We start from the raw sequence: 43,767 nt of genomic DNA, 5'->3' as shown, positions 1-43,767 counted from the left end.
TTCCTGTATTAATCTATATCCTTCAAATCCGTTATCCGGATAAGGAATAAGTGATTCATTTTTATCAAAGCCTATCGAACTAATGATACCAAGAGGAAGATGAATTAACTTATCTCCTGATTTTACATAAATTTTTGTTAAATAATTAAAAAGCCATTGATAACAAGTCAATGCGCTATAATCACTACCCGAGAGATAAAACGATAATTCATCACATTGTAATGATGAAAAGTCACCATCTGTTATATTTTCTAAATCTAATTCAATTATCGCCGACTCAGTACCGGATGTACCATTTACATGGTTTAAAACTAATGGATAAACAGCAACATCCATCGTTGTTTGAAATTGACAAGCTGTACCGTCAACAGGTTTTGATGAAACAAACGTCCCCTTTGGTATAACATGCTTTGTACTGATTGCTCTTTCTTTCGGTTGAAAATTTAATATTGCACAACTAGGTAAAGGACGAAGATAATTTGGCCAAAGAAGCTGAATCATAGATTGAGTAATCTCTGGTAAATTATCTTTTAATTTTTCTTTTAAACGAGCTGTCAAAAATGCAAAAGATTCAATAATTCTTTCGGCTTCAGGATCAATTATGTCATCAGATAAAAAACGGGATAAATGTGGATAGCTCTTTGAAAAATGCTGACCATCTTTTTTAAGAAAATCTAATTCAGCTCTAAAAAACTCTTTCAAAGACATCTACACAACCTTAAATTTCTTATTTGAACTATCAAGAATAATATTTAACTCGGTTAGTTCATTTTTTTGCCTTAATAACACAATACAAGTGATTCGGAAATTAAGTTGAAGTACATCATATATATTGGGAATATATTCTATTCTTGTTATCCGAACTCTAGGTTCATAACGATCCAAACTTGATCGAATATCTGAAATAATGGTCTGACTCAAGCTATGCGTTGTCGCAGTTGCGTCATTAAAGTCTTTTAAACCAAAATCGGGTGCACATAACGTACACCCTTCTTTTGAATTTAGTACTAGTTCTATGTTCTTTTTTATTGAACGGATTAAATCACTAACAATTTCAGCCTCAGTCTTTCGCTTAATGACATCAATATTTTGTGGTGCTGCTTTAATCCTATCCCAAAATCCCATAAAAATAACTACTTGTTATTATCAATATCTAATCGACCAACAAGGGAGAGATCAAAGCTAGCTCCCATGTATTTAAAGTGCGGTCGAACTGATAAAGAAACCTTATACCAACCTGGTTCACCTGCCACATCCGAAACTTCAACTTTCGCAGAACGTAAGGGACGACGACTACGAACTTCCGAAGGTGGGTTCTCCTGATCAGAAACATACTGCTTCAACCATACATTTAATTCTCTTTCAAGATCTTGACGTTCTTTCCAAGAACCAATTTGTTCACGTTGTAACACTTTTAAGTAGTGTGCCAAGCGGTTAACAATGAACATATAAGGGAGCTGTGTACCAAGTTTATAATTTGTTTCTGCCGCTTTCCCTTCTTCTGTGTTAGGGAATTTTTTAGGTTTTTGTACAGAATTTGCAGAGAAAAACGCAGCATTATCACTTCCTTTACGCATCGTTAAAGGGATAAATCCCTCATCTGCCAATTCAAATTCTTTACGATCTGTAATCAATACTTCTGTTGGTATTTTAGCTTGAAGTTGACCAAATGACTCAAATAAATGCACTGGAAGATCTTCAACAGTACCGCCACTTTGCGGACCAATAATATTTGGACACCAACGATATTTAGCAAAACTATCTGTAACTTTTGAAGCCATTAAGAATGCAACATTACTCCACAAATAGTTATCATGTTTACCATTAATACCTTCTTGGTAATTAAAGGTTTTAACCGGATTTTCAATAGGATCATAAGGTAAACGAGATAAAAAACGAGGCATAGTTAATGCCAAATATTTCGAATCCTCAGACTCTCTTAAAGATCGCCATTTTGCATAACGAGGTCCCTCAAAAATATCTTTGACTTCTTTAATTTCAGATAAAGAGGCATAACTATCTAAGCCAAAAAACTCTGGACCTGCTGCAGAAATAAACGGCGCATGAGACATCGCTCCAACAGAAGATACATATTGTAATAATTTGATGTCTGGAGCAGATGGGGTAAACGTATAATTTCCTACAATCGCAGCAACCGGCTCTCCACCAAATTGACCATAATTAGCAGAATAAACATGCTTATATAAACCACTTTGTGTTATATCAGTTGCATATTCAAAATCATCAAGTAGTTCTTCTTTACTGACATTTAATACTTCAATTTTGATGTTTTCACGAAAATCTGTGCGATCAACAAGCAACTTTAAACCACGCCACGCAGATTCCATTTCTTGAAATTTATCATTGTGGAGGATTTCATCTACTTGATTACTAATCTTTTCATCAAGACGAACAATCATTTCATCGATTAATGTTTTATTCACAACAGTGTCCGTGCTATCTGATTTCAGCATTTCAGAAATGAACTCTGCAATACCACGTTGTGCAATACTATAATCTTCATTTTCCGGTTTAAAACGAGTTTGCTCCATCACCTGATCAAGTAAACTTGTTGTCTGAACGTTCTTCTCAGTCTGTGCAGTTTGATTTTTAGCAACCATAGCCTTACCTTATTCTTTTTCTAAAATGATAGCCAACTCTTTTTCCAATGATTCTCTTGCGTTTGGATCAGCAATAAGCTCTTGTAATTTATTTCTAAATGCAGGAATATTTCCCATTGGTCCTTTTAAGGCAAGTAGTGCTTCACGCAATTCTAGAAGTTTATTCAGTTGTGGAACTTGCTTCGCAATATTATCCGGTGAGAAATCAGCCATACTTTCAATTTTAAGGCTCACACCAATATCTTGATTTTCAGCATTTTCTTCCAAGCGATTTGGCACAGCCACATCAATACTAAGATTTGATTGTTTCATTACTGCATCAAAATTGTGTTTATCAACAGAAACGGTTTCTCTTTCTTCTAAGCTTAACTCTTCAACAGAACCTTTAAAGTCTCCGGTTACAAGAAGTTTCAGAGGTAATTCAACTTCATCAGTCTGCCCCTCTGTAGCGGGTGTGTACTTAATATTGATTCGCTCTTTTGGTGCGACAGAACCTGTTTTTGACATATAAAACCCTCTTCAAAATTAAACTGTTTTCTGACTTTTACTAAAAACAGTGGTATAAAATTATCCAGATTATAAAAAATCCCTTTGGCTAAATCAATGCCATAAAGCAATATAAATATAAGATGAACCTTACACATTTTATACATTGTCTTCACTTTTTTCTTCTAACTAAACAATAAAAACACTCAATTACTTGAGAAAATTTCATCATTTTAGTTTAGAATGTGCAAATTACACTTTACAAACAGGAGAAAATATGTCAATTCGTCGCGTGATTGTGATTGGAGACAGAACCACTCACGGTGGAACAGTCCTACAAGGGTCGCACTCTATGACAGCGGGAGGTAAGAATATTGCTTTACAAGGCGATCTTGTTGCGTGTCCTCTGTGCAAAGGCAATTTTCCTATTACCGAAAGTTCATCAAAAATGTCGGCAAATGGCAGAGGGATCGCATTAGAGGGAATGAAAACCGCTTGTGACGCAGAGCTTATTGCCTCTCAATCGCTTGTTAAAGCAGAAGAATAATTTCAAACGTTAAACTTACATAAAACGTATTTAATAGGAATCTCTAAATGGCAGCACAATCTGATTATCGCTACAGCCTAACGGTAAATGGCACTACCCAATTCGATGTTATTCGTTTCGTTTTAAGAGAACAACTATCGAGTTTGTTCTGCCTTGAGCTTGAAATCGCAAGTTTTGGAGCCGAACCTGATTTTCTCACCATTATCGACCACAATGCCACACTCACTTTTTGGCAAGGCGAGCAAGCCGTTCGTCATGTGAATGGTATTGTAACGGGCTTTAATCAAGGGGAAACCGGCTTTTCCCGTACACGTTATCACATGGTAATTGAACCTTCTCTCTGCCGTGCCAATTTGCAAACCGATTTACGTATTTTTCAGCAACAAGACAGTCAAAAGATCATTGAAACCCTACTTCAAAAAAACTATACGTATCAAAGCCGGTTTCATCTACAAACGCCCTATTGGACCCGGGAATACTGCGTACAATACCGCGAAACCGATTTAAACTTTATCGAACGCCTAGCCGCAGAAGAAGGCTCCTACTATTATTTTGAACATACCGAAGATAGTCACACTCTCCACTTTTCTAACGATACCGCCCTCTCCCTAAAAAAAGGTGACTTGATTTATAACGCCATGCCTGCCGGTGAACGTCCTGAAGCAGCAGTATGGCGTTGGACCTACGAAGAAAAACTCACCTCAACCCTCCAAACCTTACGAGACTACACTTTCACTAACCCTCGCTATAATCAAGAACACCAATCTATGGTGCAAGGCGCAAATGTATTGGGAGAACCCCGTCAAGGGCGCTATGAGCGTTATGACTATCCGGGACGTTATAAACGTGATGCACAAGGCAGACCTTTTACCCAATACCGTTTAGACTATGAACGCCGTGAATCCGAACTCGCCTTTGCCCACAGTGATGATTTACGCGTTCAGCCCGGCTATGTGTTTGGCTTAACCGGTCATACCCGTGATGCTTTTAATCGTGATTGGCTCATTGTGAGTGTGGACCATTACGGGTGGCAACCCGGCGTATTGGAAGAAGAAGCAGGTGAAGACGGCAATCGCTATGAAAACCACATTAAACTCATTCCAAGCACCACCCAATGGCGTCCGACTCCCCAACCCCGACCGGTGGTTGAAGGGGCGCAGATGGCTCATGTGGTCGGTCCTGCCGATGAAGAGATTTACTGTGATGAATGGGGACGGGTGAAAGTCCAATTCCCTTGGGACCGGGAAGGACAAAACAACGAACACAGCTCTTGTTGGATTCGGGTCAGTCAAGGCTGGGCGGGCGCTCAGTTCGGGCATATTGCCATTCCCCGTATCGGGCATGAAGTCATTGTCGATTTCTTAGAAGGCGACCCGGACCAACCGGTGATTACCGGTCGGACCTATCACAGCACCACCGAACCGCCTTATGCCTTACCCGAACATAAAACCCGTATGACCATTAAATCCAAAACCCATAAAGGCAATGGCTTTAACGAACTGCGTTTTGAAGATGAAAATGGTAAAGAGGAAGTCTTTATTCATGCAGAACGGGACCAAAATAATGTGGTGAAAAATGATGAGACCACCCAAATCGGTCACGACCGTGCCGAACAGGTGGGACATGATGAAACCATCCACATCGGCAACAACCGCACGGAAACCGTCGGGCAAGATGAATCCTTAACCGTCGGGCGTGACCAAGCCAATAAAATCAATCGGAATCGGATGACCAAGATTGAAAAAGATGAGGTGCTCAATATTGGTAACCATCTCGCCATGGATGTCTATGCAAACCAAGAGGCAACAACCGGTCGGGACTATAAACATATTGTTCAACGCAAAGCACAACTTGAAGTGGGGCAATTATTAAAGCATCACACCAAACATGCCAAGATGGACGCAGAGACTAAAATGCGTCTTGCCGGTCCCGGTGGGACCATTATCATTGACGGCAAAGGGATTACCCTTAAAGGCAAAGTCACCGTCAAAGGCGATTTAGTCACCACCGGCGGTGCACCGGATAAAATTGAAACCCTTTCTTTTTTAGCCAATGAGGGTGAAGGACTTTGTCAGGTATGTGAAGCCATGAAAAATAAGAAAAAAGCTGAGAAAAACTAAGCTGTTTAATCGTGAGGTTAAAGTGCGGTCAATTGATAGGGTATTTTTTTATTTAAAACAATGCGAAAATCTACCGCACTTTAACATTCATTTTCATTCCCAAACCAAACACAAATTATCACCATGCTAATCAACGACCCGATACCCCAACCCCCACCACAAATCCGGCTGACCCATTATCATCTAGCCCGACACAACAACCCATCCTCACACGCACGGCATTCCTGCTTTGTCTTGCCGAAAATACCGAGGATTATTACCGACAAATTCACGCTTACCTTGACGAAAACCAACTTGACGGACAGGCACAACTCGCCCCGCTCCCCATTCAAATCTGGTTCACCCGACACGGTTTTGACGCCAAACCTTGGCGTGCGGCACAACAGATTTTAATAAGTACTCCTCTACTCTGTTTATATACGCAAGAGGAAGCCGAACAACACGGACAAGATGTTGAATCCTATCTCAATCAACATTCCGTACACTTTACTCCCTTTACCGAGTTTATTGCGCCTACTGTATTGCCTGATGAAGTGTGGTCAAGTTTCTTTGCGGATTTTGAAGGGTTGGGTGAATATCATCACATTCTGAATCAAGCGGCTCATAAAAAAGAGAGGGAAAGGGAAAAAGAAAGAGAAGAAAGCAAAAGAAAAGAAGCGCAAGAAAAACAAAAGGAAACGCCCCCTCAAAATCCACCGCACTTTTACGCCGTAGTCGATTGCGCCAAAGCTGTCAGCTTTCCTTCACGATTGGAATCTGCCGGACGGCTTGAAAACCTCTATACCGGCAAAGTCGGGCAAATGCTTGAAGACCAAGCCCCTTACCTGTTGGAATTTGACCCATACCAACAAGAAACCGTAGCATTCTTACAACGTCTTTTCCGCAAAGCCGACAGCAAAGTATTCAGCCATTGGGCGATTAATCCGGTGATTTTTATTAAAAGCCGAAAATCTTTTGATGAGGTTTATCACCACCTACGAAAATGGACACATCTTTACGACCCCAAAGCAGAAAAATGGTACTTCTTCCGATTTTACGACCCATTGGTCCTCAATCGTTATCTACCACAACTGACCCATTATCCCGCCCGGTTGGCCGCACTATTTGGGGTGAAAACCGACATAAAAGAAAACGGGCTGGCAGAAAAAGACGACACAACACCGACAAACCCAACACAAGAACAAATCATTGAAGCCTTTGGATTGCGGGTGGAAGAAGAGTTTATTTGGTTTAATTTAAACCCGTTACCAGAAAATACACAACCTGTGAAGATTGAGTTAGGAGAAGTGGAGCGGAAGGCTTTTGAACAACTATCTTGGGAAAAATTAAGTAAAAAATTGATTACTATGTTACTTCCTTATTTTCCTGAAGTTTCTGAATCTCAAGCGCAAGGTTGGTTGAATGAATATAAACAAAGCCGAACTCTTACAGAAAATATATCGGAAAGGGAATATTGGACGTATTTAAGTGGTCGCGCTATTGCAGAAGAGAAAGGATTGGATTATTTTGAATTGCTGTTGCAACATCAATCAGAAAGCGGACACCGACATCTTAATGCAGTACAATCATTATTAGATAAATTAATTTAAAGTAAAACATTTATGGAAAACAGTAAAAAAGAAAGCTCAACGCCAAGAAAAGACTTGGGTCTATTAAAAGAAGAAGCTAAAAAGCTTTCAATAACCAACAATAAATGTGAACTACCTTTGATTCCCATTTATCCTGTTCGCTATGCTTTAAGTGGGTATTATTTAGACTCAGCTCAAGCATCGCTAAAAAATAATGGACTAGAAACAACATCTAATATTGCAGATATACTTCGTCCTGACTCAATGCGCAGAGGAAGAATTCACCAACTCCAACAGTTACGTCAAGGATATGTTTATATCTATTCTCCTACGTCTCACCAAGCCGTTGCAACAGATAAAAATAATAAATGGCTGGTATTCCGTTATGTCCCCCACTCTGACGATATAAATAGTCGCAGTGTCATTATGGAAGAAGATAAAAACAGTAAAACCGTCAATTTTAAATTCATTATCTATCAATGGGGAGATAAAGGTGCAAATGGAGAATGGAAACAAATGACTGTTCAAGGATTACCACTTGCAACGGATACCGTATTTGTCGATAAAACCCAGCAATGGGTTTATATGGCGTATAGTGAATATCAGTGGTCGGCTGAAATGTTTGAGCGTTTAGAAGCAGACGAAAAAATTCGCCAATCTATGATGACAAAAGTCAATGTTGATTCAAAAGAAAAAACCAAAAACAGTGCGCCTTTTGAAATGTTATCTGACTTGGTCGTGGAATTTACCAATGATCAAACATTGATAAACATTGGCAAGAATGCCTTTACCGGCATCCAAAAAGCATTTAAAACCCCAACACTATGTGGCGAACAAGAAAAAGGCTTAGTGGTTGCATTGGAAGATACCATCGGTGAAATGCGGGAATTACAAGATATTTTATATAAACTTGTCGATGCCAAAACGACTTACTATGAAGAATATTCATATCCCCTCACTATTGGTCATCTTATCGATCCTAAAGTTGTCTATGATGTTCAAGGTAAGAAATTTCCACTTGAGAACAACCAACGAATTATTGAACAACCCGGCGTAAGAAAGGTGCTATCAAAAGATTTTGGTCAATATACAAAATTAGTTGCCGATAGCTATCATCGATTTGATGTGCCAAGAAAAGCCATTATAGAACAACTGTCACAATTAAAACGGCGTGAACCGTTACGTGTTTTATTAACCGAGTTAATGCCCTCACTCCTTAAAAAACTCAATCCTGCCCCTGAAAACACTGCCGGATTAGACCGCACTTCTTATGTTTTTTGTCGGACCGTTGCAGATATTTGTATAGGGTTAGAAAGTAGCCCGGAAGGAGAGAAGGAGTTAGAAACATTATTTACTGCACCGGAAGCATCCAATGGCTCAATTAGTGGTGATACCTATCGAAAATCAATGAAAGAAGCCTTTGATGCCATATTCGGCGCGACAGAATCCATCAAAGATTTTTCACATCGAATAAATAATCTAAAACGCTTTTTCTCTTCAATGGATAGCGTGCTTACTTTTGTCGGAAATACCCTTATAAAAATTTGACTCAGAGAAGGAAAATGTGTCATAGACCGCTCTAAAATCCTATCTACCTATGGTTTTCTGACAATGCGCGGCAACCCCGAAGCCATGTTTATGGGATTACAAAAAAGCTTACTCACGCGTTTGGAGACACAAGCGAGGGCTGATAACATCACGCGAAAAACACGTCAAAAAGCCCTTTCCCAAATCCAGACTAAAGTCAGAGAGGAAAAAAGAGCTTGGCTTGCCGATTTTGAAGCCTATGAACAACAAGTGGAAAAATTACAAAACTCAAAACGATTCATTGGTGTACTGGCGACATTTAATGGTATTCGCTCCCTCGGAAGCTATGACCTGACCAATAAAGACATCAGTAAAACAAAATTAGGAAAAATGGCTCAAAATGAGTATCTCCAACGGGTATCTTCAATTCTTGATATCGCCATTGGCACCTCAGATGTTGCCTATGGTTTAGGTCTTATCCAAAATCCCGGTGCCACCGTTCCTTTTTCTAAAGCCGCTAAACTTCCTGGAGGAACCTTAAGAGCGCTGGGTACAAATGTTCGTGCCTATGCTTATTTGGGTGGGGGAATTGTTGTCGGCATCCTCGCTGCCTTCATTGCATTAGGCGACCTTGCCGAAGCCATAGACAGTGGCGACACTGCCTCCATTATAGGCAGCTCATTAGTTTTAACCGGTTCTATTGTCGGCGTGACGGCAAGTGCACTCGGTTCTTTCGCGGCTTTTTCCGGTATGCTTGCCCTTGGCATTGCAGGGGCGATTGCGCTGGTATTAATTTTAGTGGGGAGCGTTATTTTTACCTATTGGGGAAAATCAAAATTAGCCCTTTGGGTTGAGCGTGGTTTTTGGGGGCATGGAGATAATTATTATTACTGGGCAAACGAAAAAAGAGCAGAATATATCAGCGAACAAATTGAAGATTCAAAAATTCTTTCACATCAAAATTCAATCACTGAATTATCATCAATAAATGATATGACATTACTACATATAACTGATATATCAATGAAATCATTAACTCTATTGCGATACATAAAGATAAAAAATGGTTTTGATGAAGAGCTCTATGATTACTTTATCCAACACGGATTACAAATCACTCACTCCAATGACATAATTACAATCACCTATGCGAAATTTACAAAATCAATCCCAACCCCGGCTAATTTAAAAATATATTGCCGTGAGTTCCCCGGAAAGGGGAAAAATGTGGTTGATTTTTTATCATCAAGGAATGAATGTCCGATTTTCATTATCCGAGAATGGCATCACCTCCGATTCTTTTACGGTTCATGTTACCTTCACCAATAATGAAGGTGATAGCATAAACAAACTTTATCAAAGTGAGGGGTTTAAGAAATACCTAAACCAACAATATGAAAAAACAATAAAAACGGCAGAAGAATTAGGAGTAGAATAATGTTTCATCCAATAAATAAAAGGTTACAAGCTGCACTTCGCCGTTGTGTTGTCAAGATCGATGAAAACACCATTGAGCTGAAAGAGCGTAAAGGCATCTTTTTTAAATTAGCCTTTATTATAATTACAATAGCCTCTGTTTATATTGACTTTATCGATCCCACATATAGACGTAACACATGGGAAAGTTTACAGTTTACTTTTCAGCCTGAAACCAGATTCCAAAAGGAATGGTTGTCTGCAGCCGATATTACTAGACCAGGATATACAAGACATGGTAGAACGAAAGAAGAATATTTTGCCGGAATGTGGAATCGCCACAAACATGAAGTTTGGAAAGGTTATTACTATGTTGGTAAATGCCTCCTCCTTTTTTTTATTCTGCTTAGACCCGCTAAAAAACGGGTGCGTTTCGACAGAAAAAACGGCATCGTTTATACCTATGTCGGCAAAAAGTTTTATATTACCGAACTCAATAAACTCATGCGCCCGTTTCCGGAATATATTTCTGCCGTTAATGCTACGCTATTTATTTGGGTGCATCCTTATCGCAACAAAGGCACCGGCACCCCTTGCTTTAGAGGTCCGAAAATTGCCGTCATCGATCGTTCTGCCTGGCTCCCTATGCTAGGGATCACATTGTTACCTTTTTTAAAAGAGGAGTTCGTCAAATTTAATACAGTCCCCTATTTGAAAAAAGTCTTAGTGGATTTTATGAACCCTGAAACGCCGCAGGAACGCATTGATGAAATCCTGAACACGATAAGCGGAAGAAAAGGTATTTTCGAATGGATATTTAATTTGATGTTCAACTGGATTGAGGGCGGGTTATATTGCAACAAATTGCCTAAACAAGCCTTTTTAGAAGAAAAAATTCACCACTATTTCAAAGAAGAATCCCCTAAAATCGAGGGATTGCCTTCTTTCCGACACGCAATAGATTTTGATTCATTGAGAGAACAAATTAAAGGCAACCTGATTATCAGCGTTGAAGAAAATCGACAAATGGGCTATCGGGTGCCTTGCCCTAATCTCTTTGAATACCCAAGAGACTTTTCTTTACATGCCAGCCGATTACTGGGGTCGAGAGGCAACATTCAAGACGAAACCAATACACCACCTGAAGAATTAGAAAAACTTCGTGGCAAGAAAAAACGGAAAAAGAGAAAATAACTCTACTGTAGGGACACACGTAGTGTGTCCCTACATTTTAAAATGACTGCTTTTGTGCATTTCTCCATAACAGCGGAAAATAGAAAGAGAAACGACCGCACTTTGAGCAAATGCGGTCGTTTTTTATGGCATTTTGTACTAGTTAAGCCAGAAAAGATAAGCAAATGTCGCAATCACAAAGACACAAACAATATTAAGTACGATACCGGCTCGCACCATTTCACTTTGTTTGACCTGACCGCTACCAAATACAATGGCATTTGGCGGTGTTGCCACCGGCAACATAAATGCACAGGACGCGCCTAATCCGATAATTAATGCAAGACCGATCTCCGGAACTCCCAAGGACTGGGCGATAGAAATAAAGATTGGTACGAGCAATGCAGCACTGGCAGTATTGGATGTAAATTCCGTTAAGAAAATGATAAAAGCTGCAACCAATAAACCAATAAAATAATAATTCTGCCCTTGCACCAAGAAGACAATGCCGTCTGCGAGAATTTTACTTGCACCGGAATCTTTCAATACTGAACTTAATGTTAAACCACCGCCAAAGAGCATTAACACCCCCCAATCGGTGTTCTCTTGGATTTGTTTCCAACTCGCCACACCTGTTGCACAGATAATAATTGCTGCAAGCAACGCCACAACGCTGTCAAAGCTCGCAACGTTTTTTGTCAAACCCAAAAAGCCCGAAATGAACGGATTAATTTTGCTGCTAAATACCCAACACAGAGCGATAAAGACGAAAATCGTCAAAGTTAAAACCCGTTGTGGGTTCATCTCAATTTTTTCAAAAGACTGTTCAAAACGTTTGTTAAGTTTAGGTCTGAATACAATGAAAAGTGTGCCGATCATTAAAGGCAATAAGATCAACATAATTGGCAAGCCGTACCAGAGCCAATCTGAGAAAGTAAGGTGTAGGTTACTTGCAACAATCGCATTTGGCGGACTACCGACCAGTGTTCCCATTCCGCCAATACTTGCGCTATAGGCGATCCCTAACAGGACGAACACATAAGTATTATGTTCTTTTTCACGATCCATATTACTTAAAATACCCATTGCGAGCGGTAACATCATTGCTGCGGTTGCCGTATTGCTCATCCACATAGAGAGGAAGGCGGTGATCAAAAAGAGGTAAATTACAGCAACAAAAAGATTACCATTGGCGAGCGCCATAATTTTATTGGCAATCATTCTATCCAGCTTTTGCATATGCAATGCCGTAGCCAATGCAAATCCACCAAAGAATAAGAAAATAGTAGGGTCGGAAAAAGTCGCAAGAGCCTGCTTTGTCGTAACCAGATCTAATGCAATGCCCAGTAATGGAACAAGCAATGCGGTAATAGTTACATGTAACGCTTCACTTAACCAAAGTACTGCGATAAACCCCAGTAATGCAAGTCCTGCATTTTCTTTAGGTGAAAAAGGTAAAAATTTTAACAAAACAAAAAACAGCACAATATCCGCAAGGAATATAATGCCGTTTTTATGTATTTTAAGTGAAGATGTTGTGCTCATGAAATCCCCCACATTTTTGTAAATCAAATGAACGAAATAATGTTAAAGGAATGTCATAAACTTGCAACGAGCAAAATTAAAAAGTGTGATCAAGTGCAAAAAAATTAAACAAAAAAAGTGCGGTTATTTTTTTACCGCACTTTAAATTTTATTTATTCTTCCTCAAAATCTTTTAGATCGAGAGGTTCTTGGGAAAGAATGATACCGGTAAGATCCGCATAAATATAATCTTCAGGGAAGAAGGTTACGCCTCCAAAATTCACGGGAATATCGGTTTCACCGATGTTATTTTCATCGGCACTGACGGGAATTGGTGCCAGTGCATGAATACCAATATCGATATTTTCAAGTTGTTGGATTTGGCGAATCGCACCGTAAACAATAATGCCTTCCCAGCCGTTATCTGCTGCAAGTTGGGCGAGTTCGGCATCAACCAATCCTCGACGCACGGCTCCACCTCCGTCAATAACCAATACACGCCCTTCGCCGTTTTCTTCTAATACTTCAGCGATGAGTCCGTTATTTTCAAAGCATTTCACCGTTGTGACTTTACCATAAAAGTGATTTACGCCACCGAAACTAGAAAAAATGGGTTCTACTACATCTACTTGATCAGCGTAAAGATCGCAAAGTTCTGAAGTATCAATAAACATAAATTTCCCCTATTAAAATTTTGAGATCATGTCTAGTATATGCCGATTTAGCCGATAAGCAAGCCCAAACTAAAAAGCATATTGACGAATAATGAAATCATTGACATCTGTGCAAGCATTGGGCGTAATGTGCCGGGCTCTTGGCTACGATAGACAAAAATTGCATGTTTTATAAGTAATGGAAAGGCAAGTAAGAATAGATAATTTGTCCAAGAGGTTGCGGAGGTAATGGCAAAAATGAAATAACATAATGCTGCGGTGCTTAATAAAATGCAGTGATAGACACGTCCTTTATGTGCCCCTAAACGTACAGCTAACGTATTTTTCCCCGCTTTGGCATCTTGTTCAATATCCCGTAAGTTATTAATGTTTAGCACGGCACCGGCTAATAAACCTGAGCCGATCGCCGGCAGAAGAATTTTGCTGTCGATACTATGCGTTTGTAAATAGTAGGTTCCGCCCACACCAAGCAAACCAAAAAACAGTAAAACGGAAATATCCCCTAATCCCATATAACCATAGGGTTTGGTTCCCACTGTGTAAGTAATCGCAGCGATAATGGCTAAAATCCCCAGTCCTGCAAAAGTTAATAAATCAGAAAGATTTTCGTAAGCAATGCCGATAAGTAAACTACCGGAAATAAAACTTGTCACAGCCATTAAAATTAAACCCCATTTCAATTCAATAGCTGAAATTCCTCCTTTTTGAATGCCACGTAATGGTCCGATGCGTTCTTGGGTGTCCGAACCTTTTTGATGATCACCATAGTCATTGGCAAAATTTGAAAGAACTTGTAATAAGATCGTCGTCAGTAAACAAAGAACCATAACCCAATAATCAAATTTTTCCGGATTTGCCCAATAACCTAAAGCCGAACCGGTGAAGATTGATGCTAATGCTAGGGGCAAGGTTTTCGGACGGGCCGTTTCCCACCACATTTTTAGTTTTCCATTTATCATTTTTTTTGACTGCACTTTTGATTACAATAAGTGGCGTATTCTACAATAATCTTAAATATTTATGAATGATTTAACCTTATCGCCCATTGCGATTATTCACACGCCCTATAAAGAAAAATTTTCTGTACCGCGTCAGCCGGATTTAGTGCAAGACGGGGTTGGTATTGTGGAATTGCTTCCGCCTTATAACTCACCGGAGGCGGTGCGTGGTTTGGAAAAATTTAGCCATCTTTGGTTAATTTTTCAGTTTGATCAAATTCAGCAAGGCAAATGGCAGCCCACAGTAAGACCTCCTCGTTTAGGCGGAAATCAACGGGTAGGTGTGTTTGCTTCACGGGCGACCCATCGCCCGAATCCGCTCGGTTTATCGAAAGTAGCATTACGAAAGGTAGAATGTATTAATGGCAAAGTATTTTTACATTTAGGGGCTGTGGATTTGGTGGATGGCACGCCGATTTTCGATATTAAGCCTTATATTGCTTATGCTGATAGTGAACCCAAGGCGCAATCAAGCTTTGCGCAAGAAAAGCCATTGTTAAAACTTCAGGTGGAATTTACCGAACATGCTCAAAGTGCAGTCAAAAAATTGGAAGAAAAAAGACCGCACTTAAGGCGTTTTATTCGTGAAGTTATCGAACAGGATCCGCGTCCTGCCTATCAACGTGGTAAGCCGAGCGAACGCATTTACGGCATTAGCCTTTACGATTTTAATATAAAGTGGCAGATTAAAGCGGGAATGGTGGATGTGGTTGAAATATTGGATATTGAAAAAATAAAGTAGGGTAATCCATTTTGAAGCTCGGTAGGAATACCCTGTTTTATTTTATTGCTTTCTATGCAGGAAATTATTGATCCTCCGGTAGCGCATTGAGTACGGCTTTGACCAATGTTGCCAACGGAATGGCAAAAAATACGCCCCAGAATCCCCATAAACCGCCAAAAATAAGGACAGATATAATGATAATTAGGGGGTGTAAATTCACTGCTTCAGAGAATAAATAAGGGACTAATAAATTACCGTCTAAGAGTTGGCTTACTGCAAAGGCGATGATGATATACCAAAAGGTTGGACTAATGCCGAATTGGAACAAGGCAACAAGGGCTACGGGAATAGTCACAAGTACTGCACCAATGTAGGGAACCAGTACAGAAAGCCCAACGGCAACGGATAATAAGAGCGGATAATTTAATCCAAAAATTAAGAAAATCACGTAAGTGACTAAGGTGACAATTAAAATTTCTAAGAGTTTTCCATGAATATAATTGGCAATTTGTTGTTGCATTTCTGTCCATACTTTGAATGCGAGGTGGCGGTTGCGTGGTAAAAAACGGCTCACACCTTGTAACAGTTCACTTTTGTCTTTTAGCATGAAAAACATCATTAATGGCACGAGGAACGCATAAATGCCAAGCGAGACGAGATTCATTATGGAAGCTAAAGAAAGTTTGACGGCAGATTCCCCAAAGCCGAGAATTTTTTCACGTACCGAATTAAAAATAGCATCTACCATGGAATAATCGATCAACTCAGGATAATGTTCAGGCAAACCAAGAAGCCATTCATTTAACTTATTGAACATCGCCGGCAAATCACTTAATAAAGAAATGGTTTGGTTCCAAAGCATTGGTACAAGGACTAAAAAGAAGACCGCCGCCAAACCGATAAACCCACCAAAAATAACAACAGTGGATAACATACGAGGAAGTTTTAGCTTTTTTGTTAGAAAATGGATAGGCATTTCCAATAAATAGGCAAGCACAATAGCAATAAGTAAGGGAGCGATTAAATCACCGAAAAAATAAATAGCAATAAAACCAAAAAGTAAAATTGCCAATAACCCCATCGCTTGCGGGTCGCCCAAACGGCGCGCATACCAGCTTTTTAACATTTCTAACATAATCATCAACATCCAAGTGAGTATTTTTTGCCATTATAAGTTAAAATTCCCTCCAGTTATAGCCAGCCAAAGGAAATTCTATGTCTATTATCATTTATCACAATCCTCGTTGCTCCAAAAGCCGAGAAACCTTAGCATTGCTTGAGTCAAAAGGTATTCAGCCGAACATTGAGCTTTATTTGCAAAAACGCTATACCGTTGCCGAATTGCAACAACTTGCGGATAAATTAGGCATCAGGGATATTCGCCTGATGATGCGGGTGAAAGATGAACTTTATCAATCCTTAAATCTTGCAGATTCGGCACTAACGAATGCAGATTTATTGAATGCGATCAGTGAACATTCTGCTTTGCTTGAACGTCCTATCGTGGTAAATGGCGAGAAAGCAAGAATCGGGCGACCGCCGGAAAGTGTGCTTGAAATTTTGTAATTTTGAGGTTTACCCAGTATAATACGATTGCCGTGGAAATGTCTTCACGGCTTTTTTAAGGAAAAATTATGGCAAAAAAACAAAAAAGTGCGGTTGAAAATCAAACCGTTTATCAGCACACGAGAGGTGTCGTGAGAGATAATGCGATAATGGCATTGTTACATGACAAATTATTCCGTCAGCGTATAGAGAAAAAACGCAAAGGGAAAGGCAGTTATCAACGAAAAGCAAAACACGTAGGGAAATTTTTTGAAAAGCCCGATTATAAATTTTTTGATTTCAGAAACTTTATAATCGGGTTTTTCTTTAGTCAAAAGTGCAATGTGAGGTAAAAAATGTCAAATAAAACAGAAACATTATTCAATACAACATGGAATGTACGCATTAGTGATCCGGGTGAAGAAGGCGCACGCAGCCATTTTTTTGAAACCGTTTATTTAACCCTTACTGCACATTTTGAAGAAAATGGCATTCGCTATGAATTTGTGCGGAGAGTAGAAGAGCAAATTAAAATTCAATGCTCATTCACAGAATTAAATGAATTATTTAAGTTTTTGGGGGATTATTTAGATGCGGTGTCCCTTGGTATATTAGGTGTGAAAATTGGTAATCTCGGTGTGAAAGCGGAATAGCGCTATTTTCAAAAAAGCAAAGTGCGGTTGATTTTCTCCTTGAATTTCAACCGCACTTTTTATTTATTTCGCAAGTAACGCACCAATGGCTTGGTAAACTACTTGAGCAGATTCGCCGCTTAATGCTTTATTTTCTTCATCAGTAATCACAACGGCACTTTGTTTTCCAATGGCAGAGAGTTGCATAAAATAGGTGCCTTTTTCGAGTTCCGGTTTATTCACACCTAAACGTAACCAATCCTCTTTATCTAAAGGTGAATATTTTAATTCCCGTTGTCCGCGACCGGCGGTTTCTGATTTGATGTCAAATCCCACTTTGGGCAATGTTGAACCTAATTTTTCCCATGCTTGACCAAAGGTTGCATCCATACCCAATGCAGTTCTTCCATTTATATCGGTAATTAGTCCTGATTGGAATGCACCCACGGAGGCATTGTTGAGATCTTGTTGTTGCTTCGTATAGCTATTGGTTAAGGTTGCAACAAAATGATTTAAGCGAGCGGAGGTATAGCGTTGTTTTTCTGCCACGCTAGGGGTGAAAATAATACCGTCACGACGCATTTGTTTGACTGAAACCGTCAAAGCACTCGCATCTTGGGCTGAAACCTGTTCCACTTGATATTGAATTTCAGTATTGGCTTTGTCATCAATACGTCCGGTACTATGCCAATCTGTTGTGAGAATTGTACCATTGATTGTTGAATCAATATTTTCCTCTTTTAAGAGACGTTGAATCTGTTGCAGGTTATAAAGTGAGGCTTGTTCATTAGAGTAAACAATCAAAGCGCGTTCACCATCAAATTGTGTAAGTGAGTTTTTGATAATTGCCAAAGGTGTTGATGGGGGGCGAATATCAACAGCGGTATCTTTTTTAACGGCAATATTCGGTAACTCATAGGTGGATGCCTGTTGTGGCAGATTAACGCCACCGCTTGCTAAAGGTGAGAAATTTGGGATAGGTGAGTTTGATTTTTGATAACTATCATTTGCGCTTTGTAATTTTTCAGGATCGCTTGAACAGGCGGATAATAATGCCACCGTTGCTAATCCTAAGAGAATCTTCTTCATAATAAATCCTTAAAAATAAATAAAAAAATTGACCGCACTTTGACAATGAGTTATTCAGAAAGTTTGGGGCTGAGAACCAGCCCCTTTGGAATAATTAAATCAAACCTGCTGTTTTTAATGCCGCTTCAACTTTTGGTTGGGCATTTTCACTAAGAATCGTTAATGGTAAACGAAGAGAAGGCGATTTAATTAACCCTAAACGATAAGCTGCCCACTTCACCGGAATCGGGTTGGATTCCACAAATAAATCACGATGTAAGACCATTAAACGCTGATTAATTTCTTCTGCTTTGGAAAGTTCTCCCGAGCGTACTAAACGGCACATTTCCGCCATATCTTTTGCGGCAAGGTTATTAGTGACGGAGATGACACCTTCAGCACCTAATTTCATTGCTTCTAACCCGGTTGCATCATCACCACTTAATACGATGAAATCTTTTCCCGCTAATTTTTTGGTTTCTGCTACACGGCTGACGTCACCTGTTGCCTCTTTAATTCCCACAATGTTTTCAATTTGGGCTAAACGTGCAACGGTTTCCGGTTTCATATCACTTCCCGTACGCCCCGGTACATTGTAAAGAATCTGAGGTAAATCGGTACATTCGGCAATGGCTTTAAAATGTTGATACATCCCTTCTTGTGTTGGCTTGTTGTAATAAGGCACGACGGAAAGACAGCCGGCCACACCGCTATCACGTACAAGTTTTGTCATTACAATTGCTTCGCTGGTTGCATTGGCTCCGGTTCCCGCAATGATTGGAATACGTCCTTTTGCCAGCTCTACGGTTTTCTCAATCACTTTGACATTTTCTTCAATGCTTAATGTTGCAGATTCACCTGTTGTGCCTACTGAAACGATGGCATCGGTGCCTGCATCAATATGAAATTCCACTAATTTTTCTAGGGTTTCAAAATCGATTCCTCCGTGATTATCCATTGGGGTGACTAAAGCAACAATGCTGCCAAAAAATAAGGGATTTTGCGTAGACATAAAACCTCCGTTTCAGATTATCGTGATTAATATTTGAAAAGCACCTGCTAGGATCGCTAAAATGATTAAAATTTGCAAATCATTTTTTTATTTTGAGGCATTTTCTATGAAAACATTACAAGTAGGTGAGACAGCACCACAGTTTACATTAAATAATCAGGCTGACATGCCGGTTTCTCTTGTGGAATTTAAAGGCAAAAAAGTGCTTATTTATTTTTATCCAAAAGCCTTCACTCCGGGTTGCACAACACAGGCTTGCGGATTGCGTGATGCGAAAAATGAGCTGGAAAAGTTGGGTGTGGTCATTTTAGGTATTAGCCCCGACAGTCCTAAGAAATTAGCACAGTTTGTAGAGAAAAAAGCACTCAATTTCACCTTGCTTTCAGATGAAACTCATCAAGTTGCCGAGCAATTTGGCGTTTGGGGGGAAAAGAAATTTATGGGAAGAACTTATGATGGTATCCATCGAATAAGTTTTCTCATTGATGAGCAAGGTAAAATTCAGCAAGTATTTGATAAATTTAAAACAGGTGAACATCATCAAGTTGTTTTAGATTATCTTCAATCCCTCTAAATTTCTCATAAAATTTACCGCACTTTGGGTTTTTGCTCTCAAAGTGCGGTTGAAAATCACTGGGTTTTTCCTCCAATTAATATTTACGACCTTATTTCCTTTTGCTAGAATTTGATTCTAATTGAAACTAATTCTCAATTACTTTTGTGTTTTAAGGATAAAAAAATGCCTCAACTTTTCGAATTTTTACAACAATACAGTGATTACATTATTATCGGACTTTTATTTATTATGAGTGTAATTATGCTCACAATGGTTATTGAACGCTTTATTTTTCTAAGCAGAATTAATGTAGGTAAATATTCCAATATTCACGCGTTGGATATCGATCTGAATCGTAATATGACCACGATTTCCACTGTTGGAGCGAATGCGCCCTATGTCGGGCTGTTAGGTACGGTTATCGGTATTTTATTGACTTTCTATCAAATTGGTCAGAGTGGTGGCGATGTGGATGCCGGTGAAATTATGTTACACCTTTCTTTGGCGCTAAAAGCGACCGCACTTGGTATTTTGGTGGCTATTCCGGCTATGGTGTTTTATAGCGGTTTAAACCGTAAAATTGAAGTTAACCGCTTAAAATGGAAAGTGTTAAATTCACAGAAAGATAAGGAATAACCGTGAAAAAATTTGATGAAATCAACATTATTCCTTTCATTGACATTATGTTGGTGTTGCTGGCTATTGTTTTGATTACTGCGTCATTTATTTCTCAGGGAAAAATTCAAGTAAATGTACCAAAAGCAAGTACAGCAGTCGCCTTTAAATCCGATGATTTGGCTAAACTATTAACGGTTACTGCGAAGGGGGAACTTTACTATAACGATAAACCTATTTCACAGGAATCCTTAGAGGCAGAAATGAGCCAATGGAATAAAGGGCAAAAAGTGACATTGAAAATTGATGCGCAAGCGAGTTTTCAGGATTTTGTGACTATTACCGACTTACTTGCCAAAAATGAGATTAAAAATGTGGCACTGGTATCAATGAAAGATAAAGGTGGTAATACGGCACCAGTCGGAAAATAGGAAAAGTCATGCAACAACCTAAACGTTTATCCCTAGCTTTACTTGTTTCTCTTCTCCTTCATGGAGCAGTAGTTAGTGCGTTGTTATGGAATTGGTACGAATCTAATGACAGTGCAAATAATCATTCCGGTGAGCTAGCGACGACAATTTCAATGGAAATGGTGCAAGGAATGCGTATTGAAGAGGTTGAACCCGAGCCTGAACCGGAACCTCAAAAAGTCGAACCTGAACTTCCAAAAGAAGAAGTTGTTTCGGATCCGACAAAAAAACCGGAACCTAAAAAGAAAAAACAGCCGGAGAAGAAACCGGAAAAGCTAACAGATAAACCAAAACCACCTAAAGAAAAAACGAAAAAACAGGTGAAACCGTCTGAAAAAGCACAGAAATTACCGCAAGATTTGCCGGTAGGTGATCGTAATGTCAATTCTACATCAACGGTAAATTCAAAAGCGACAGCAACCGGTAGTGTAAATACCAATGCAAATATGGTAGGGAGCGGTTCAAATACAAATGAAATTGCTGCTTATAAAGCCGCACTTTACCGTGAAATAGAGCGTCGAAAAGATTATCCGATGCGTGCGAAAATGATGCGTAAACAAGGGGTGGTTCATATCTCGTTTAATGTTGGTCATGATGGTTCGTTAAGTAATGAAAATGTCATTAAATCCTCAGGTGATGACAGTTTGGATAAAGCTGCATTGAAAGCGGTGAAAAGCGCAAGACCGATTGGGCCCAAACCACATGGGTTTGCAAGTACTCTATCGGTCCCGATTCGATTTAGTTTGCAGTAAAATAAAAAGGCAGAGGTAAACTTCTGCCTTTTTGTATTATTTTCGGTAAGTGCGACTTCTCATCGCTACCCGTGAATGATTGTTTGATCGGGATTTTAAAGGAAACGGTTTAGGTAAACTTAATAGAGATGTTTGATTATATTGGCTGACAGGAATTGAATGCCCGATATATTCCTCAATAGCCGGTAAATTCATTGCGTATTCTTCACAGGCAAAACTAATTGAAATACCGCTTTCACCAGCACGACCGGTACGTCCGATGCGGTGCACATAATCTTCACGATCATCTGGTAAATCATAATTAAATACGTGGGTAACATCTGCGATATGTAAGCCTCGGGCCGCTACATCGGTTGCGACAAGAATATCTAAAGAGCCATCAGTGAATTGTTTCAAGAGTGTAAGACGTTTTTTTTGTGCAACATCACCGGTCAGCAAGCCTACACGATGCCCGTCTGCCACTAAATAGCGCCAAATTTCTTCGCAGCGATGTTTGGTATTGGCAAATACAATACAGCGTTCAGGCCATTCTTCCTCTATCAAAGTCAGTAATAGTGCCATTTTGTCTTGGTTAGAAGGGTAAAATAATTCCTCTTTAATGCGATGACCAGTTTTTTGTTCGGGTTCAATTTCGATGTATTCCGGATCGTTCATATCTTCGAAAGCAAGTTCACGTACTTTGTATGATAGCGTTGCCGAAAAAAGCATCGTTAAACGATCTTGCGGAGAAGGGCATTTACGTAATAAGTAACGAATATCGCGAATGAAACCCAGATCAAACATCCGATCTGCTTCGTCCAATACGACAATTTGGATTTGATTTAAACGAATCGTACCTTGTTTTACATAATCAATGATACGTCCCGTCGTACCGATTAAAATATCTACTCCGCGTTCAATAGCTTGTAACTGTTTATCGTAGCCGTCCCCACCATACGCAAGGGCAGTTTTTAATCCGCTTGCTTTTGTTAAAAACTCCGCATCGTTGCTAATTTGAACAGCAAGCTCACGGGTTGGCGCAAGAATTAATGCTCGCGGTTGATTGCACTCCGTCTTATCTTTTTTATAGGTAAGCAGGTGGTGGAAGGTAGTCGTTAAAAACGCTATCGTTTTGCCTGTACCGGTTTGAGCTTGTCCCGCAATATCTTTACCTTGCAGGCTGATAGGCAATGAAAGTGCCTGAATCGGCGTGCAATACTCAAAGCCTTTGGTTTGTAAGGCTTTTAAAACAATAGGGTGTAAAGGAAAATCAGCAAATCGTTGTTGGCTTAAATAATCTTGTTTCATGGAAATTACAGTTTCTTAAAAATGGCTTGAGGATAGCACGAATGGGAAAATTACTCAAAAATGACCGCACTTTACATTAAAACAGAAAATGGAAATTATTTTCTGTTTTTATTATTCACTTTTTGTTATTGCTTCTTTCCCATTTACGTTCAATGTAGCTGCAAGTGGGATGAAGTGCCAACTGGTTTTCTGTGATGAAGGCGAGTAATGCTTGATAAAGTTTATCGGCGATACCTTGCCCGCGAAGTTGGTTTGACACGAAGGTATGATTCGCATTAATTTTATTTTCCGCCTCGTAAAAATAAGTGAGTTCGGCGATTTTCTCTCCTTGTTCATTTAAAATAAAAAATTCACCTCGTTGATGATCTTCTTGATGTTGAATTTTCATTTTATACTCCATTCATCGCTTAAATTAGGATTCATGGCAAAATCGGCAGTATCACTTGGAATGGATTTTTCTTCTGCCGCCCATTCGCCAAGATCGATTAGTTGGCAACGTTTGCTGCAGAAAGGTCGAAATGGGCTTTCTGCTGTCCAAGGAACGGCTTTTTGACAAATTGGGCAGGGGACTTCAATAATTTCTTCAGACATGCATTCTTTCCGCTTGTTGTAAATAAAAACGGTGTAATTCTAGCACTTTTTGCTTTAAGTGCGGTAAGTTTTCAGCCAACTCTTTGTCATTATTAATGATCTCTGTTGCCCATTTTAATCGTTCCGTTCTGTTCACTTGTGAATTCATAATTTGTCGAATTTGTTCAAAATTATTTTTATCGCGTTTTGCCGCTCGCATGAGTTGGGTTTCTGGGCTGACATCCACAACAAGCACACGATGACAAAGCTCAGTAAGCTTGTTTTCAATCAGAAGCGGTACAACAAAAAGCGTATAAGGGGCGGTTTGTGTAGAAAGTTGTTTCAGCATAGCTTTCCGAATAGCAGGATGTAATAGACCATTGAGCCAATTTTTTTCCGCTTCGTTAGCAAAGATTAGCTGCCGTAATGCGGGACGGTTGAGTTCTCCATTTTCTAATAAAATAGATTTACCAAAATGTTCAGTAATTTTTTTAAGTAAAGGCGTATCTTTTGCCACCACTTCACGAGCAACAATGTCGGCATCCACGATAGGTACACCAAGCTCTGCAAATAAATTGGCAATAGTGCTTTTGCCACTACCAATGCCGCCGGTCAATCCTACGATATAGGTCATCACAATTCCCTATGAATAATAATTGAATATCCATACTACAAAACTTGAGAGGCTGAGAAAAGGGGCAAAAGGTAAAAAAAACAGTCTTTTGGGGGAAAGGAAAGTAAAGAAAATACCCAATAAACAAGCAATCAATAAAAAGATAGGGAAGTGTTTTAACGGTAAGTAGCTACCAATGCTAAGGGCAAGCCAATAATCACCTTGCCCTAATGCTTCTTCTTTGTAGTACCATTTTGCGATCCAATAAATGCCATAAAAAACGAGGAAAAAAATAATCGCACTTTGTAGGCTTTCTTCTAACGTTAAAGAAGAAAAAGATTGTGATGCACCAATGAGTCCCAAAGCTGTCAATATAAGACAAAGTGTTGTTGAAATCAGTTGATATTGCCAATCGAGGTAAGCGATAGCCCAAAGTAAAACGATTGAGCAACCAAGCCATAAAGTTAGAAGTGCATTTTCTGTGGTAAGGGTTAACAAGGCAAACAAAAATCCAACGATACAAAAATAGCGTAAAAAATGACCGCACTTTTTTCCTTGGATAATGGAAAAATGTGGTTGAAATGGCGGAGGATTTTGTGGAAAAAGTGCTGTGTAAGACTGATAAATGTCGGTTTGTAAGCGTTCGGCAAAGGTGGAAACGTAAAGCCATAATGCAATACCAAAGATTCCGCCGAGTAAGAAACTTGCAAAATAGATCATTGGACTACCGCTCCCATGTTAAAAATCGGTAAATACATTCCCATCATAATGATGCCGATGAGGCTTCCAATAATCACCATCATCAGCGGTTCTAACATTTGAGAAAGGAGATCAATTTGATGATTGAGTTTGTCTTGATAGCTTTCTGAAATGTGTTGTAGCATTAATGCCAGTTTTCCGCTTTTTTCACCAATTTGCAGCATTTGTTGTGCTTCCATCGGAAAGAGGCGACTACTGACGCTATCTGAAAAGGCATAGCCCTGCGAAACCCACTGTAAAATTGACCGCACTTCTGTATCAAGAATCTGATCACTCACGATAATTTTCTTGGTTTGCCAAGTTTGTGTGCGTGGCAGAAAGCTGTTTAAAGCCTGATTAAGGGGAACACCGGCTTGCAACATTATGTATAAACTTTGGCTAAAATTTACTAAACGGGATAGCTGCTGAATATTTCCCAAAATAGGCGTGATCGTAATGATTTGAGATTTTTTCCGGTGAAAGAGTGTGGAATGTTTCAATTTTAGCTGATAAAAAAGGATAAATATCACTGTAAAAAACAGCAAGATGCCGATGTCTTCTTTTAGAAAATTTGATGTGGTAAGTAAAACAGAGGTTAATGCCGGTAATTCGGTGTGATTGCCTTGATACATTTCAGCAAATTGCGGCACGATAAAAAGCAAAAGACCAAGGGTAAGTAATAAAGAAATTCCTAATACCATTGAGGGATAAAGCATAATTTTTTGTAATTTACGTTGTAGTGTGAGGGATTGCTGGCGATGTGCTGCAATTTTGCTACAAACAGTCACCAGTTTTCCTGTCATTTCACCAACTTGAATTAATTGAATTTCTTGGCGTGTAATATATTTACCTTGTTGTTCAATGCTTTGAGAAAAGGCAAGCCCGCTTTCAATAGATTTTAAAATCTGTTCTAGCCATGCATTTAAAGCTAGTTGCGTACAATTTTGTTGCAAAATCTGTAAACTGCTTTTGAGTGGAATTGCTGACTGAAGGAGTGTTGAGAGTTGGTTTAATAATGCACTAATTTCTGTGTTTTTAGGTTTGCTACTGAGTTGCCAGTTCTGTTTTAATTTAATGTTGGTTAGACCTCTATTCATCAATTGGAATTGGGCTTGCTGAGCAGACTCGGCAATGATTGAGCCGTTTTGTATTTGTTTTAAGGAATTTTGTCCTAGGTAGTAAAAAAGCTTTTTCGCCATTTTATAAATCTCCCAAAACACGATAAATTTCCGCTTCATCGGTAATGTTTTGTTTTACTTTTTCTAGACCGCTTTGACGGAGATTATCAAAATCGGTTTGATAGCCGTTTTGCTGCCAATGTAAGAATTGATAAACACCAATTCTTCCACGATAACCTTGATGACAATCACAAGAATTTGTAGGAATTTGACTGCATTTTGGACAACGTTTTCGCACAAGCCTTTGGGCTATCACTAACAATAAGCTGCTTTCAATTTCATGTTGGTGGATTCCCAGTTGTTGCAGGCGTGAAAGAGCAGAAAGGGCATCATTGGTATGCAATGTTGAAAGGACTAAATGACCGGTTTGAGCCGCTCGTAGCGCCATTGCTGCACTTTCTTCATCTCGAATTTCTCCTAGCATAATAATATCGGGATCTTGTCGTAAAAAAGAACGCAGTAAGCGACTAAAATCTAGTCCGATTCGTGGATTAATCTGGCTTTGGATAATCCCGGTTAATTCAATTTCGATAGGATCTTCAGCAGTCATGATATGTTTATCCGGTGTGTTTAGCCACTGAAGTGCGGTATAAAGTGAGATACTTTTCCCGCTACCGGTTGGGCCTGTAACCAGAATTAAACCCTGAGGTTGCCTGAGGGCCTGCTGAAAAGCCTGTTGTTGTGCTTCTGTCATCCCTAGTTCTGCAAAACTCAACTCTACCGGCTTATTTTGTTGCGCACGAAGTACTACTTTTTCGCCCCAGTGAGTCGGTAATGTAGAAAGGCGGAAATCAAGAATATCGGAGAAGGTTGTTTTAAACTGAAAACGTCCGTCTTGGGGTAATCGGGTTTCGCTGATATCAAGTTTAGCAAGAAGTTTTAATCGGGAGATTAATCGATTGGCTAAACTTTTACTAATTGGGGATTGGAGTTGTAAAACGCCATCAATTCTGAAGCGTACTTGAAAACAATCTTGCAAAGTTTCCAAGTGAATATCGGACGCATTTTTTTGTAGTGCTGACTCAAAAATACGATTTAGTAATTGGATAATAGGTTCGTCATTGTTTTTTTCCTGATGATCTTGTTCTTGATGGTGGTAAAAGTTCATTTGATCTTCTACTTGCATGGATTGAGGGGAGAGTTGTTGCAGGAGATCTTTGAGTTGTTCGCTATCAAGTAAAACCGGTTCGACCAATTTTCCTGTAATAAAAGCAATAGTTTCACAAGCAGAGAGATTGGAAAGAGAATCTACACCGAGCCATAAACGATTTTCCTCTTCTTTTAAAGGCAGGGAAAAATAGTTCAAGAACAATGTGTGTTGGTGTTTATTACGTTCCCATAAATCTGGTGAGATCGAAAAAATCTCACCATTTTGAGCGGTTACGCGATGTTCAAGTAATGCAAAATCTGTCATTTTGAGCAGAATCCGGCAGGAAATAATGAAGTATCACCAGTACAAGTTGTTGACCAAGTAACGCCTTTGGATTTATCACCGTTGGCAGTTAGAGTGTATTCTATGCCATCTAGTGTTCCATTACCTACAACGGTAATTGCGCCAGCACTCGTGCTAATACTTTTTATGTAGCCTTTTGCCGTAGTGATGTCGGTAGCAATACCATTTGAACCGCCACTGCAATTGGCGGTGCTACCTGTACCATAAACACAAAGTTCTACATCGGATTTAAAAGGTGCGGAGGCTTGCAATAATTCGGACATCGCCGCTTTTTGGGTATAATTTTGATAAGACGGAATGGCGATAGTGGCAAGAATTGCAATGATGGCAATGACGATCATGAGCTCGATGAGTGTGAAGCCTTTTTTCGGTTTAGGTTGAGTGAGTTTCATTGATTTTCCTTTATAAATATGGGTTAAGCCAATGTTGGCGAGGGCATTGTGTAGAAGGAAAAAAACTTTGTAAAATTGACCGCACTTTTTTTGCGATACTGATCGTAAAAGTAGGAGAAAATAATGAAAAAACAGAAATATATTGAGCAAGGATGGCTGAAAGATTGTCGTCAAATTCCCTCGGAACATTTTGATGAGCGCCCAGATCCTAAAGATATTTCTTTGTTGGTCATCCACTATATCAGCCTTCCGCCGGAACAGTTCGGAGGCGGTTATATTGATGACTTCTTTCTAGGTAAATTAGCTCCTTGCCTTCATCCTTATTTTGAAGAAATTTATCAAATGAAAGTATCCGCCCATTGTTTGATCGAGCGCAGTGGCGTTATTACACAATATGTGAATTTTAATGACCGAGCATGGCACGCAGGCATTTCCTGCTTTGAAGGACGTGAGAGATGTAATGATTTTTCCATTGGTATTGAACTTGAAGGGAGTAATGAGCAACCTTTTACCGATGCACAATATGAAGCATTACAACAACTTACAACGTGTATTGTGTCTGCTTATCCGGACATTACGCTAAAGCGTATTGTAGGGCATTCTGACATATCTCCGGGACGTAAAATCGATCCCGGTCAATACTTTGATTGGGAACGTTATTTGAACGGGATTAATTCTCTGTCTAAAAAATAGACAGTGACATTTATTATGTTATTCACATTATAGTTGTTTAATAAATTTTAAGTTAATTATTTGAATTATAAAGAATTAAATTGTTTAGAAAATCCTCCTTACCGGATTTGGAAAAGTTATACCGTATTTTGAATTTTCCCAATCACAATTTTATCCACAGAAATATTGGATAATCTTTAGAGGGGGCAAAAATTTCAACCAGACATTTCCTATTTGGGCATAATGATTGTTTTTCAACCGTACTTTGATGAAATAAAGTGCGGTTTCTTTTTTAAAAGGATCTTTATGGAAAAATGCATTAAAGTGAAAGGATCTTATGGAAGAAAAAGCCTCTTGTAATTTTTCACACAGGCTTACTGTGGATTATGACTGAGATAATCACAATGTTATCCACAATCTGAAAACTGTTTGAGGAATGACCGCACTTTTGCTGCGTTGGTTGATAAAAACGCCAATTTGTGAAACAATCCGCAGACTATTTTTATATAAAAATTTAAGGTAAACGATAGTGATCGATTTTGATGGCTACCGTCCAAATGTGGGGATTGTGATTTGCAATCGAAAAGGACAGGTGCTTTGGGCGAAACGCTATGGGCAGAATTCTTGGCAGTTCCCGCAAGGCGGCATTAATGATAATGAAAGTGCCGAGCAAGCGATGTATCGAGAATTATATGAAGAAGTGGGATTGCAGCCGAAAGATGTACGTATTTTATCTGTGTCAAAACATTGGCTGCGTTATAAATTACCTAAGCGTTTACTGCGTTATGACAGTAAGCCGATGTGTATCGGACAAAAACAACGCTGGTTTTTATTGCAGTTGGTTTCGGATGAAAAAAATATTAATATGCAAACAACCAAATCCCCTGAATTTGATGGCTGGCGTTGGGTGAGTTTTTGGTATCCCGTACGCCAAGTCGTATCGTTTAAGAAAGATGTATATCGCCGAGCGATGAAAGAATTCGCTGCTTTTTTATTTTCGTTTTCTAACGAGAAAGAGAAATCTGTAGAGCAAGAGCAAAAGTTCACACCTGTGCGTAAGCCCCATTATTCAAAATATTCTAAACGTTCGTTTAATAAAAGAGGTTAGGTTATGCTGACTTTCATTGCAATTTGCCTATTAGTAGGTGGAGTAGTCGGATTTCTTGCCGGCTTATTCGGTATTGGTGGTGGATTGGTGATTGTACCGGTATTGGTTTATTTGTTGCCAATGATGGGGGTTCCTGAGCCATTACTGATGTCAACCGCACTTGGCACTTCTTTTGCTACTATTGTGATTACAGGATTTTCTTCGGCACAACGTCATCATAAATTAGGCAATATTGTGTGGGACGCAGTGAAAATCTTAGCGCCCGTAATTATGATTACTGTCTTTATTTCCGGTTTATTTATCGGCAAGTTAGATCGTGATATTGCGGCAAAGTTATTTTCCTGTCTTGTGGTTTATTTAGCCGTAAAAATGATGATTTCTATTAAGCCTAAAACAACGGAATCAACAAAAACTCTGACAACAAAATCTGTCATTATTGGCGGTATTTTAATCGGTATGGTATCCAGTGCGGCAGGCATTGGCGGCGGTGGCTTTATTGTCCCGTTTTTAAATTCTCGCGGCATTGATATGAAAAAAGCGATTGGTTCTTCAGCCTTTTGCGGTATGTTGCTTGGTTTATCCGGTATGTTGAGTTTTATGGTAAGTGGTTGGGGAAATCCTGCTATGCCGGATTATTCTTTAGGTTATATTTATTTACCTGCAGTATTCGGCATCACTGCCACCTCATTTTTTACCTCAAAATTAGGTGCAACGGCAACCGCTAAATTACCGGTGCCAACATTGAAAAAGGGCTTTGCACTATTGTTAATCGTGATTGCCATTGATATGTTTCTGAAATAAAGGAAAATTATGAATCAATATCTACTCCTTCCTCATTTTGATCCGAGCATTTTTACTTTTGGTGATAGTAATATCGGCTTGCGTTGGTATGGTTTAATGTATTTACTTGGCTTTGTATTTGCCCGTTGGCTTGCTGTACGACGAGCCAATAAACCAAATAGCGGTTGGACGGTTGAGCAAGTGGATACCTTACTTTTCAACGGTTTTATGGGGGTATTTCTAGGGGGACGTATTGGTGATGTGTTCTTCTATAACCTTGATCATTTCTTACAAGATCCGATTTATTTGTTCCGGGTATGGGAAGGGGGAATGTCGTTCCATGGTGGATTAATCGGTGTAATTATTGCGATGATCTGGACGTCTTATTCGCAAAGACGTCATTTCTGGCAAACGGCAGATTTTGTCGCACCCTTAATTCCTTTTGGTTTAGGATTAGGGCGTATTGGCAATTTTATTAATCTTGAACTTTGGGGGCGTGAAACCAATGTGCCTTGGGCAATGATTTTCCCAAATGATCCTCTTTTATTGCCTCGTCACCCTTCGCAACTTTATGAAGCCTTTTTAGAAGGATTTGTTCTCTTTATCTTGCTCAATCTCTTTATCAAAAAGCCACGCCCGATGGGCTCTGTTGCCGGTTTATTCTTAGTTGGCTATGGGGTGTTCCGATTTATTGTGGAATATGTGCGAGAGCCGGAAGTGGAATCTTTCCTTGGCATTATGACCCGTGGTCAAGCCTTGTGTTTACCGATGATTATCGGTGGCGCATTGATTATGTGGTGGGCTTATACACGCAAAAGTGCGGTAAAAAATTAAGGAGTTTTTTATGAAACAATATCTCGATCTTTGTCGCCGCATTATTGATGAAGGGGAATGGATTGCTAATGAACGCACGGGAAAACGTTGTTTAACAGTGATTAATGCTGATTTGGAATATGATGTCGCCAATAACCAATTTCCCCTTATCACCACAAGAAAAAGCTATTGGAAAGTCGCGATTGCAGAGTTTTTAGGTTATATTCGTGGTTATGATAATGCGGCGGATTTTCGTAAACTCGGCACCAAAACTTGGGATGCCAATGCCAATGAAAATGCAGCATGGCTTACCAATCCTCATCGTAAAGGTACGGACGATATGGGACGGGTTTATGGCGTTCAGGGTAGAGCATGGCGTAAACCGAACGGCGAAACGGTGGATCAACTTCGTAAAATTGTGAACAATCTCACTCAAGGCATTGACGATCGTGGTGAAATTATGACATTTTTCAACCCGGGTGAAATTGATCTTGGCTGTTTACGTCCTTGTATGCACACACACACCTTCTCTCTTGTGGGTGATACTCTGCATCTCACCAGTTATCAACGTTCTTGTGATGTCCCTTTAGGGCTGAATTTCAACCAAATTCAAGTTTTTACTTTTCTCGCATTAATGGCGCAAATCACTGGAAAGAAAGCGGGTAAGGCGTTCCACAAAATTATTAATGCGCATATTTATGAAGATCAACTGGAATTAATGCGTGATGTGCAATTAAAACGTGAACCTTTCCCACTGCCGAAATTGGAAATTAATCCGGATATTAAAACCCTCGAAGATTTAGAAACTTGGGTGACGATGGATGATTTCAAGGTGATTGGCTATCAATCCCACGAACCGATTAAATACCCTTTCTCAGTGTAAGGCAAAAAAGTGCGGTCGGATTTTGATGAGAAATTTATGCGCCATGCTTTGAGCTTGGCGGATAAAGCCGAATCCTTAGGTGAAATTCCCGTAGGCGCTGTCTTGGTCGACAGCGAGGGGAATATCCTTGGGGAAGGTTGGAATCTTTCCATTATTGAAAACGACCCGACCGCTCACGCCGAAATTGTGGCATTACGCAACGCGGCAAAAAAGGTACAAAATTATCGCCTACTGAATACCACCCTTTATGTCACACTCGAACCCTGTACTATGTGTGCCGGTGCGATTTTACACAGTCGAATTCAGCGTTTGGTGTTTGGTGCTCGAGATTATAAAACCGGTGCGGTAGGTTCCCGTTTTCACTTTTTTGATGATTATCAAATGAATCATACGGTCGAAATCACCGGTGGCGTATTGGCACAAGAGTGCGGTGAAAAATTAAGTGCTTTTTTCCGTAAAAGACGGGCGGAAAAGAGGTTAGAAAAGGTAAATGCAATATTCTAAGTGTAGGCTTTACTTATTGTAAATATTTTTGAATTAACTTAGCTAACCACTGAATGTCTCTATGAGATAATACAAAAAACACTCTTAAAACTGACCGCACTTTAAACTTGCCAGTCAATTTCCTTCATTCCGTTTTCTTTAAGATAAGCATTTGTTTTGGAAAAATGTTTGCAGCCGAAAAATCCTCGATGTGCCGAAAGAGGAGAGGGGTGGGGAGCGGTTAAAACACAGTGGCGGGATCGGTCAATCATACTGCCTTTTTTCTGAGCATAGCTTCCCCAGAGCAAAAAAACTAAATTTTCACGCTGTTCATTGAGTGCGGCGATGACACGGTCAGTAAAAGTTTCCCAACCTAAATTGGCATGCGAGTGGGCTAATCCCCGTTCAACAGTCAAAACAGTATTGAGTAATAACACACCTTGTTCTGCCCACTTCACTAAATAGCCATTACTTGGCATTTGAAAGCCCGGAATATCTTGACTTAATTCTTTGTAAATATTTAATAAGGACGGAGGAATAGCGACTTCAGGTTTCACTGAAAAGGCGAGACCGTGTGCTTGGTTTGGTCCATGATAAGGATCTTGCCCTAAAATCACCACTTTGACATCTTCAAACGCCGTGTATTTAAAGGCATTAAAAACCTCTTCTTGCGGAGGATAAATAGTTTTCCCACTTTGTCTGGCAAGGTGAACTTGTTTTAATGTGTGTTGAAAATAAGGCTGCTCTTTTTCTTTGCCGATCACATCTGTCCATGTTTTCATCATCAAATCCTCTTCAAGTTGAGTTGTAGTATTATAAACCAAGTTCCAATCTATGGAATGAGTTAATTTATTGATTAAATGTTAATTGAAGTTTAGAAATAGGTTTCATTGCAAGAGAATTTTTTCATTCAGCTAAAAACTTGTAAAAAGAGGCTGGTTCTTAATCAAAAGAATTTGAAGTATTAAAATTTTTTGATAAAATCTGAGCAGTTTTATGATTATCCCCATACAAATTAGGAGTCTATTATGATTAAAGGTATTCAAATTACCCAAGCAGCGAATGACAATTTACTTAATTCATTCTGGTTACTAGACAGCGATACCAACGAAGCACGTTGCTTATGTGCAAAAGGTGGATTCGAGGAAGATCAGGTTGTTGCAGTGAGCGAACTGGGTCAAATCGAATATCGTGAATTACCGGTAAATGTCGCACCAACTGTAAAAGTGGAAGGCGGTCAACATTTAAACGTGAACGTATTACGTCGTGAAACCTTAGAAGATGCGGTAAACAACCCGGATAAATATCCACAATTAACTATCCGTGTTTCAGGTTATGCCGTGCGTTTCAATTCTTTAACTCCGGAACAACAACGTGATGTGATCACTCGTACTTTCACTGAAAGTTTATAATTTCAGATTGAATGAGAGAAACCCCGATTTTATCGGGGTTTTGTTTTTCTAAAACTCAGAAAAAATCCACCGCACTTTCCTTTCTTTCCTAGCGATTTTTATGCTTTTCAGGTACAATCCGCCAGTTAAATTTAATGATTTTTGAGAAAACCAACACATTTATGAAGAATATTCGTAACTTTTCTATTATTGCCCATATTGACCATGGTAAATCCACTCTTTCCGACCGTTTGATTCAAACTTGTGGTGGGCTTTCCGATCGTGAAATGGAAGCACAGGTATTGGATTCAATGGATCTTGAACGTGAGCGTGGCATCACTATTAAAGCACAGAGTGTAACGTTAAATTACAAGGCTAAAAATGGCGAAACCTATCAATTAAACTTTATTGATACGCCGGGACACGTGGATTTTTCCTATGAAGTATCACGTTCTTTGGCAGCCTGCGAAGGGGCATTATTAGTGGTGGATGCCGGTCAAGGTGTTGAGGCGCAAACCCTTGCCAACTGTTACACGGCAATTGAAATGGATCTCGAGGTGGTGCCTATTTTAAACAAAATTGACCTACCTGCGGCAGATCCTGAACGTGTGGCAGAAGAAATTGAAGATATTGTGGGCATTGATGCGATGGAAGCCGTGCGTTGCTCGGCGAAAACCGGACAAGGCATTGAAGATGTATTAGAAGAAATTGTGGCGAAAATTCCTGCACCGGAAGGCGATCCTGACGCACCATTACAAGCCTTAATCATTGATTCTTGGTTTGATAATTATCTGGGCGTAGTTTCCCTTGTGAGGATTAAAAACGGCACGCTACGCAAAGGCGATAAAATTAAAGTGATGTCCACAGGACAGGCTTATAATGTGGATCGCCTTGGTATTTTCACGCCAAAACAAGTGGATACCACGGTATTGAATTGCGGTGAAGTGGGCTGGGTGGTTTGTGCCATTAAAGATATTTTAGGCGCGCCGGTGGGCGATACCTTAACCTATCAACATCATCCGGCAAGCGAGGTTTTATCGGGCTTTAAGAAAGTGAAGCCACAAGTTTATGCGGGGTTATTCCCTGTCAGCTCGGATGATTATGAAGCCTTTCGTGATGCCTTGGGTAAATTAAGCCTCAATGATGCCTCATTATTCTATGAACCGGAAAATTCAACGGCACTGGGTTTTGGTTTCCGTTGTGGTTTCTTGGGACTACTCCATATGGAGATTATTCAAGAACGTTTAGAGCGGGAATACGATTTAGATCTGATCACAACAGCTCCGACAGTAATTTATGAAGTGCAAATGACAAACGGTGAAGTCGTTTATGTAGATAGCCCGGCGAAATTGCCACCGCTTAATAATATTTCCGAAATTCGTGAACCTATTGCGGAGTGTAATATGCTCGTGCCGCAAGAATACCTCGGAAATGTGATTACGCTCTGTGTGGAAAAACGTGGAGTGCAAACTAATATGGTGTATCACGGTAATCAAATTGCTTTGACTTACGAAATTCCAATGGGTGAAGTAGTGCTGGATTTCTTCGACCGTTTAAAATCCACCTCACGCGGTTATGCTTCCTTAGATTACGGTTTTAAACGTTTCCAAGCGGCGGATATGGTGCGTGTGGATATTATGATTAACAGTGAACGTGTGGATGCCTTAGCCTTAATTGTGCATAAAGATAACGCACAGTATCGCGGGCGTGAACTGGTGGAGAAAATGCGTGAATTGATCCCTCGTCAGCAATTTGATATTGCGATTCAAGCGGCGATTGGTAATCACATTATTGCACGTTCAACGGTGAAACAATTGCGTAAAAACGTTTTGGCAAAATGTTATGGTGGTGATGTGAGCCGTAAGAAAAAACTTTTACAGAAACAAAAAGAAGGTAAAAAACGAATGAAATCCCTTGGAAATGTGGAAGTACCACAAGAGGCGTTTCTTGCGATTTTACATGTAGGTAAGGATAAATAAGGAACAGTATGTCTAATTTATTTTTCGTGATTTTTTTAGCCGTAGGCTTTGGTATTTGGAAAGCGTTGGATTATTTCCAATTACCCAATACTTTTAGCATTTTATTGTTGATTTTGACAACGGTTTCAGGCGTATTATGGTGTTATCATCGCTTTGTTGTTATGCCGAAACGCCAACGTAAAATAGCTCGTGCCGAGCAGCGTTCCGGTCAGGCATTAACGGATGAAGAAAAAGCAAAAATCGAACCTATTTCGGAAGGTTCGGAGTTTTTGTCTTCATTATTTCCTGTGCTTGCTGTGGTGTTCTTTGTCCGTTCGTTTTTATTTGAACCTTTCCAAATCCCTTCCGGTTCAATGGAGTCAACATTGCGTGTAGGCGATTTTTTGGTGGTGAATAAATATGCTTATGGCATCAAAGATCCTATTTTTCAAAATACGATTGTTGCGGGTGATAAGCCGCAACGTGGTGATGTCATCGTATTTAAAGCACCGGAACAAGCTTTACTTCGTACCGGATTGGGCGCAACCCGAGCAGCCTATGCGGAAAATTTAGCGTTAACCTCAAAAAATAATATGTCCGGTGTGGATTACATAAAACGTATTGTCGGGCAAGGCGGAGATCGTGTTATTTTCGATATGGAGCAAAAAACATTGCAAATTGTGTACAGTAAAGAAGGCAAGCCTTGCGATGTAAATTGTGAAACCAAAACGTTTGAATATAGCCAAAATCCAACGAATCCGGCATTTCCGAATGAATTGGAGTTGACTGAAAAAGGCGATGTAATACATAACGTGTTAATTAGCCCGTATCGCCGTTATGCTGGACCGGAATTTTTCCCACAAGAAGGTAATCCAACGGCGGAGTGGGTGGTGCCGGAAGGACAGTACTTTGTTATGGGAGATAATCGTGATCACAGTGATGACAGCCGTTTTTGGGGATTTGTGCCGGAAAAAAATATCGTCGGTAAAGCCACTTATATTTGGATGAGCTTAGAAAAAGAACCAAACGAATGGCCGACAGGCTTACGTTTCGAACGTTTCTTTACAGCAATTAAATAAAATGAATCATTTAGAGAGATTAGAGCGAAAAATCGGTTATCAATTTAGGGATATTTCGCTCTTAAAATTAGCACTCACCCACCGAAGTGCTGCCACAAAACATAATGAACGCCTAGAATTTCTGGGCGATTCTATCCTCAATTTCACGATTGCCGAAGCCTTGTATCATCAATTCCCTCATTGTAACGAAGGTGAACTGAGTCGTATGCGGGCGACTTTAGTGAGAGAAAAAACATTAGCGGTGTTAGCACGTCAGTTTGAACTGGGAGAATATATGTCTCTTGGTTCAGGTGAGTTAAAGAGCGGTGGTTTTCGCCGTGAATCAATTCTTGCGGACTGTGTGGAAGCTATTATTGGCGCAATGTCGTTGGATCAAGGTATTATGCTCACAACGCAAGTGATCCGAACTTGGTATCAATCCTTGTTGGCAGAAATTAAACCGGGTGATAATCAAAAAGATGCGAAAACCCGCTTACAAGAGTATTTACAAGGTAAAGGGCTGGTATTACCAAGTTATAAAGTCGTGAATATTCAAGGTGAACCCCATTGCCAGACTTTCACCGTTGAATGCAAAGTGAAAAATGTGGATAAAATTGACCGCACTTTTGTGGGGAAAGGATCAAGTCGCCGTAAAGCAGAACAGGCTGCAGCAGAAAAAATTTTAAAAGAACTGGACATCAAATGACAGAACAATTTGACAAAACTTATTGTGGCTTTATCGCCATTGTAGGTCGCCCGAATGTGGGGAAATCAACGCTCTTGAACAAAATTTTAGGGCAAAAAATCTCAATTACATCACGCAAAGCACAGACCACCCGCCACCGTATTGTTGGGATCAAAACCGAAGGGGCTTACCAAGAAATTTATGTGGATACTCCGGGGTTACACATTGAAGAAAAACGTGCCATTAACCGTTTAATGAACCGTGCGGCAAGTAGTGCTATTGGCGATGTGGATCTTATCATTTTTGTGGTGGACGGAACCCATTGGAATGCCGATGATGAAATGGTGCTAAACAAACTTCGCAACGCGAAAGCGCCGGTAGTATTGGCGATTAACAAAGTGGACAACATCAAAAATAAAGATGATTTATTGCCGTTTATCACTGAATTAAGCGGAAAATTTGATTTCGCCCATATCGTGCCGATTTCAGCCCAACGTGGCAATAATGTTCATGAACTGGAAAGAATTGTACGTTCAGCTTTGCGTGAAGGGGTACATCATTTTCCTGAGGATTATGTGACAGACCGCTCGCAACGTTTTATGGCATCAGAAATTATCCGTGAAAAATTGATGCGTTTTACCGGTGAAGAATTGCCTTATTCGGTGACCGTTGAAATTGAACAATTTAAAGTGAATGAACGTGGTACTTATGAAATTAACGGATTGATTTTGGTGGAACGTGAAGGACAAAAGAAAATGGTCATTGGTGCTCGAGGACAAAAAATCAAAACCATCGGTATGGAAGCCCGTGCGGATATGGAACGCTTATTTGATAACAAAGTTCATCTTGAATTATGGGTGAAAGTGAAATCAGGCTGGGCGGATGATGAGCGTGCATTACGCAGTTTGGGCTATATGGATGAATAAAAGTGCGGCTTTTTTTCCGTAAGTTTTATGAGGTAGAAAGCCGGTATTATGTCGCAGTGACTGAAACACGATTTAGGCGTTATTTGTAGGGACACACTGCGTGTGTCCCTACATTTTTTCCCTTATTCCAGAAGCACAAGCATAAGCGGAGCTCCACGCCCATTGGAAATTGTAACCGCCGAGCCAGCCGACAACATCTAGTACTTCGCCGATAAAATATAAGCCTTTCACTTGCTGACTTTCCATCGTTTTGGAGGAAATATGGTGGGTATCGACACCGCCCATGGTCACTTCTGCCGTGCGATAACCTTCCGTTCCATTGGGGGTAAATTGCCAATGATGAACCAAATCCAACAGATTTTTTAGCCGCACTTTACTGAGGCTAGCAATCACTTCATCTTGAATAAAACCTTGTTCGATCCAACGTTCTACTAATTTTTTGGGAAGTAAACGTGTCAGCACGGTTTTTAACATCAGTTTTGGCGAGTGTTGTTTCATTTGCTGGATTTCATCTTCCAAATTATGCGTTGGTAACAAATCAATTTCCACGCTTTCATTCGGTTTCCAATAATTGGAAATTTGCAATACGGCAGGGCCGGAAATACCACGATGAGTGAAAAGCAGCTGATTGTGAAAAGATTTTCCGCATTTTGCGGTGATGGTAACGGGTAGGCTAATGCCTGAAAGTGCGGTCAAAAACTTATCGGTTTCATGATAAGTAAAGGGAACAAGGCTAGCCCTCGGTGGAATGACCGGAATATCAAATTGTTCAGCGATTTGGTAACCGAAAGGTGTTGCACCAAGCCCCGGCATAGAAAGACCACCAGTGGCAATCACCAAATTTTTACACTGCCATTGCATCGCGTTTGCGGTTACGCTAAAGTGTACTTTTTCATCATTTTCAATGCGTTCCACTTGTGATATTTCACTGCGTAAGTGTATCTTTACTTGGTATTTTTTACATTCTATTGCCAACATTTCTACGATTTTTTCCGCCCCTTCATCACAAAAAAGTTGTCCGAGTTCTTTTTCGTGATAGGCAATGCCATATTCAGCCACGAGCGAAATAAAATCCCAGTTGGTATAACGTGCAAGGGCTGATTTGACAAAATGAGGATTTTGCGAGAGATAGTGGGCAGGGGTGACATCAAGATTGGTAAAATTGCAAAAACCACCGCCGGACATTAAGATTTTTCGCCCGATTTTTTTACCGTTATCCAGTATAGTGACTTCTTTGCCTAATTTTCCTAATTGTGCCGCACAAAATAAACCTGCGGCACCCGCACCGATAATGAGGGTTTCGGAATAATGCTTCACTGTGTTTGCCCTCGATCTAAAAATTCTAACATTTTCATTCGTTGAATCACCATACGGCGATCAACGGCGGCATTGCCGCTATCTAATAATTGCTGTAAATAATCTTTTGCCTGTGCATAGTTGCGTGCTTCAAGGGCAAGGGTTGTCAGCAAAGAGATGCTAGAAATTTCTTTGGGATCTTGTGTGAGGGCCTGGTTCAAAAGTTGTTGGACTTCTGGGGTAAGTTGTTGCCCCGCTTGATAATAAAGTGCGGTTGCTTTTAAACCTAAAATATTCGGTTTAGCGCCTACTAATTTTTCTGCGTTTGTATAGGCGATGAGGGCATGAGTAAATTCATTGTTTTGCACATAAGCCTCACCTAACTGAATCCACGCTTCTACATTGTTCGGATCAGCCCGCAATTTATCCTGAATTTTCGTAATTACATCTTCTTTTTTGTGGAAGTCTGCCATTTCAATTTGCTTGTTATGTTGGGAAATCATCGCTTGCTCACCTTCTTGTAGGCGTGAAAAACGGTCAAGGGATAAATAATAGCCAAGCGGAATGGCAATGAGTAACGCAAAAATACTTAGAGCGATTTTTCCATTGCTCTTTTGGGAAGAACGCGTGCATGGCTCGTTTTGCTCGAGATCGTTGAATGTGGAAAGGGAGGCGTTATCCTTGAGCTGAGGTGTTTTTTGGTGAGAATGCCAAACTAATCCGGCGGCTAAAATGAGTAACCCAATGGGTAATAGCCATAATAATGCGGTATTCCATTGAAAAGGCGGCTTATAATTCACGAAATCACCGAAACGTGCCGTCATTGTATCAATTATTTGCTGATTGGTTTTGCCTTCATTCACCATATTATACACTTCAATGCGTAGGTCATAGGCAATGGGAGAATTGGATTCCACCAAGTTTTGATTTTGACACTGAGGGCAACGTAGCGATTTTGCCAATTCTACGGCACGGGTGCGATCCGCCGAGCTTTTGAATTGGTAAGTATCCACCATTTCCGCTTGTACAAATAAGCTAAAGGCGAATAAAAGTGCGGTTAAAAAGGTTCTCATTTTTTCATTAATTGTTGAATTTTGGGAATAAAGACATTTTTCCAGGTTTCTCGATCAAGTAGCCCTGAGTGACGATAACGAATAATACCGTGAGCATCCACTAAATAGGTTTCCGGTGCGCCATCTACACCGAGTTTCATTGCAAGTTCACCGTGGCTGTCATCGATGGTCAAAAGGAAAGGATTTCCCATTCTTTTGAGCATTTCACGCCCGTTTTGTGGATTATCCCTATAATCAATGCCGATGATCGGAGTGGTTTTGGCGATATCCATTAATAGCGGATGTTCTTCTTTGCAGTAGCCACACCAACTGCCCCAAATATTCAATAAAAATGGTTGTTTTGGGAAATTTTTCGGACTGATCGTTTGCGAAGGATTAAGCAAATTTGCTTGATAAAACTCCGGTATGGGTTTATCTATTAGTGCAGAAGCAATCTTTTTCGGATCTTGGTTCAACCCGGCAATTAATAGGAGACATACACCTAAAAGCATCAAGAGCGGTGTAAAAAAAAGGAGTTTTTTCTTCATCATTTTTCCTGTTTTCGGCGTAAAGCAAATGTGCTACAAAGGGCACCTAATGCCATTAAAATTCCCCCTGCCCAAAGCCAACGAATAAGCGGCTTGTAATGCAGACGGAAAGTAAATTCCCCTTTTCCGAGAGAATCTCCCATCACAATATAGAGATCACCCCAAAATCCGCCACTTAAACCGACTTCGCTCATCGTCATGGTGCGGACGTCATAATAACGGCATTCCGGTATGATATTGGCGTAAGGTTCACCCTTTTCCGTGACATCAAAAAATGCTACTTCTGCTGTGAAGTTGGGACCGATTTCATTAGAGAATTGGCGGTAATGAAATTCGTATTTCCCGAGTTTTTGGCTTTGTTGCGGTGCAAGGCGAACCCCGATTTCACTACCAAAATAACTGCTCATCACTGCCCCCATCGTAGCCATTGCCACACCGCAATGGGCTAGAATCATACCGAGTTGTGCAAGGCGGATTTTTCGCCAATTTTGCCATAAAGTAGCAAAGAAAAGCCAGATGGCAAGGGTTAATAAAAGGAAGGCGAAGCCATGGAAACGGAGGGATTCATTATGATGAATTTGTTGCCAAATCATCAATAAGGCAATGCCTCCGGCAGGGATAATCAATAATAAACGGCGTATAAAAAAAGATTGCTCAAACCTCACCCAGCGTAATGAGAGAGAAACGACCATAGCCATTAACATGACCGTCAAAATGGGTAAGAAAATGCTATTGAAATAGGGGCTGCCGACAGAAATAGATCCCCAATCCATCGCTTGAAATAGCATGGGGTAGAACGTACCTAAAAAGGTGGAAACCGTGGCGATGGTTAATAAAATATTGAGTAATAAAATTCCTCCTGCTTTTGAAATAAGCTGAAATTTGACCGCACTTTGTTGAGTATTTGAGCGTAGTGCGAATAACCCAAAAGCAAATAAGGTGAGCAAAAAAAAGATGAGTAGTAATGCATAACCACGGGTATTATCTACAGCAAAAGCATGAACGGAGGTGAGTGCTCCTGAGCGAACAATAAAGGTGCCGAGTACACTGAAGGCAAAAGTGAGGAGAGAAAATAAGGTTGTCCAATAAGGGAATACGCCTTGTTTTTCCGCAATGACTAAGCTATGTAGTAAAGCAAGTCCGAGTAGCCAAGGCATCAGCGAGGCATTTTCCACCGGATCCCAAAACCACCAGCCACCCCAGCCTAGTTCATAATATGCCCACCATGCCCCTAGCACGATACCTAGGGTTAAAAATAGCCATGAAAATAAGACCCAACTTCGCATTTTATCGGCGATTTGTTGGACGGATCGATGATGAATGAGCGCGCTTAGGCTTATGGCAAAATTCACAGCAAAACCCACGTAGCCGACATAAAGCAACGGTGGATGGAAAATTAATCCGATATCTTGCAACATTGGGTTGAGATCACGCCCTTCTATTGTGGCTGGGAAAATGCGTCCGAAGGGATTGGAATAAAACAAAATAAATACGGCAAAGCCAAAACAAATCACCCCCAGTAAAGATAAGCTTTGAGAGGAAAAAGTGCGGTCATTTTTTCGGTTAAAAAAAGCAAAAGCAGTAAGCCATAAACTCAATGAAAATAACCAGAATAACATAGAACCTTCGTGTCCTCCCCAAGTGGCTGCGACTTTGAAAAAAGTCGGGAGCTGGGAATTGGAATGGGCTGCCACGTATTCAAGGGTGAAATCATCAATTGCGAAAGAATAAGCGAGAATACCGAGAGAAAACGTAGTTGTTATAGTGAAAATGTAGCTTAACCACCAAGCAGAATTGATTAAAGTGGGATTTTTTTTGAATAAACCGACTTGTGGGAACAATGCAAGAAACAGCG

General features: G+C 40.0%; 47 protein-coding genes and 1 pseudogene (1 of these 48 cut by a window edge). 25 read left to right on the top strand and 23 right to left on the bottom strand.

The genetic code is table 11. The annotated features are described in order from the left end of the window. The 4 genes from BKK47_RS01850 to tssB all read right to left on the bottom strand — a co-directional run. Positions 1-708: type VI secretion system baseplate subunit TssF (locus BKK47_RS01850; RefSeq protein ID WP_143529563.1), on the bottom strand; the 708-nt coding region annotated here is incomplete at its 3' end. Then, a complete protein-coding gene (tssE, locus tag BKK47_RS01845) occupies positions 709-1,125 on the bottom strand; it encodes a type VI secretion system baseplate subunit TssE (RefSeq protein ID WP_077493222.1) in 417 nt (138 codons plus the stop codon). An 8-nt stretch (positions 1,126-1,133) separates the two neighbouring features. Beyond that, entirely contained in the window at positions 1,134-2,621 is a 1,488-nt protein-coding gene (gene tssC, locus BKK47_RS01840; RefSeq protein WP_077493221.1) for a type VI secretion system contractile sheath large subunit, read from the bottom strand. 9 nt (positions 2,622-2,630) lie between these two features. Further along, a complete protein-coding gene (tssB, locus tag BKK47_RS01835) occupies positions 2,631-3,128 on the bottom strand; it encodes a type VI secretion system contractile sheath small subunit (RefSeq protein ID WP_077493220.1) in 498 nt (165 codons plus the stop codon). Positions 3,129-3,384: 256 nt separating this feature from the next. On the opposite strand from tssB, the gene BKK47_RS01830 reads away from it, so the two are divergent. The 6 genes from BKK47_RS01830 (at position 3,385) to BKK47_RS01805 (ending at position 11,479) form a co-directional block, all read left to right on the top strand. After that, the gene (locus BKK47_RS01830) at positions 3,385-3,654 is read left to right on the top strand and encodes a PAAR domain-containing protein (RefSeq protein ID WP_077493219.1); all 270 of its coding nucleotides are present in this window, start codon (positions 3,385-3,387) and stop codon (positions 3,652-3,654) included. 47 nt (positions 3,655-3,701) lie between these two features. Beyond that, the gene (locus BKK47_RS01825) at positions 3,702-5,774 is read left to right on the top strand and encodes a type VI secretion system Vgr family protein (RefSeq protein WP_077493218.1); all 2,073 of its coding nucleotides are present in this window, start codon (positions 3,702-3,704) and stop codon (positions 5,772-5,774) included. Between the two features lie 521 nt (positions 5,775-6,295). Further along, entirely contained in the window at positions 6,296-7,363 is a 1,068-nt protein-coding gene (locus BKK47_RS01820; protein ID WP_244149098.1) for a DUF4123 domain-containing protein, read from the top strand. Positions 7,364-7,375: 12 nt separating this feature from the next. After that, the gene (locus BKK47_RS12655; protein ID WP_244149097.1) at positions 7,376-8,890 is read left to right on the top strand and encodes a toxin VasX; all 1,515 of its coding nucleotides are present in this window, start codon (positions 7,376-7,378) and stop codon (positions 8,888-8,890) included. A gap of 90 nt (positions 8,891-8,980) precedes the next feature. Then, a complete protein-coding gene (locus tag BKK47_RS01810) occupies positions 8,981-10,198 on the top strand; it encodes a hypothetical protein (protein ID WP_143529562.1) in 1,218 nt (405 codons plus the stop codon). 108 nt (positions 10,199-10,306) lie between these two features. Then, positions 10,307-11,479, top strand: a complete 1,173-nt coding sequence (locus BKK47_RS01805; protein WP_077493216.1) for a hypothetical protein — start codon at positions 10,307-10,309, stop codon at positions 11,477-11,479. A 138-nt stretch (positions 11,480-11,617) separates the two neighbouring features. Here BKK47_RS01805 and BKK47_RS01800 read toward each other — a convergent pair whose 3' ends face one another. The 3 genes from BKK47_RS01800 to BKK47_RS01790 all read right to left on the bottom strand — a co-directional run bounded on the left by BKK47_RS01800 (position 11,618) and on the right by BKK47_RS01790 (position 14,615). Further along, positions 11,618-13,003: a DASS family sodium-coupled anion symporter gene (locus tag BKK47_RS01800; RefSeq protein ID WP_077493215.1), complete on the bottom strand. Its 1,386-nt coding sequence runs from the start codon at positions 13,001-13,003 to the stop codon at positions 11,618-11,620. Between the two features lie 152 nt (positions 13,004-13,155). After that, positions 13,156-13,656: a ribonuclease E activity regulator RraA gene (gene rraA, locus BKK47_RS01795; protein ID WP_077493214.1), complete on the bottom strand. Its 501-nt coding sequence runs from the start codon at positions 13,654-13,656 to the stop codon at positions 13,156-13,158. Positions 13,657-13,703: 47 nt separating this feature from the next. Next, positions 13,704-14,615 carry a 1,4-dihydroxy-2-naphthoate polyprenyltransferase gene (locus BKK47_RS01790; protein ID WP_077493213.1) on the bottom strand — a complete coding sequence of 304 codons (912 nt, stop codon included), beginning with the start codon at positions 14,613-14,615 and terminating at the stop codon, positions 13,704-13,706. Between the two features lie 61 nt (positions 14,616-14,676). Here BKK47_RS01790 and tsaA point away from each other — a divergent pair, with 61 nt between their 5' ends. Next, positions 14,677-15,396 (top strand): tRNA (N6-threonylcarbamoyladenosine(37)-N6)-methyltransferase TrmO, encoded by a 720-nt coding sequence (tsaA, locus tag BKK47_RS01785; protein ID WP_077493212.1) that lies wholly within the window; start codon positions 14,677-14,679, stop codon positions 15,394-15,396. 64 nt (positions 15,397-15,460) lie between these two features. Here the strand turns inward: tsaA and BKK47_RS01780 are convergent, their stop codons facing one another. Continuing rightward, positions 15,461-16,513: an AI-2E family transporter gene (locus tag BKK47_RS01780; protein WP_077493228.1), complete on the bottom strand. Its 1,053-nt coding sequence runs from the start codon at positions 16,511-16,513 to the stop codon at positions 15,461-15,463. Between the two features lie 80 nt (positions 16,514-16,593). Between BKK47_RS01780 and arsC the strand changes: the two genes are divergently transcribed. The 3 genes from arsC to BKK47_RS01765 all read left to right on the top strand — a co-directional run bounded on the left by arsC (position 16,594) and on the right by BKK47_RS01765 (position 17,576). Further along, positions 16,594-16,944 (top strand): arsenate reductase (glutaredoxin), encoded by a 351-nt coding sequence (arsC, locus tag BKK47_RS01775; protein ID WP_077493211.1) that lies wholly within the window; start codon positions 16,594-16,596, stop codon positions 16,942-16,944. A 68-nt stretch (positions 16,945-17,012) separates the two neighbouring features. Beyond that, positions 17,013-17,276 carry an alternative ribosome-rescue factor A gene (locus BKK47_RS01770; RefSeq protein ID WP_077493210.1) on the top strand — a complete coding sequence of 88 codons (264 nt, stop codon included), beginning with the start codon at positions 17,013-17,015 and terminating at the stop codon, positions 17,274-17,276. Positions 17,277-17,279: 3 nt separating this feature from the next. Further along, positions 17,280-17,576 (top strand): DUF5377 family protein, encoded by a 297-nt coding sequence (locus tag BKK47_RS01765; RefSeq protein WP_077493209.1) that lies wholly within the window; start codon positions 17,280-17,282, stop codon positions 17,574-17,576. 63 nt (positions 17,577-17,639) lie between these two features. Here the strand turns inward: BKK47_RS01765 and bamC are convergent, their stop codons facing one another. Both bamC and dapA read right to left on the bottom strand, forming a co-directional pair. Continuing rightward, a complete protein-coding gene (gene bamC / locus BKK47_RS01760) occupies positions 17,640-18,644 on the bottom strand; it encodes an outer membrane protein assembly factor BamC (RefSeq protein WP_077493208.1) in 1,005 nt (334 codons plus the stop codon). A 94-nt stretch (positions 18,645-18,738) separates the two neighbouring features. After that, positions 18,739-19,635, bottom strand: coding sequence for a 4-hydroxy-tetrahydrodipicolinate synthase (gene dapA / locus BKK47_RS01755; protein ID WP_077493207.1), 897 nt, complete (start codon positions 19,633-19,635; stop codon positions 18,739-18,741). A 106-nt stretch (positions 19,636-19,741) separates the two neighbouring features. Between dapA and bcp the strand changes: the two genes are divergently transcribed. The 4 genes from bcp (at position 19,742) to BKK47_RS01735 (ending at position 22,028) form a co-directional block, all read left to right on the top strand. Beyond that, on the top strand, positions 19,742-20,209 hold the full coding sequence (gene bcp / locus BKK47_RS01750; protein WP_077493227.1) for a thioredoxin-dependent thiol peroxidase: 468 nt from the start codon (positions 19,742-19,744) through the stop codon (positions 20,207-20,209). A 165-nt stretch (positions 20,210-20,374) separates the two neighbouring features. Next, the gene (gene exbB, locus BKK47_RS01745) at positions 20,375-20,827 is read left to right on the top strand and encodes a TonB-system energizer ExbB (protein WP_077493206.1); all 453 of its coding nucleotides are present in this window, start codon (positions 20,375-20,377) and stop codon (positions 20,825-20,827) included. 2 nt (positions 20,828-20,829) lie between these two features. Then, positions 20,830-21,237: a TonB system transport protein ExbD gene (gene exbD / locus BKK47_RS01740; protein WP_077493205.1), complete on the top strand. Its 408-nt coding sequence runs from the start codon at positions 20,830-20,832 to the stop codon at positions 21,235-21,237. 8 nt (positions 21,238-21,245) lie between these two features. Further along, on the top strand, positions 21,246-22,028 hold the full coding sequence (locus BKK47_RS01735; protein WP_077493204.1) for an energy transducer TonB: 783 nt from the start codon (positions 21,246-21,248) through the stop codon (positions 22,026-22,028). A gap of 36 nt (positions 22,029-22,064) precedes the next feature. Here the strand turns inward: BKK47_RS01735 and rhlB are convergent, their stop codons facing one another. The 8 genes from rhlB to BKK47_RS01695 form a co-directional block, all read right to left on the bottom strand. Further along, positions 22,065-23,315 carry an ATP-dependent RNA helicase RhlB gene (gene rhlB / locus BKK47_RS01730; protein WP_077493203.1) on the bottom strand — a complete coding sequence of 417 codons (1,251 nt, stop codon included), beginning with the start codon at positions 23,313-23,315 and terminating at the stop codon, positions 22,065-22,067. A 115-nt stretch (positions 23,316-23,430) separates the two neighbouring features. Further along, positions 23,431-23,703, bottom strand: a complete 273-nt coding sequence (locus BKK47_RS01725) for a GNAT family N-acetyltransferase (RefSeq protein WP_077493202.1) — start codon at positions 23,701-23,703, stop codon at positions 23,431-23,433. Then, positions 23,700-23,906, bottom strand: coding sequence for a DNA gyrase inhibitor YacG (gene yacG, locus BKK47_RS01720; RefSeq protein ID WP_077434239.1), 207 nt, complete (start codon positions 23,904-23,906; stop codon positions 23,700-23,702). The genes BKK47_RS01725 and yacG overlap by 4 nt, the downstream gene beginning before the upstream one ends. Continuing rightward, positions 23,899-24,519 (bottom strand): dephospho-CoA kinase, encoded by a 621-nt coding sequence (gene coaE, locus BKK47_RS01715; protein WP_077493201.1) that lies wholly within the window; start codon positions 24,517-24,519, stop codon positions 23,899-23,901. The genes yacG and coaE overlap by 8 nt, the downstream gene beginning before the upstream one ends. Positions 24,520-24,528: 9 nt before the next feature. Continuing rightward, positions 24,529-25,218, bottom strand: a complete 690-nt coding sequence (locus BKK47_RS01710) for a prepilin peptidase (protein ID WP_077493200.1) — start codon at positions 25,216-25,218, stop codon at positions 24,529-24,531. Next, positions 25,215-26,435 (bottom strand): type II secretion system F family protein, encoded by a 1,221-nt coding sequence (locus BKK47_RS01705; protein WP_077493199.1) that lies wholly within the window; start codon positions 26,433-26,435, stop codon positions 25,215-25,217. The genes BKK47_RS01710 and BKK47_RS01705 overlap by 4 nt, the downstream gene beginning before the upstream one ends. A gap of 1 nt (position 26,436) precedes the next feature. Beyond that, on the bottom strand, positions 26,437-27,828 hold the full coding sequence (locus tag BKK47_RS01700; RefSeq protein WP_077493198.1) for a GspE/PulE family protein: 1,392 nt from the start codon (positions 27,826-27,828) through the stop codon (positions 26,437-26,439). After that, positions 27,825-28,259 carry a prepilin-type N-terminal cleavage/methylation domain-containing protein gene (locus BKK47_RS01695; RefSeq protein WP_077493197.1) on the bottom strand — a complete coding sequence of 145 codons (435 nt, stop codon included), beginning with the start codon at positions 28,257-28,259 and terminating at the stop codon, positions 27,825-27,827. The genes BKK47_RS01700 and BKK47_RS01695 overlap by 4 nt, the downstream gene beginning before the upstream one ends. Positions 28,260-28,382: 123 nt before the next feature. On the opposite strand from BKK47_RS01695, the gene ampD reads away from it, so the two are divergent. The 6 genes and pseudogenes from ampD (at position 28,383) to tadA (ending at position 33,019) form a co-directional block, all read left to right on the top strand. Next, positions 28,383-28,952: a 1,6-anhydro-N-acetylmuramyl-L-alanine amidase AmpD gene (gene ampD / locus BKK47_RS01690; RefSeq protein WP_077493196.1), complete on the top strand. Its 570-nt coding sequence runs from the start codon at positions 28,383-28,385 to the stop codon at positions 28,950-28,952. Positions 28,953-29,460: 508 nt separating this feature from the next. After that, positions 29,461-29,928: pseudogene (rppH, locus tag BKK47_RS01685) on the top strand (RNA pyrophosphohydrolase); the annotation flags it as partial. A gap of 114 nt (positions 29,929-30,042) precedes the next feature. Further along, positions 30,043-30,840 carry a sulfite exporter TauE/SafE family protein gene (locus BKK47_RS01680; RefSeq protein WP_077493194.1) on the top strand — a complete coding sequence of 266 codons (798 nt, stop codon included), beginning with the start codon at positions 30,043-30,045 and terminating at the stop codon, positions 30,838-30,840. A 9-nt stretch (positions 30,841-30,849) separates the two neighbouring features. Continuing rightward, positions 30,850-31,653, top strand: a complete 804-nt coding sequence (lgt, locus tag BKK47_RS01675) for a prolipoprotein diacylglyceryl transferase (protein ID WP_425271829.1) — start codon at positions 30,850-30,852, stop codon at positions 31,651-31,653. Positions 31,654-31,663: 10 nt separating this feature from the next. Next, positions 31,664-32,515 carry a thymidylate synthase gene (locus tag BKK47_RS01670; protein WP_077493192.1) on the top strand — a complete coding sequence of 284 codons (852 nt, stop codon included), beginning with the start codon at positions 31,664-31,666 and terminating at the stop codon, positions 32,513-32,515. Positions 32,516-32,524: 9 nt separating this feature from the next. Beyond that, complete coding sequence (gene tadA / locus BKK47_RS01665) at positions 32,525-33,019, top strand: tRNA adenosine(34) deaminase TadA (protein WP_341860482.1); 495 nt, start codon at positions 32,525-32,527, stop codon at positions 33,017-33,019. 101 nt (positions 33,020-33,120) lie between these two features. Here the strand turns inward: tadA and ung are convergent, their stop codons facing one another. After that, positions 33,121-33,780, bottom strand: a complete 660-nt coding sequence (gene ung / locus BKK47_RS01660) for a uracil-DNA glycosylase (protein WP_077493191.1) — start codon at positions 33,778-33,780, stop codon at positions 33,121-33,123. Between the two features lie 246 nt (positions 33,781-34,026). Here ung and grcA point away from each other — a divergent pair, with 246 nt between their 5' ends. The 5 genes from grcA (at position 34,027) to era (ending at position 39,016) form a co-directional block, all read left to right on the top strand. Further along, entirely contained in the window at positions 34,027-34,410 is a 384-nt protein-coding gene (grcA, locus tag BKK47_RS01655) for an autonomous glycyl radical cofactor GrcA (protein ID WP_018357171.1), read from the top strand. A 161-nt stretch (positions 34,411-34,571) separates the two neighbouring features. Further along, positions 34,572-36,368 carry a translation elongation factor 4 gene (lepA, locus tag BKK47_RS01650; RefSeq protein ID WP_077493225.1) on the top strand — a complete coding sequence of 599 codons (1,797 nt, stop codon included), beginning with the start codon at positions 34,572-34,574 and terminating at the stop codon, positions 36,366-36,368. Positions 36,369-36,376: 8 nt separating this feature from the next. Further along, complete coding sequence (gene lepB, locus BKK47_RS01645) at positions 36,377-37,426, top strand: signal peptidase I (protein ID WP_077493190.1); 1,050 nt, start codon at positions 36,377-36,379, stop codon at positions 37,424-37,426. 1 nt (position 37,427) lies between these two features. Beyond that, positions 37,428-38,111, top strand: a complete 684-nt coding sequence (gene rnc / locus BKK47_RS01640) for a ribonuclease III (protein WP_077493189.1) — start codon at positions 37,428-37,430, stop codon at positions 38,109-38,111. Continuing rightward, on the top strand, positions 38,108-39,016 hold the full coding sequence (gene era / locus BKK47_RS01635; RefSeq protein WP_077493188.1) for a GTPase Era: 909 nt from the start codon (positions 38,108-38,110) through the stop codon (positions 39,014-39,016). The genes rnc and era overlap by 4 nt, the downstream gene beginning before the upstream one ends. Positions 39,017-39,124: 108 nt before the next feature. On the opposite strand, the gene BKK47_RS01630 is transcribed toward era, so the two are convergent. The 4 genes in view from BKK47_RS01630 to nrfE are tightly spaced (each overlapping or abutting the next) and all read right to left on the bottom strand, a layout consistent with a single transcriptional unit that may run on beyond the window. Next, positions 39,125-40,333: a BaiN/RdsA family NAD(P)/FAD-dependent oxidoreductase gene (locus tag BKK47_RS01630; protein WP_077493187.1), complete on the bottom strand. Its 1,209-nt coding sequence runs from the start codon at positions 40,331-40,333 to the stop codon at positions 39,125-39,127. Then, positions 40,330-41,385 carry a heme lyase NrfEFG subunit NrfF gene (gene nrfF, locus BKK47_RS01625; RefSeq protein ID WP_077493186.1) on the bottom strand — a complete coding sequence of 352 codons (1,056 nt, stop codon included), beginning with the start codon at positions 41,383-41,385 and terminating at the stop codon, positions 40,330-40,332. The genes BKK47_RS01630 and nrfF overlap by 4 nt, the downstream gene beginning before the upstream one ends. Next, positions 41,382-41,912 carry a DsbE family thiol:disulfide interchange protein gene (locus BKK47_RS01620; protein ID WP_077493185.1) on the bottom strand — a complete coding sequence of 177 codons (531 nt, stop codon included), beginning with the start codon at positions 41,910-41,912 and terminating at the stop codon, positions 41,382-41,384. Before BKK47_RS01620 ends, nrfF begins: the two co-directional genes overlap by 4 nt. Next, a protein-coding gene (nrfE, locus tag BKK47_RS01615) for a heme lyase NrfEFG subunit NrfE (RefSeq protein WP_077493224.1) crosses the window boundary here: on the bottom strand, positions 41,912-43,767 show its 3' portion. The gene runs 49 nt beyond the window's last position; only the last 1,856 of its 1,905 coding nucleotides appear in the window; its start codon lies off the right edge, out of view — the gene reads right to left on this strand; it ends in the stop codon at positions 41,912-41,914. Before nrfE ends, BKK47_RS01620 begins: the two co-directional genes overlap by 1 nt.

It is taken from the genome of Rodentibacter mrazii (assembly GCF_001998825.1).
Taxonomy (GTDB): Bacteria; Pseudomonadota; Gammaproteobacteria; order Enterobacterales; family Pasteurellaceae; genus Rodentibacter; species Rodentibacter mrazii.
Note: the sequence above shows the minus strand (reverse complement) of the source record. Positions and strands in the feature narration are given on the sequence as shown.

Excerpts from the sequence above, each read along its gene's own strand:
- tssE (WP_077493222.1), bottom strand. The coding sequence starts at position 1,125 with ATGGGATTTTGGGATAGGATTAAAGCAGCACCACAAAATATTGATGTC.
- tssC (WP_077493221.1), bottom strand. The coding sequence starts at position 2,621 with ATGGTTGCTAAAAATCAAACTGCACAGACTGAGAAGAACGTTCAGACA.
- tssB (WP_077493220.1), bottom strand. The coding sequence starts at position 3,128 with ATGTCAAAAACAGGTTCTGTCGCACCAAAAGAGCGAATCAATATTAAG.
- BKK47_RS01830 (WP_077493219.1), top strand. The coding sequence starts at position 3,385 with ATGTCAATTCGTCGCGTGATTGTGATTGGAGACAGAACCACTCACGGT.
- BKK47_RS01825 (WP_077493218.1), top strand. The coding sequence starts at position 3,702 with ATGGCAGCACAATCTGATTATCGCTACAGCCTAACGGTAAATGGCACT.
- BKK47_RS12655 (WP_244149097.1), top strand. The coding sequence starts at position 7,376 with ATGGAAAACAGTAAAAAAGAAAGCTCAACGCCAAGAAAAGACTTGGGT.
- BKK47_RS01810 (WP_143529562.1), top strand. The coding sequence starts at position 8,981 with ATGGGATTACAAAAAAGCTTACTCACGCGTTTGGAGACACAAGCGAGG.
- BKK47_RS01805 (WP_077493216.1), top strand. The coding sequence starts at position 10,307 with ATGTTTCATCCAATAAATAAAAGGTTACAAGCTGCACTTCGCCGTTGT.
- BKK47_RS01800 (WP_077493215.1), bottom strand. The coding sequence starts at position 13,003 with ATGAGCACAACATCTTCACTTAAAATACATAAAAACGGCATTATATTC.
- rraA (WP_077493214.1), bottom strand. The coding sequence starts at position 13,656 with ATGTTTATTGATACTTCAGAACTTTGCGATCTTTACGCTGATCAAGTA.
- BKK47_RS01790 (WP_077493213.1), bottom strand. The coding sequence starts at position 14,615 with ATGATAAATGGAAAACTAAAAATGTGGTGGGAAACGGCCCGTCCGAAA.
- tsaA (WP_077493212.1), top strand. The coding sequence starts at position 14,677 with ATGAATGATTTAACCTTATCGCCCATTGCGATTATTCACACGCCCTAT.
- BKK47_RS01780 (WP_077493228.1), bottom strand. The coding sequence starts at position 16,513 with ATGTTAGAAATGTTAAAAAGCTGGTATGCGCGCCGTTTGGGCGACCCG.
- arsC (WP_077493211.1), top strand. The coding sequence starts at position 16,594 with ATGTCTATTATCATTTATCACAATCCTCGTTGCTCCAAAAGCCGAGAA.
- BKK47_RS01770 (WP_077493210.1), top strand. The coding sequence starts at position 17,013 with ATGGCAAAAAAACAAAAAAGTGCGGTTGAAAATCAAACCGTTTATCAG.
- BKK47_RS01765 (WP_077493209.1), top strand. The coding sequence starts at position 17,280 with ATGTCAAATAAAACAGAAACATTATTCAATACAACATGGAATGTACGC.
- bamC (WP_077493208.1), bottom strand. The coding sequence starts at position 18,644 with ATGAAGAAGATTCTCTTAGGATTAGCAACGGTGGCATTATTATCCGCC.
- dapA (WP_077493207.1), bottom strand. The coding sequence starts at position 19,635 with ATGTCTACGCAAAATCCCTTATTTTTTGGCAGCATTGTTGCTTTAGTC.
- bcp (WP_077493227.1), top strand. The coding sequence starts at position 19,742 with ATGAAAACATTACAAGTAGGTGAGACAGCACCACAGTTTACATTAAAT.
- exbB (WP_077493206.1), top strand. The coding sequence starts at position 20,375 with ATGCCTCAACTTTTCGAATTTTTACAACAATACAGTGATTACATTATT.
- BKK47_RS01735 (WP_077493204.1), top strand. The coding sequence starts at position 21,246 with ATGCAACAACCTAAACGTTTATCCCTAGCTTTACTTGTTTCTCTTCTC.
- rhlB (WP_077493203.1), bottom strand. The coding sequence starts at position 23,315 with ATGAAACAAGATTATTTAAGCCAACAACGATTTGCTGATTTTCCTTTA.
- BKK47_RS01725 (WP_077493202.1), bottom strand. The coding sequence starts at position 23,703 with ATGAAAATTCAACATCAAGAAGATCATCAACGAGGTGAATTTTTTATT.
- yacG (WP_077434239.1), bottom strand. The coding sequence starts at position 23,906 with ATGTCTGAAGAAATTATTGAAGTCCCCTGCCCAATTTGTCAAAAAGCC.
- coaE (WP_077493201.1), bottom strand. The coding sequence starts at position 24,519 with ATGACCTATATCGTAGGATTGACCGGCGGCATTGGTAGTGGCAAAAGC.
- BKK47_RS01710 (WP_077493200.1), bottom strand. The coding sequence starts at position 25,218 with ATGATCTATTTTGCAAGTTTCTTACTCGGCGGAATCTTTGGTATTGCA.
- BKK47_RS01705 (WP_077493199.1), bottom strand. The coding sequence starts at position 26,435 with ATGGCGAAAAAGCTTTTTTACTACCTAGGACAAAATTCCTTAAAACAA.
- BKK47_RS01700 (WP_077493198.1), bottom strand. The coding sequence starts at position 27,828 with ATGACAGATTTTGCATTACTTGAACATCGCGTAACCGCTCAAAATGGT.
- BKK47_RS01695 (WP_077493197.1), bottom strand. The coding sequence starts at position 28,259 with ATGAAACTCACTCAACCTAAACCGAAAAAAGGCTTCACACTCATCGAG.
- ampD (WP_077493196.1), top strand. The coding sequence starts at position 28,383 with ATGAAAAAACAGAAATATATTGAGCAAGGATGGCTGAAAGATTGTCGT.
- BKK47_RS01680 (WP_077493194.1), top strand. The coding sequence starts at position 30,043 with ATGCTGACTTTCATTGCAATTTGCCTATTAGTAGGTGGAGTAGTCGGA.
- lgt (WP_425271829.1), top strand. The coding sequence starts at position 30,850 with ATGAATCAATATCTACTCCTTCCTCATTTTGATCCGAGCATTTTTACT.
- BKK47_RS01670 (WP_077493192.1), top strand. The coding sequence starts at position 31,664 with ATGAAACAATATCTCGATCTTTGTCGCCGCATTATTGATGAAGGGGAA.
- ung (WP_077493191.1), bottom strand. The coding sequence starts at position 33,780 with ATGAAAACATGGACAGATGTGATCGGCAAAGAAAAAGAGCAGCCTTAT.
- grcA (WP_018357171.1), top strand. The coding sequence starts at position 34,027 with ATGATTAAAGGTATTCAAATTACCCAAGCAGCGAATGACAATTTACTT.
- lepA (WP_077493225.1), top strand. The coding sequence starts at position 34,572 with ATGAAGAATATTCGTAACTTTTCTATTATTGCCCATATTGACCATGGT.
- lepB (WP_077493190.1), top strand. The coding sequence starts at position 36,377 with ATGTCTAATTTATTTTTCGTGATTTTTTTAGCCGTAGGCTTTGGTATT.
- rnc (WP_077493189.1), top strand. The coding sequence starts at position 37,428 with ATGAATCATTTAGAGAGATTAGAGCGAAAAATCGGTTATCAATTTAGG.
- era (WP_077493188.1), top strand. The coding sequence starts at position 38,108 with ATGACAGAACAATTTGACAAAACTTATTGTGGCTTTATCGCCATTGTA.
- nrfF (WP_077493186.1), bottom strand. The coding sequence starts at position 41,385 with ATGAGAACCTTTTTAACCGCACTTTTATTCGCCTTTAGCTTATTTGTA.
- BKK47_RS01620 (WP_077493185.1), bottom strand. The coding sequence starts at position 41,912 with ATGAAGAAAAAACTCCTTTTTTTTACACCGCTCTTGATGCTTTTAGGT.